56 protein-coding genes, 1 pseudogene and 1 riboswitch (2 of these 58 cut by a window edge) are annotated in these 55,617 nt (G+C 66.5%); of the genes and pseudogenes, 19 read left to right on the forward strand and 38 right to left on the reverse strand.

The window, feature by feature from the left end; genetic code table 11:
* Together fabA and GST15_RS07450 are read right to left on the reverse strand one after the other, a co-directional pair.
* Positions 1-96 carry the 5' end (the start) of a 3-hydroxyacyl-[acyl-carrier-protein] dehydratase FabA gene (fabA, locus tag GST15_RS07445; RefSeq protein ID WP_159016633.1) on the reverse strand. It extends 396 nt beyond the left edge of the window, so the window shows 96 of its 492 coding nt (coding positions 1-96); it begins with the start codon at positions 94-96; its stop codon lies off the left edge, out of view.
* A 196-nt stretch (positions 97-292) separates the two neighbouring features.
* Positions 293-1,510, reverse strand: coding sequence for an alginate export family protein (locus GST15_RS07450; protein ID WP_159016634.1), 1,218 nt, complete (start codon positions 1,508-1,510; stop codon positions 293-295).
* Positions 1,511-1,706: 196 nt separating this feature from the next.
* On the opposite strand from GST15_RS07450, the gene GST15_RS07455 reads away from it, so the two are divergent.
* The 6 genes from GST15_RS07455 (at position 1,707) to GST15_RS07480 (ending at position 5,930) form a co-directional block, all read left to right on the forward strand.
* Positions 1,707-1,889, forward strand: coding sequence for a hypothetical protein (locus GST15_RS07455; RefSeq protein WP_159016635.1), 183 nt, complete (start codon positions 1,707-1,709; stop codon positions 1,887-1,889).
* 19 nt (positions 1,890-1,908) lie between these two features.
* Positions 1,909-3,447 carry a copper-containing nitrite reductase gene (nirK, locus tag GST15_RS07460; RefSeq protein WP_159016636.1) on the forward strand — a complete coding sequence of 513 codons (1,539 nt, stop codon included), beginning with the start codon at positions 1,909-1,911 and terminating at the stop codon, positions 3,445-3,447.
* A 5-nt stretch (positions 3,448-3,452) separates the two neighbouring features.
* Positions 3,453-4,259 carry a formylglycine-generating enzyme family protein gene (locus GST15_RS07465; RefSeq protein ID WP_159016637.1) on the forward strand — a complete coding sequence of 269 codons (807 nt, stop codon included), beginning with the start codon at positions 3,453-3,455 and terminating at the stop codon, positions 4,257-4,259.
* On the forward strand, positions 4,256-4,834 hold the full coding sequence (locus GST15_RS07470) for an SCO family protein (RefSeq protein WP_159016638.1): 579 nt from the start codon (positions 4,256-4,258) through the stop codon (positions 4,832-4,834). Before GST15_RS07465 ends, GST15_RS07470 begins: the two co-directional genes overlap by 4 nt.
* A gap of 137 nt (positions 4,835-4,971) precedes the next feature.
* On the forward strand, positions 4,972-5,328 hold the full coding sequence (queD, locus tag GST15_RS07475) for a 6-carboxytetrahydropterin synthase QueD (RefSeq protein WP_159016639.1): 357 nt from the start codon (positions 4,972-4,974) through the stop codon (positions 5,326-5,328).
* Between the two features lie 152 nt (positions 5,329-5,480).
* Positions 5,481-5,930 (forward strand): phasin family protein, encoded by a 450-nt coding sequence (locus tag GST15_RS07480; RefSeq protein ID WP_233263101.1) that lies wholly within the window; start codon positions 5,481-5,483, stop codon positions 5,928-5,930.
* A gap of 84 nt (positions 5,931-6,014) precedes the next feature.
* Here GST15_RS07480 and GST15_RS07485 read toward each other — a convergent pair whose 3' ends face one another.
* From GST15_RS07485 to bioD, 3 genes are read right to left on the reverse strand one after another with little or no spacing between them, the layout of a single operon-like run.
* Positions 6,015-9,074 (reverse strand): efflux RND transporter permease subunit, encoded by a 3,060-nt coding sequence (locus GST15_RS07485; protein ID WP_159016640.1) that lies wholly within the window; start codon positions 9,072-9,074, stop codon positions 6,015-6,017.
* Positions 9,075-9,080: 6 nt separating this feature from the next.
* On the reverse strand, positions 9,081-10,226 hold the full coding sequence (locus GST15_RS07490; RefSeq protein WP_159016641.1) for an efflux RND transporter periplasmic adaptor subunit: 1,146 nt from the start codon (positions 10,224-10,226) through the stop codon (positions 9,081-9,083).
* Between the two features lie 52 nt (positions 10,227-10,278).
* Entirely contained in the window at positions 10,279-10,989 is a 711-nt protein-coding gene (gene bioD, locus GST15_RS07495; protein WP_159016642.1) for a dethiobiotin synthase, read from the reverse strand.
* 76 nt (positions 10,990-11,065) lie between these two features.
* Here bioD and GST15_RS07500 point away from each other — a divergent pair, with 76 nt between their 5' ends.
* The 3 genes from GST15_RS07500 (at position 11,066) to btuB (ending at position 14,195) form a co-directional block, all read left to right on the forward strand.
* Positions 11,066-11,548 carry a GAF domain-containing protein gene (locus GST15_RS07500; protein WP_159016643.1) on the forward strand — a complete coding sequence of 161 codons (483 nt, stop codon included), beginning with the start codon at positions 11,066-11,068 and terminating at the stop codon, positions 11,546-11,548.
* A 10-nt stretch (positions 11,549-11,558) separates the two neighbouring features.
* On the forward strand, positions 11,559-11,939 hold the full coding sequence (locus tag GST15_RS07505) for a TfoX/Sxy family protein (RefSeq protein WP_159016644.1): 381 nt from the start codon (positions 11,559-11,561) through the stop codon (positions 11,937-11,939).
* Between the two features lie 46 nt (positions 11,940-11,985).
* Positions 11,986-12,211: riboswitch (cobalamin riboswitch) on the forward strand.
* 121 nt (positions 12,212-12,332) lie between these two features.
* Complete coding sequence (btuB, locus tag GST15_RS07510) at positions 12,333-14,195, forward strand: TonB-dependent vitamin B12 receptor (RefSeq protein ID WP_159016645.1); 1,863 nt, start codon at positions 12,333-12,335, stop codon at positions 14,193-14,195.
* Between the two features lie 10 nt (positions 14,196-14,205).
* Here the strand turns inward: btuB and GST15_RS07515 are convergent, their stop codons facing one another.
* Both GST15_RS07515 and glmS read right to left on the reverse strand, forming a co-directional pair.
* Positions 14,206-14,682 (reverse strand): hypothetical protein, encoded by a 477-nt coding sequence (locus tag GST15_RS07515; RefSeq protein ID WP_159016646.1) that lies wholly within the window; start codon positions 14,680-14,682, stop codon positions 14,206-14,208.
* Positions 14,683-14,783: 101 nt separating this feature from the next.
* Positions 14,784-16,616: a glutamine--fructose-6-phosphate transaminase (isomerizing) gene (glmS, locus tag GST15_RS07520; RefSeq protein ID WP_159016647.1), complete on the reverse strand. Its 1,833-nt coding sequence runs from the start codon at positions 16,614-16,616 to the stop codon at positions 14,784-14,786.
* Positions 16,617-16,938: 322 nt separating this feature from the next.
* Here glmS and GST15_RS07525 point away from each other — a divergent pair, with 322 nt between their 5' ends.
* The 7 genes from GST15_RS07525 (at position 16,939) to GST15_RS07550 (ending at position 24,387) form a co-directional block, all read left to right on the forward strand.
* Positions 16,939-18,081 (forward strand): efflux RND transporter periplasmic adaptor subunit, encoded by a 1,143-nt coding sequence (locus GST15_RS07525; RefSeq protein WP_425482221.1) that lies wholly within the window; start codon positions 16,939-16,941, stop codon positions 18,079-18,081.
* Positions 18,082-18,083: 2 nt separating this feature from the next.
* On the forward strand, positions 18,084-18,308 hold the full coding sequence (locus tag GST15_RS12795; RefSeq protein WP_199268732.1) for a hypothetical protein: 225 nt from the start codon (positions 18,084-18,086) through the stop codon (positions 18,306-18,308).
* A gap of 44 nt (positions 18,309-18,352) precedes the next feature.
* Positions 18,353-19,075 (forward strand): ABC transporter ATP-binding protein, encoded by a 723-nt coding sequence (locus GST15_RS07530; protein WP_199268733.1) that lies wholly within the window; start codon positions 18,353-18,355, stop codon positions 19,073-19,075.
* Between the two features lie 70 nt (positions 19,076-19,145).
* Positions 19,146-20,453, forward strand: coding sequence for an ABC transporter permease (locus GST15_RS07535; RefSeq protein ID WP_159017101.1), 1,308 nt, complete (start codon positions 19,146-19,148; stop codon positions 20,451-20,453).
* An 8-nt stretch (positions 20,454-20,461) separates the two neighbouring features.
* The gene (locus GST15_RS07540; RefSeq protein WP_159016649.1) at positions 20,462-21,688 is read left to right on the forward strand and encodes an ABC transporter permease; all 1,227 of its coding nucleotides are present in this window, start codon (positions 20,462-20,464) and stop codon (positions 21,686-21,688) included.
* 30 nt (positions 21,689-21,718) lie between these two features.
* A complete protein-coding gene (locus GST15_RS07545; protein ID WP_159016650.1) occupies positions 21,719-23,071 on the forward strand; it encodes a sigma-54-dependent transcriptional regulator in 1,353 nt (450 codons plus the stop codon).
* A gap of 2 nt (positions 23,072-23,073) precedes the next feature.
* The gene (locus GST15_RS07550) at positions 23,074-24,387 is read left to right on the forward strand and encodes a sensor histidine kinase (protein WP_159016651.1); all 1,314 of its coding nucleotides are present in this window, start codon (positions 23,074-23,076) and stop codon (positions 24,385-24,387) included.
* A gap of 100 nt (positions 24,388-24,487) precedes the next feature.
* On the opposite strand, the gene glmU is transcribed toward GST15_RS07550, so the two are convergent.
* A complete protein-coding gene (gene glmU, locus GST15_RS07555; protein WP_159016652.1) occupies positions 24,488-25,852 on the reverse strand; it encodes a bifunctional UDP-N-acetylglucosamine diphosphorylase/glucosamine-1-phosphate N-acetyltransferase GlmU in 1,365 nt (454 codons plus the stop codon).
* Positions 25,853-25,972: 120 nt separating this feature from the next.
* On the opposite strand from glmU, the gene GST15_RS07560 reads away from it, so the two are divergent.
* Positions 25,973-26,356, forward strand: coding sequence for a GtrA family protein (locus tag GST15_RS07560; protein WP_159016653.1), 384 nt, complete (start codon positions 25,973-25,975; stop codon positions 26,354-26,356).
* A 109-nt stretch (positions 26,357-26,465) separates the two neighbouring features.
* Here the strand turns inward: GST15_RS07560 and GST15_RS07565 are convergent, their stop codons facing one another.
* From GST15_RS07565 to GST15_RS07660, 20 genes are all read right to left on the reverse strand, one after another.
* On the reverse strand, positions 26,466-26,891 hold the full coding sequence (locus tag GST15_RS07565) for a F0F1 ATP synthase subunit epsilon (protein WP_159016654.1): 426 nt from the start codon (positions 26,889-26,891) through the stop codon (positions 26,466-26,468).
* 65 nt (positions 26,892-26,956) lie between these two features.
* A complete protein-coding gene (gene atpD, locus GST15_RS07570; protein WP_159016655.1) occupies positions 26,957-28,384 on the reverse strand; it encodes a F0F1 ATP synthase subunit beta in 1,428 nt (475 codons plus the stop codon).
* Between the two features lie 55 nt (positions 28,385-28,439).
* Complete coding sequence (gene atpG / locus GST15_RS07575; RefSeq protein ID WP_159016656.1) at positions 28,440-29,303, reverse strand: F0F1 ATP synthase subunit gamma; 864 nt, start codon at positions 29,301-29,303, stop codon at positions 28,440-28,442.
* A gap of 82 nt (positions 29,304-29,385) precedes the next feature.
* Complete coding sequence (atpA, locus tag GST15_RS07580; protein ID WP_159016657.1) at positions 29,386-30,936, reverse strand: F0F1 ATP synthase subunit alpha; 1,551 nt, start codon at positions 30,934-30,936, stop codon at positions 29,386-29,388.
* Between the two features lie 78 nt (positions 30,937-31,014).
* Complete coding sequence (locus GST15_RS07585; protein WP_159016658.1) at positions 31,015-31,542, reverse strand: F0F1 ATP synthase subunit delta; 528 nt, start codon at positions 31,540-31,542, stop codon at positions 31,015-31,017.
* Positions 31,543-31,573: 31 nt separating this feature from the next.
* Complete coding sequence (locus GST15_RS07590) at positions 31,574-32,044, reverse strand: F0F1 ATP synthase subunit B (RefSeq protein WP_159016659.1); 471 nt, start codon at positions 32,042-32,044, stop codon at positions 31,574-31,576.
* An 89-nt stretch (positions 32,045-32,133) separates the two neighbouring features.
* Positions 32,134-32,400, reverse strand: coding sequence for a F0F1 ATP synthase subunit C (gene atpE / locus GST15_RS07595; RefSeq protein WP_199268752.1), 267 nt, complete (start codon positions 32,398-32,400; stop codon positions 32,134-32,136).
* A gap of 88 nt (positions 32,401-32,488) precedes the next feature.
* Positions 32,489-33,331: a F0F1 ATP synthase subunit A gene (atpB, locus tag GST15_RS07600; RefSeq protein WP_159016661.1), complete on the reverse strand. Its 843-nt coding sequence runs from the start codon at positions 33,329-33,331 to the stop codon at positions 32,489-32,491.
* 9 nt (positions 33,332-33,340) lie between these two features.
* Positions 33,341-33,721 (reverse strand): hypothetical protein, encoded by a 381-nt coding sequence (locus GST15_RS07605; RefSeq protein ID WP_159016662.1) that lies wholly within the window; start codon positions 33,719-33,721, stop codon positions 33,341-33,343.
* Positions 33,722-33,997: 276 nt separating this feature from the next.
* Positions 33,998-34,234: a hypothetical protein gene (locus GST15_RS07610; RefSeq protein ID WP_159016663.1), complete on the reverse strand. Its 237-nt coding sequence runs from the start codon at positions 34,232-34,234 to the stop codon at positions 33,998-34,000.
* A gap of 25 nt (positions 34,235-34,259) precedes the next feature.
* A complete protein-coding gene (gene lpdA, locus GST15_RS07615) occupies positions 34,260-36,101 on the reverse strand; it encodes a dihydrolipoyl dehydrogenase (RefSeq protein ID WP_159016664.1) in 1,842 nt (613 codons plus the stop codon).
* A 77-nt stretch (positions 36,102-36,178) separates the two neighbouring features.
* On the reverse strand, positions 36,179-37,675 hold the full coding sequence (locus GST15_RS07620; RefSeq protein WP_425482222.1) for a dihydrolipoyllysine-residue acetyltransferase: 1,497 nt from the start codon (positions 37,673-37,675) through the stop codon (positions 36,179-36,181).
* Positions 37,672-38,442 (reverse strand): lytic transglycosylase domain-containing protein, encoded by a 771-nt coding sequence (locus GST15_RS07625; protein WP_159016666.1) that lies wholly within the window; start codon positions 38,440-38,442, stop codon positions 37,672-37,674. Before GST15_RS07625 ends, GST15_RS07620 begins: the two co-directional genes overlap by 4 nt.
* Positions 38,443-38,570: 128 nt before the next feature.
* Complete coding sequence (locus GST15_RS07630) at positions 38,571-39,158, reverse strand: RES family NAD+ phosphorylase (RefSeq protein ID WP_159016667.1); 588 nt, start codon at positions 39,156-39,158, stop codon at positions 38,571-38,573.
* A gap of 103 nt (positions 39,159-39,261) precedes the next feature.
* On the reverse strand, positions 39,262-39,771 hold the full coding sequence (locus GST15_RS07635; RefSeq protein ID WP_159016668.1) for a DUF1993 domain-containing protein: 510 nt from the start codon (positions 39,769-39,771) through the stop codon (positions 39,262-39,264).
* Positions 39,772-39,875: 104 nt separating this feature from the next.
* Positions 39,876-40,652, reverse strand: coding sequence for a lytic transglycosylase domain-containing protein (locus tag GST15_RS07640; RefSeq protein WP_159016669.1), 777 nt, complete (start codon positions 40,650-40,652; stop codon positions 39,876-39,878).
* A 69-nt stretch (positions 40,653-40,721) separates the two neighbouring features.
* Positions 40,722-40,994: a DUF2798 domain-containing protein gene (locus GST15_RS07645; RefSeq protein ID WP_159016670.1), complete on the reverse strand. Its 273-nt coding sequence runs from the start codon at positions 40,992-40,994 to the stop codon at positions 40,722-40,724.
* A gap of 28 nt (positions 40,995-41,022) precedes the next feature.
* Positions 41,023-41,502 (reverse strand): hypothetical protein, encoded by a 480-nt coding sequence (locus GST15_RS07650; protein ID WP_159016671.1) that lies wholly within the window; start codon positions 41,500-41,502, stop codon positions 41,023-41,025.
* 83 nt (positions 41,503-41,585) lie between these two features.
* Positions 41,586-42,536: an NmrA/HSCARG family protein gene (locus tag GST15_RS07655; RefSeq protein ID WP_159016672.1), complete on the reverse strand. Its 951-nt coding sequence runs from the start codon at positions 42,534-42,536 to the stop codon at positions 41,586-41,588.
* Positions 42,537-42,634: 98 nt separating this feature from the next.
* Positions 42,635-43,156, reverse strand: coding sequence for a CcdC protein domain-containing protein (locus tag GST15_RS07660; RefSeq protein WP_159016673.1), 522 nt, complete (start codon positions 43,154-43,156; stop codon positions 42,635-42,637).
* A gap of 360 nt (positions 43,157-43,516) precedes the next feature.
* Between GST15_RS07660 and GST15_RS07665 the strand changes: the two genes are divergently transcribed.
* Complete coding sequence (locus GST15_RS07665) at positions 43,517-44,227, forward strand: hypothetical protein (RefSeq protein ID WP_159016674.1); 711 nt, start codon at positions 43,517-43,519, stop codon at positions 44,225-44,227.
* Between the two features lie 157 nt (positions 44,228-44,384).
* Here the strand turns inward: GST15_RS07665 and GST15_RS07670 are convergent, their stop codons facing one another.
* The 10 genes and pseudogenes from GST15_RS07670 to GST15_RS07715 form a co-directional block, all read right to left on the reverse strand.
* Complete coding sequence (locus GST15_RS07670; RefSeq protein WP_159016675.1) at positions 44,385-44,993, reverse strand: hypothetical protein; 609 nt, start codon at positions 44,991-44,993, stop codon at positions 44,385-44,387.
* Positions 44,994-45,685: 692 nt separating this feature from the next.
* Entirely contained in the window at positions 45,686-46,387 is a 702-nt protein-coding gene (locus GST15_RS07680; protein WP_159016677.1) for a hypothetical protein, read from the reverse strand.
* A gap of 490 nt (positions 46,388-46,877) precedes the next feature.
* Positions 46,878-47,822, reverse strand: coding sequence for a hypothetical protein (locus tag GST15_RS07685; RefSeq protein WP_159016678.1), 945 nt, complete (start codon positions 47,820-47,822; stop codon positions 46,878-46,880).
* A gap of 53 nt (positions 47,823-47,875) precedes the next feature.
* The gene (locus tag GST15_RS07690; RefSeq protein ID WP_159016679.1) at positions 47,876-48,424 is read right to left on the reverse strand and encodes a hypothetical protein; all 549 of its coding nucleotides are present in this window, start codon (positions 48,422-48,424) and stop codon (positions 47,876-47,878) included.
* Between the two features lie 185 nt (positions 48,425-48,609).
* Positions 48,610-48,999: a hypothetical protein gene (locus tag GST15_RS07695; RefSeq protein WP_233263102.1), complete on the reverse strand. Its 390-nt coding sequence runs from the start codon at positions 48,997-48,999 to the stop codon at positions 48,610-48,612.
* 45 nt (positions 49,000-49,044) lie between these two features.
* Positions 49,045-49,095: pseudogene (locus GST15_RS12965) on the reverse strand (hypothetical protein); the annotation flags it as partial.
* Positions 49,077-49,964 (reverse strand): UvrD-helicase domain-containing protein, encoded by an 888-nt coding sequence (locus GST15_RS07700; protein ID WP_159016681.1) that lies wholly within the window; start codon positions 49,962-49,964, stop codon positions 49,077-49,079. The pseudogene GST15_RS12965 and the gene GST15_RS07700, both read right to left, overlap by 19 nt.
* Before the next feature lie 251 nt (positions 49,965-50,215).
* Positions 50,216-51,001, reverse strand: coding sequence for a TSCPD domain-containing protein (locus tag GST15_RS07705; protein WP_159016682.1), 786 nt, complete (start codon positions 50,999-51,001; stop codon positions 50,216-50,218).
* A 91-nt stretch (positions 51,002-51,092) separates the two neighbouring features.
* Positions 51,093-51,629 (reverse strand): hypothetical protein, encoded by a 537-nt coding sequence (locus GST15_RS07710; RefSeq protein ID WP_159016683.1) that lies wholly within the window; start codon positions 51,627-51,629, stop codon positions 51,093-51,095.
* A 135-nt stretch (positions 51,630-51,764) separates the two neighbouring features.
* Positions 51,765-53,861 (reverse strand): adenosylcobalamin-dependent ribonucleoside-diphosphate reductase, encoded by a 2,097-nt coding sequence (locus GST15_RS07715; protein ID WP_233263136.1) that lies wholly within the window; start codon positions 53,859-53,861, stop codon positions 51,765-51,767.
* Between the two features lie 696 nt (positions 53,862-54,557).
* Here GST15_RS07715 and GST15_RS07720 point away from each other — a divergent pair.
* Positions 54,558-55,617, forward strand: the 5' portion of a protein-coding gene (locus GST15_RS07720; RefSeq protein ID WP_159016684.1) for a trypsin-like peptidase domain-containing protein. The gene runs 398 nt beyond the window's last position; 1,060 of the gene's 1,458 nt are visible here — the first part of the coding sequence; its start codon is at positions 54,558-54,560; the stop codon falls past the right edge of the window.

Consider the following 55,617-nt stretch of genomic DNA (forward strand, 5'->3'; position numbering starts at 1 on the left):
CGGCGGCAGCGGCAGGCGCGCATTGCCCGGCCCGAAAAGCTCGCCGTGGCCACAAGCGAGCAGCTGTTGGTAATCGAAGGAAGAGGGTCGAGTCATCATGTCCAGGCCCGGAAAAACCGGCAGTCTTGCATGCCGCGCGGCTTTCGGGGCGTCCTGGCCGTTCATTTCGCGGCATTTCCGGCAAATTCAAGCGCACCGCGCGCGTGATTGGCCGTATTCACACCGGGTGATCCGCACCCGCCACTGGCGATTGCACGACCGCCCGGCCATTGTCGACGTCGGCGGTTCAGGCTCAGTGAGCCCACTCCAACTGCAGCCACAGCTTGCGCGTGTCGCGCGCGAATCCGTCGCTGCGGTAATCGGCAAGCTTGACCAGGCCGGTGAGCGACGCGCCGACCGGGAAGGCCAGCGATGCGTTCCATTCGGACCCGTATCGATCGCCATCGGTCGCGGCGCGGAAGTCGTGCCAGCTGGCCAGCCAGCTGCATTTGCTGCCCCGCCCAAACGCGCCGCCGGCGCCGATATAGCGATCGTCCAGCCCGCCAGGCGGCGTCACCAGGAATTTGTCGGCCCAGCCGTTGAACGCGTGCAAGGTCGCAAGCGGTGCCTGCAGCGCATGCGTGCCGTTCCCGCCCAGGTGCTCCCATCCGGCGCGCCAGGTGATGCCATGCGATGCGAATGTCGGCTCGAGCAGCCAGTAGGCGTGCGAAAACGCCAGCGGATTGTCGGCAAAATCGCGCTGGCGTGCCGATTCGAGCGTCCAGCCCCAGCCGCTGCCGTCGTGCAGGCGGGCGCCGGACCAGCGCAGGCCATAGGTGCTCGTGGACGCGGTGGCCAGGTCGCGGTCGTCATGCAGGTAGGCATAGCCGACCCATTGCTGCGCGCCATGTTTCATCGCCAGGTTGAACACCTGCGTGGACAGGTCGCGCTCGCGCGCCAGTGGATCCAGCGCGTGGTCGCCGCTGACCCGATGCACGCGATCGATGAATGCATAGCGCGCGGTGATCGCCGCGGTGGGCTTCCATTGCATCGACAACGCGTCGAAGGTCTGCTCGTTCTGACGCCAGCCGCTGTTGCCGATCCAACGCTGGTTGTCGAACAACAATCGTTGCCGGCCCAGCGTGGCGCCGATGCGGTCGTTCTTCCAGCCGATCCATGCCTGGTTGAGCTCGGCACCCTCTGGATCGGTGATGGCCGGTCGCGTCGTGCGTCCATTGGCGCCGCTGTTGTATTCGTCGCCGGCGCTGGCGACGCCCTCGCCCTCGACCAGCGCTTCGAAGCCGTCGCCCAGGTGCATGCGCAGGCCGGCGCGCAGGCGCAACGTGGTGGCCCGCGCACCGAGGTCGAAGGCATCGTCGTCGACGTCTTCATGGCGCAGGCGCGCGTTCCACTCGAATTGCCAGGGCGCCGCGGCTGGTGCTGGCGTCGCTGCCGCTTCGGTCGCGGCGGCGCTGGCGGGGAGCGCGAACAGCGCGAGGATCGCGGCTGGCAACAGGCGTGGACAGATCATGGGGCCGGCATCCTTTTCAAGGTGGGCACAGGCTCGGGTCCAGCTCCCGCCCGCGCCTTGACCAGGATCAACCGCACCGCTCCCGTCTCCACTGCGTGGACCGCAATTGACCCAGGTCAGGTGGCCGGGCGCGTCCACGGAGCAGACTCCAGTCATCGAAGAGCGCCTTGGTCCATCAAGAAACCTGGAGTCCACAATGAAAGCGGTGACCTGCCATCATGCGTTGATCCTCGCGGCCGCACTCGCAACGGCGGCACTCGCCGGCTGTGCCGACGTCCACCAGAATCCAGCGACCAACACCGTCAACGGGCAGTCCGACGCCGCTGCGTCCCAGGCCGCCAACGTGCAATCGCCATCGCCGGCATCCGTGCCGTTCTGAAGCCCAGGAGTCGTCCGCAATGAATGCATTGAGCTTGAAAGCAGTGACGTGGCGCCCCGCGATTTTCCTCGCCGCCGCGCTGGCCACGGTTGCACTGGGCGGTTGCGGCGGCTCCAGCAAGCCCGCGGCCGCGGACGCCATCGCTGCCGCCGACACCGGTGGTTCGCTGAAGGGCGATTTCGGCCCGCCGCAGGGCCCCGACGTGCAGGCCGTGCTGACCAGCCCGCCGATGGTGCCGCCGCCGACCGGGCGCCACGCACCGGCACATGTGATCGTCGAGCTCGACGTGATCGAGAAGGAAATGCCGATCTCCGAAGGCGTCACCTACACCTTCTGGACGTTCGGCGGCACGGTGCCCGGCAAGTTCATCCGCATCCGCCAGGGCGACACGGTGACCTTCCACCTGCGCAACATGCCGGACAGCAAGATGCCGCACAACATCGACCTGCACGGCGTGACCGGGCCGGGCGGCGGTGCGGCATCGAGCTTCACCGCGCCGGGCCATGTGTCGCGCTTCACCTTCAAGGCGCTCAACGCCGGGCTGTTCGTCTACCACTGCGCCACCGCGCCGGTCGGCATGCACATCGCCAACGGCATGTACGGTCTGATGCTGATCGAACCACCGGAAGGCCTGCCGCCCGTGGACCACGAGTACTACGTGATGCAGGGCGACTTCTACACGACCGGCAAGTATCGCGAGAAGGGACACCAGCCCTTCGACATGGACAAGGCGATCGACGAACGCCCGACCTATGTGCTGTTCAACGGGCGGGAAGGCGCGCTCACCGGTGACAACGCGTTGAAGGCGAAGGTCGGCGACACCGTGCGCCTGTATGTCGGCAACGGCGGCCCGAACCTGGTGTCGAGCTTCCACGTGATCGGTGAGATCTTCGACAAGGTCTGGCTCGAAGGCGGCACGCGCTTCCAGGAAAACGTGCAGACCACGCTGATCCCGTCCGGTGGCGCGGCGATCATGCAGTTCCACATCGAGGTTCCGGGCAGCTACGTGCTCGTCGACCACTCGATCTTCCGCGCGTTCAACAAGGGTGCGCTGGCGATCCTCAAGGCCGAGGGTCCGGAGAACAAGGCGATCTATTCGGGCAAGGAAGTCGATGCGATGTACATCGGCCCACGTGCCCAGCCGAGCCTTGCCGCGGTCACGACTGCCGCGACGGCGGCCACGACGGGTGCGCTCACGCAGGAGGACCAGGTCAAGGCCGGGCAGGCGCTGTTCGCCGGCACCTGCTCCACCTGCCACCAGCCCAATGGCGAAGGCATGGCGGGTGTATTCCCGCCGCTGGCCAAGTCGAGCGTGCTGGCGGCAACGCCCAAGCGCATCATCGACATCATGCTGCACGGCCTGGAAGGCCCGATCACCGTCAACGGCAAGGACTACAACTCGATGATGCCGCCACAGACGCAGCTGACCGATGACGAGGTCGCCAACATCGGTACCTTCGTGCTCAACAGCTGGGGCAATCCAGGCGGACGCCTGACCAAGGAAGAAGTCGCCGAACGTCGCAAGACCGCCGCCGGCGCGACGTCGGAATCGCACTGACCGCCATGCGCCGCCACGCCATCATCGTGTTGTCGATCGCCCTGCCCGTTGCCGCCGCGATGGCCGGTGGCACGGGATCCACCGGCACGGGGGTCGCGAGCACGCAGTTCGCCAGCCTGCCCGGGGGGCATTTCCGCAGCGCGCTGAAGTACGAAGATCGAAAAAAGGGCGTGCGCATCGCGCCGTTCGGGCTGATGCGCAGGCCAGTCACCAATGCCGAATTCCTGGCATTCACGCGCTCCAACCCGCGCTGGCAGCGCGACCAGGTGCCCGCGACGCTCGCAGGATCCGGTTACCTGTCGCAGTGGCGCGGCGCCGGCAGCCTGGGGACGGCGGCGCTGCCGCAACAACCGGTCACGCATGTCAGCTGGTTCGCGGCAAAAGCGTATTGCAGCGCGCAGGGTGCGCGACTGCCGACCTGGAACGAATGGGAATACGCGGCAGCGGCCGATGAGCGCCACCGCGATGCGCGCCAGGACCCGGTGTGGCGCGAACGCATCCTCGACTGGTATTCGCGGCCGTCCACCGGCGCGCTGCCGCGCGTCGGCCTGCAGGCGCCCAACGCCTATGGCGTGCAGGACCTGCACGGACTGGTGTGGGAATGGACAGACGACTTCTCCTCGCTGCTGGTGTCCGACGACAACCGCAGCGCGGGCGATGGCAACAACACCAGGTTCTGCGGCGCCGGTGCGCTGTCGACCAACGATCCGGCGAATTATGCCGTGCTGATGCGGGTCGCGATGTTGTCCGCGCTGCAGGCGCAGGACAGCACCGGCAACCTCGGATTCCGATGCGCCAGGGACCTCCCATGAAGATCGCCAGCCTTGCCTTCTCCTGCCTGCTGCTGCTCGCCAGCGGCGTCAACGCGGCGCCAGCGGCGCGCCCGCTGCCCAGCGACTCGGTGTACCAGCTGCCGCTCGTGCTCACCGACCAGGGCGCCAACCGTTGGGACTGGCGCAGCAAGCGCGGCAAGCCGCAGGTGGTGGCGATGTTCTACACGTCCTGCCAGTTCACCTGCCCGCTGATCGTGGACAGCGGCAAGGCCATCGAACACGCGCTCGGGCCCGCCAGCCGCGGCCAGGTCGGCCTGCTGCTGATCAGCCTGGATCCCAGGCGCGACACGCCGGCGGCCCTGCGGCGGGTGGTGAAGGAACGCGAACTCGACCTTGCGCGCTGGTCGCTGGCCAGTCCCAGGCCGCAGGACGTGCGTGACGTCGCCGGCGTGCTGGGCGTGCGCTACCGGCAGCTGGCCAACGGCGACTTCAACCACACCAGTGGATTGCTGTTGCTGGATCGCGAGGGCCGCATCGTGGCGCGGACCGACAAGGTCGGCACGGTTCCCGACCCGGAATTCGTCAAGGCAGTCAGGCGGTCGCTGGCTCCGTGACGCGCGGCGGCTGGTCGACTGTCCCGCCCCGGCGGGAGTCCGTATCCTAGACAGTACGGCGCAGGACTTCGATCGCCCGCTCCAGAGCGGGAGTCGCCGCACCCCTCGACCAGGAGACCGGCGCGCCAGCGTCCGCCATGGACATCTTCAAGCGCTTTTCCATCGAGGCAGCCCACCGGCTGCCCAATGTCCCGCCCGGGCACAAATGCGCGCGGCTGCACGGGCATTCGTTCCAGGTCGAGCTGCACGTCTCCGGCGAGCCAGGGGCCGACAGCGGCTGGATCATGGACTTCGCCGACATCAAGGCCGCCTTCCGCCCGCTTTACGAGCAGCTCGACCACCATTACCTGAACGAGATCGATGGCCTCGACAACCCCACCAGCGAGCGCCTGGCCAGCTGGATCTGGGAGCGCCTGAAGCCCGCGCTGCCGCTGCTCAGCGAGATCGTGATCCATGAGACCTGCACCTCGGGATGCCGCTACCGCGGTCCCTGAGCAGCCTGCGCCGCCACGCCGTTCCCAGCTCCTTGGACGGCCGCTGAACCGCCCGTCGGCTGGCTTTCGAGCTATGTTGCATTGCAACATAAAACTGGTATGGTGCACTGCACAAACCGGCACTCCCTGCCGGACCACCGCAGGAAACCGCCATGAACAACAACATGAACCAGTTCAACGACCAGTTCACCTCGGCCACGCGCCAGTTCGCCGACACCGCCGCGCAGGTCAACCGCCTGGCGCTGGACAATGCCGGCCAGGTCTTCGGCCTGCAGATGGCCGCGATCGAGAAGAACGTCAATGCCGCGTTCGCCTTCTGGGGCGAGCTGGCTGAAACCCGCGACATGGACGGCCTGAAGGCCCTGTGGCCGCGTGGCGCGCAGATCGCCCGCGAGAACGTCGAGCGCACCATCAGCACCAGCCAGGAAGTCCTCGGCCGCACGATCAAGGCCAACGAGGCGATCGGCCAGGTCGCCAAGGGCCAGTTCGAGCGCTCCAGCGCGCAGGTCAACGAAGCCGCCAACCAGGTCAACGACCAGGTGACCAAGGCGACGAACGACGCCACCCAGCAGTTCAAGGCTGCCGGCAAGGGCAACAAGTAAGCCATCCGGCCGGGGTCGCAGGACCCACGGCCACGCGGTCTCTCTCCGCGCGTTCGACCCGGCAGCGCAAGCTGCCGGGTTTTTTTATGCGCCTTCGGTCCGAGCCAGCGACGCCTGCGCCTTGTGGTGGTCGCGACCGATCAGCAGGTACATCACCGGCACCACGAACAGGGTGAAGAAGGTGCCGATCGCCATGCCGCCGACGACGACCAGCCCGATCTGGTTGCGCGCCTCGGCGCCAGCGCCGGTGGCGATCGCCAGCGGCAGCGAACCAAACACCATCGCGCCGGTGGTCATCAGGATCGGACGCAGGCGCAATGCGGCGGACTCGACCACCGCATCGAATTTCGACCGTCCCTGCTCCTGCAGCTGGTTGGCGAACTCGACGATCAGGATGCCGTGCTTGGCGATGAGTCCGACCAGCGTCACCAGCCCGATCTGCGAATAGATGTTCCAGCTGCCATGGCCACTGAGCTTGAGCGCGAGGAACGCGCCGAACGCCGCCAGCGGCACCGCCAGCAGGATCACGAACGGGTCGACCCAGCTTTCGAATTGCGCCGCCAGCACCAGGAAGATGAAGGCGATCGCAAGCCCCAGGATCAGTGCGAAGTCGCTCGATGATTCGCGGAATTCGCGGCTCTGCCCGCCCAGGTCGTACTGCGCATCCGGCGCGACATCCCTGAGCGCGCCTTCCATCCACGTCAGCGCCTCGCCCATGGAATAACCGGGCGCCAGCCCGGCGCTGATGGTCGCCGCGCGCAGCTTGTTGAAGTGGTTGAGCTCCTTGGCGGCCACTGTCTCCCGCACGTCGACCAGGTTGGACAACTGCACCATCTGGCCTTTGCCGGAACGCACGAAGATGTTGGACAAGTCGCCGGGCGTGCGCCGATCGACATCCTCCACCTGCACCACGACGTCGTACTGCTCGGAGCCGCGCTTGAAGCGGGTGACGTTGCGCCCGCCCAGCAGGGTCTCCAGCGTGTGGCCGACGACGTCGACGTTGCTGCCGACGGCGGCGACCTTGTCGCGGTCGACGTCGATCTTCAGCTGCGGCTTGTCGAGCTTGAGGTCCGAATCCGGGTTGGTCAGCTTCGGATTCTCGGCCATCTTCGCCATCAGCTTGCCGACCGTGGCATCGAGGTCCTCCCAGGTGCCGGTGGACTCCACGACGAAACTCACCGGCTGGCCGAAGCCGCCCTGTCCCAGCGGTGGCGGCAACGTCGGGAAGGCCATGATCCCGGGGATCCCCATGAACTGCGGGAACAGCTGGCCCTGGATCTCGGCGGCGCCGCGCGTGCGCTGGTCCCAGGGCTTGAGGCCGACAAAGCCAATCGTGGATGTCACCGACGGGAAGCCGACGATCTGGAAGTAGCGATCGACCTCGGGGATTTTCGAGAACGTGGATTCCATCATCCGCGCGTAGCGGTCGGTGTAGGCGACGGTCGATCCCTCCGGCGCGACGCCGAAGCCGATCACCAGGCCCTGGTCTTCCTGCGGCGCCAGTTCGCTGGGCAGCATCCTGAACAGGACCAGCGCGCCCATGAACACCACCGCCGCGACACCGACCACGACCCACTTGCCGTGCAACGCGGCGGAAAGACCACGACGGTACGTGCGATCGAGCCAGCCCAGCGCGCGTTCACCGGCGCGATAGAAACGGCCGTGCTGCTTCTCCTGGCGCAACAGCTTGGACGCCATCATCGGCGACAGCGTCAGCGCGGTGAAACCGGAGACGACGACCGCGCCTGCCAGCGTGAGCGCGAACTCGACGAACAACTTGCCGGTACGCCCGGTCGAGAATGCGAGGGGCACGTAGACCGCCGCGAGCGTCAGCGTCATCGCCACGATCGCGAAGCCGATCTCCTTGCTGCCCTTGAGCGCCGCCTCGAATGGCGGCATGCCTTCCTCGACGTGCCGGAAGATGTTTTCCAGCATCACGATCGCGTCGTCGACCACCAGGCCGATCGCCAGCACCATCGCCAGCAAGGTGAGCGTGTTGATGGTGAAGCCGAAGGCGTACATGAGACCGAAGGCGCCAACCAGCGCGAGCGGGATCGTCACCAGCGGGATGATCGTCGCGCGCCAGCTGCGCAGGAACAGGAAGATCACCAGCACCACCAGCAGCACCGCTTCGGCGACGGTCTTGTAGACCTCCTGGATCGATTTCTCGATGAAGATCGTCGAGTCGTAGGCGATCTCGACCTTCATGCCCTGCGGCAGCGTGCGCTGGATCTCCGGCAGCATCTTCTTCAGTGCCTTGGAGATGTCCAGCGGATTGGCGACGGCCTGCTTGACGATGGCCAGCGGCACCGCGTTGCGGCCATTGAAGCGGGCCGCGAAGCGCGTTTCCTGCGCGCCGAGCTCGACCTTGGCGACGTCCTTCAGCCGCACCAGGTAGCCGCCGACATCGCCCAGGATGATGTTGCCGAATTGCTCCGGCGTCTTCAGGTCGGTCTCCGACAGCACGGTGAATTCGCGATTGCTGCCTTCCACGCGGCCCGCGGGGATCTCGACGTTCTGCGCGCGCAGCGCGTTCTCGACATCGGCCGGCGTCAGCTTGAAGCCGGCCAGGCGCTGCGGCTGCAGCCAGATCCGCATCGCGTACGTGCTGGCGAACACCTGCGCCTGGGCGACGCCGGGAATCGTCTGCACGCGATCCTTGACCAGGCGTTCGGCGGCGTCGGCAATTTCCACCGTCGAATGCCGGTCGGATGAGAACGCCAGGTAGATGATCGGCTGCGCGTCGGCCTCCTGCTTCTGGATCACCGGCTCGCGCGCTTCCTGGGGCAGGAAATCCCGCGCCTGCCCGACGCGGTCGCGCACGTCGGACGCGGCCGCATCGGCGTCGCGGTCGATGCGGAAGCGGATCGTCACCTGGCTGGATTGTTCGCGGCTCACCGACTGCATGAAGTCGATGCCCTCCACGCCCGACAACGCATCCTCGATCGGCTGGGTGATCTGCGACTCGATCACCTGCGCGCTGGCGCCGGGGTAGCTGGTGTTGACCGTCACCACCGGCACGTCGACGTTGGGAATCAGCCGCACGGCCAGTCGCTGGTAGCTGATGATGCCGACCAGCAGGATGATCAGGTTGATGACCGTCGCGAAGACCGGCCGGCGGATCGAGAGATCGGACAGGAGCATGCGCGCTCAGTCCTTGCGCGCCGGGGCCGCTTGCGGGGTCCGCGCGGGCTGTGCCGCGGCTCCCGGCGGCGTTGCTGGCGCTGCCGCATCCGATGGCGGCAACACCATCACGGCCGCACCCTCATGCATCATCGGCTTGGCCTGGCCAGCGGTGATGACCACATCACCCGCCTTGAGCCCTTCGGTCACCTGCAGCTTTCCGGGGATGCGCGCGCCGGTCTTGATCACCACCTTCTTCGCCTTGCCGTCGACCACGGTGTAGACGAAACGCGTCTCGCCCTCCTGCATCAAGGCCTGCTCGGGAACCAGCAATGCATCGGCGCTGCCGGTGCCGGTATCGAGCTGCAGCTTGGCGAACTGGCCCGGATGCAGGCGGAAATCGGGATTGGGGATCTGCGCGCGCAACTTGGCGCTGCGGCTGTCCGGATCGATCACCGGATCGATCGCGACGACCCTGCCGTCGTAGGTTTCGCCGGGGAACGCATCGACGGTGACGCTGATCTGCTGGCCGTCATGCAGTTGCGGCAACGCACCCTCGGGGACGCTGAAGTCGACTTCGATCGGATCCAGGCGCACCAGCGTCACCAGGTCCTGGCCGACCGTGACGAATTCACCGACGCTGACGTCGCGCAGGCCGATCTGTCCGGAGAACGGCGCGCGCAGGCTCATCTTCGACAACGTGGTGCGCGCCGACGCGACGCGGGCCTGGTCGACGCCGAGCGAGGCGCGCGCCTTGTCGTAGTCGGACTGCGCGATCAGCTTGTCCTTGGACAGTTCGCCGGCGCGGATCGCGGCGCGACGGCTGTTCTCGAGGTTCGCCGCGGCTTCGTTGAGGCTGGCCTGGGCGAGGCTGCCATCCAGCGTGAACAACACCTGCCCGGCCGAGACGCGGCCACCCTCGGCGAAATGGATGCGGCTGATGCGGCCGGCGATCTCCGGCCGGACCACGACGGACTCATCGGCGCGCAGGCTGCCCACCGTCTGCAGGCCCTGGGCGAGCGGCTGCGGCTTGAGCGTGATGGCTTCCACCGGCATCGGGGGCATCTCGCCGCCCGGAGGCCCGCCCGCCGCCGCGCTTCCGGCGCCGTCCTTCTTGCCACAGGCGGACAGCAGTGCGACAGACAGCATCAGCGCGACCAGGACACGGCGCATTCGGAACCTCGGGGGCGGGGGTTTCTATACTGGCGAGTCTACCATTGCGTCCTCAGCGTTCATCCGTGCCGGAAGTCGTGCCAGGCACCTGGAACGGGAGCAGCAGCCGTCGGGATAACGCCGGGACGTCGGGCGGCCGGACATGCGGCAGCCAGCCCCAGCAGGGAGCGGCAATGCGTGCCCGCAGCAGTTCCAGTATCTCGTCACGGCATGCCGCGTCCGGATCGATCTCGTTGCCGATCCACCCCGCCAGCCGGCAACCGTCGCCCGCGATGGCCCGGGCGGTGAGGTAGGCGTGGTTGAGGCAGCCCAGGCGCAGCCCGACCACGAGCACGACCGGCAGGTCGAGCGCACGCACCACGTCCACCTGGTCGAGCGCGCCCGACAGCGGCGCCGCCCAGCCCCCGACTCCCTCGACGACAACGTACTGCGCCTGCGCCCGCAGCCGGGCGTAGGCCGCCTGGATGGGTGCCAGTTCGACGATGACGCCGGCTGCGCGCGCGGCGAGCTCCGGGGCCAGCGGCAACGGCAGCGCATAGGGATTGAGGTCGGCATAGGCCGGTTGCGGGTCGCTGGCGGCGAGCAGCGCCAGCGCATCGTCATTGCGCCATCCCTGCGCCGTGGCGACACAGCCGCTGGCAACCGGCTTCATGCCGACAGCGCTGGCACCGCCGTGACGCAGCGCGTGCAGCAAGGCCGTGCTGGCGACGGTCTTGCCGATGCCGGTGTCGGTGCCGGTGACGTAGAAGCCGTGCTCGAGCATGCGCACATGCTAGCAAGCAGCCTTGCCCGGGCTGCGCCCTGCGCGCGCATCGTCGTGCGCGCGGTAGACTCGGCGGATGTTCGCGACCAACGAGCTGGCGGGGTCCACGCAGGAGCAGTATGCGCAGCTGCTGGCACAGGCGCGTGCGCTGGTCGCCGGCGAGCCGGATCGGATCGCCAACGCAGCCAACCTCTCGGCGCTGGTCTACCACGCCCTGCCGCGGCTGAACTGGGTGGGTTTCTATTTCTTCGATGGCACCGAGCTGGTGGTGGGCCCGTTCCAGGGACTGCCGGCATGCGTGCGCATCCCGCTCGACAAGGGCGTGTGCGGCGCCGCTGCGACGACGCGGACAACGCAGCGCATTGCCGACGTCGATGCGTTCCCCGGCCACATCGCCTGCGATTCCGCATCGCGCTCCGAACTGGTGGTGCCGCTGTACAAGGCAGGCCAGCTGATCGGCGTCTTCGACATCGACAGCCCGGAGCGCGATCGCTTCGACGCCGACGACCAGGCGGGGATGGAAGCGATCGCGCAATGCTTCCTGGCCACGCTTGCATGAGCACGCCTGCATGAGCACGCCGGAGAAGCTGCGCAACATCGGCCCCAAGTCTTCCGCCTGGCTGCGCCAGGTCGGGCTGCGCACGCGCGAGGAGATTGCCGGCGTCGGCGCGGTCGGTGCGTACATGCGTGTGCGGCGCGCGGGTTTCAAACCCAGCCTCAACCTGCTGTACGCCCTGGAAGGTGCGTTGCAGGATTGCCACTGGCAGGAAGTGCCCGAAGCGCGCCGCGCTGAACTGGTCACCGCGGCCGAGTCGGCGATTGCCCTGCTGCCGCTGCCGCGCGGACGCCAGGCGGCGGGCCCGGTCACGACGACCATGGCCGATGATCATGGCGACGGCGACACCGTCGCATTCGGCGTGGATCCGGCCGCGGACGACACGCGCCTGTAAGCCGCGGCTTTGCGCATTGGCAGGCGCTGCCATAGACTGCCCGCGCTTCGAGGTGACCTGCGGGGGCAATGTTTTAGTCGCGCCCAAGGGTTGAAACGGGAAGCCGGTGACGCACGCACGCGAACAGCGCGCGGCCATTCCGGCACTGCCCCCGCAACGGTAAGCGAGTCAAGCCGCGGCATCCGCCACTGTGCATTGCATGGGAAGGCGCCGCGGCAGGAACGACAGTTCCGCTCGTCAGTCCGGAGACCGGCCACGGAGTCACTGGTTGCGATGCGGCGGGCATTGCGGCGGCGGCGCCGCCTGCTGTCCGCGGCACCTTCGCATGCAACGTCCTCCTCCCTGCGACTTCCTTCCGTCGATGCGCGCGGGCGTGCGCGCAGGAGAACTTCCATGCGATTCCCACTGCTTTCCACGGCGCTCGCGCTGTGCCTGCCGGCCAGCGCGCTGGCGCAATCCACCGATGCGACCGACCTGGACCAGCTGCTCGTGACGGCCACCCGCACGGCGGTGACCGTCGATGCGTCGCTCGCCGCGGTCGAGGTCATCGATCGCGACGAGATCGATCGCAGCCAGGCGCATTCGCTGCCGCAACTGCTGCGCGGGCGCGCCGGCATCAACCTCGTCAACCAGGGCGGCCTGGGCAAGGTGACGACGCTGTTCCTGCGTGGCACGGAGTCCGACCACACGCTGTTCCTGGTCGACGGCGTGCGCATCGGCTCCTCGACGTCGGGCCTGGCCTCGCTGCAGGACATCCCGATCGAGATGATCGACCGCATCGAGATCGTGCGTGGCCCACGCTCGAGCCTGTATGGCTCGGAGGCAATCGGCGGCGTGATCCAGATCTTCACCCGGCGCAGTGGCTCCGGCGTGCATCCGCGACTGCGTGTCGGCACCGGCAGCCACGGCCTGCGCGAAGCCAGTGCCGGTGTCGATGGGCGATCGGCGCGCGGATGGTTCGGCATCGATGCCGGCTGGCAGCAAAGCGACGGCATCAATGCCTGTCGCGGCATCGGATATCCGTTTTACGCCGGTTGCGGCATGGACAGCCCGGATCCGGATCGTGATGGCTATCGCAGGCATTCGCTGTCGCTGCGCGGCGGCGTCAACGCCGGCGACACACTCACGCTGGAGGCCAACGCGCTGCGCAACGAAGGCCACAACGCCTACGACTCCGATCCTGCATGGGGACTGCCGGACAATTCGGACACCGTGCAGCAGGTCGTCGGCGGCAAGCTGCGCTATGTGCCAAGCGAGCGCGTCACCGTGCAGCTGGTGGCCGGCCGCAACATCGATGCCTCCGACAACTTCCTGCAGGACACCTGGACCGATCGGTTCGACAGCCGGCGCGATAGCGCGACGCTGCAGGCGGACGTCGACCTGCGCCACGGCCAGCTGCTGACACTGGGCATCGATTGGCTGCGCGACCATGGATCGGTCACCGGTCCTTTCGCGAGTTTCGGCGCCGCGCGCGGCAATCGCGCCGGCTTCGTCCAGTACCAGGGCCGCTTCGGACGCCACAACCTGGAAGCATCGCTGCGCCAGGACGACAACGACCAGTTCGGCCGCCACGCAACCGGCGGCGTCGCCTGGGGCATCGACATCGCGCGCGGTCTGCGCGTCACCGCCAATGCCGGCACCGCGTTCAAGGCGCCGACGTTCAACGAGCTCTATTACCCCTACTACGGCAACCCCGACCTGCGCCCGGAAACATCGCGCAGCGTCGAACTGGGCGTGGGCCGCCGCCTGGGCAGCAGCCACTGGCAGCTCAACGCCTACCAGACCACGATCAACGACCTGATCACCTACGACATCGCCATCCATGCCGCCAACAACCTCGACAGCGCACGCATCCGCGGCGCCGAACTGACTGCGGGCACGACACTGGCAGGCTGGGACTTGTCCGGCCAGGCGACGGTATCGGATCCGCGCAACCTCAGCGCTGCAAATGCAGGCAAGCTGCTGCCGCGACGTGCGCGTCGCAGCGCGCGCGTCGACGCCGATCGGGGCCTCGGCCGCTGGCGCATCGGCATGAGCTGGATCGCCGAAGGCGGGCGCTTCGACGACGTCGCCAACCAACTGCCTGTCGGTGGTTACGCAACGCTGGACCTGCGCGCCGAACATGCCTTGCGCCCGGCCTGGACGCTGCTGGCGGAACTGCGCAATGCCTTCGACCGCCGCTACGAGACCGCCGCGTACTACAACCAGCCGGGGCGCGAGTTCGCACTCAGCCTGCGCTGGCGTCCTGCCGACTGAGCGTCGAGCGTCAGTGCACGGGCGCCGGCCATGCCGGCAGCGTCAACTCGGGCGCCCTGCGCAAGGCGCGCAACGTCCGCACCAGGTCCTGGTAGCTGTAGGCCAGTTGTTCGAACAACGTCGCGTAGGCATTGCGGCTGGCCTGCGCGACCTCGAAATACGCACCGCGCCCGAGGTTGATGAAGTAATCGCCCTGTACGTGGCGGCGCACGGCGAGCTGCGGAAACAAACCGGCGATCAGCAGGCAGCGATCGCCGACGTCTCGCAGCGCATCGGTGCGGATGCTGCCGACGCGCGCCTGCGCCTCGAGCCATTCGAGCGCCTGCGTTCGCGCCAGCAGCGTGTCGTCGCGCTGGTAGCGCAGCAACACGAAGACCAGGTAGCTCTCGCGGGTGTCATCGAGCGGCGTTCGCGCGCGCGCGCCTGCCTCATGGACCAGCGCCTGCCACAGTTCGGCTTGCGCACCGTGCGTGATCGCGTGGCTCATCGTCGCATCCGTCGTAGGAGGATGCGTCCGAGCCTAGTCCAGTCTTTCCGGGCCGTGTTGGCAGCGCCGTCCGGCGACTGCCAACACCCGTTGCGATCGCGCTATTCGACCGTGACCGACTTCGCAAGATTGCGCGGCTTGTCGACATCGGTGCCGCGGGCCAATGCCGTGTGGTAGGCGAGCAGCTGCACCGGGATGGTGTGCAGGATCGGCGACAGCATGCCGACGTGCCGCGGCGTGCGGATCACGTGCACGCCTTCGGACTCGCCGAATTGGCTGTCGGCGTCGGTGAACACGAACAGTTCGCCGCCGCGCGCGCGGACTTCCTGCATGTTGGATTTCACCTTCTCGAGCAGGCGGTCGTTCGGCGCGATGACGACCACCGGCATGTCCTTGTCGACCAGCGCCAGCGGGCCGTGCTTGAGCTCACCGGCCGGATACGCCTCGGCGTGGATGTAGGTGATTTCCTTGAGCTTGAGCGCGCCTTCGAGCGCGATCGGGTAATGCACTCCGCGGCCGAGGAACAGCGCATGCTGCCTGGGCGCGAAGCGCTCGGCCCACAACGCGATCTGCGGCTCGAGGTTGAGCGCGTGCTGCACGCTGCCGGGAAGATGGCGCAGGCTATCGAGCAGTTCCTCTTCCTGCCCGTCCGACAACTTGCCGCGCAACTTGGCCAGGGTGACAGCCAGCGTGAACAACGCGACCAGCTGCGTGGTGAATGCCTTGGTGGAAGCAACGCCGATCTCGGCGCCGGCGCGCGTGTAATAGACCAGCCGGCTGGCGCGCGGGATCGCGCTTTCCGGCACGTTGCAGATCGACAGCGTGCGCTCGTGCCCGAGCGACTTGGCGTACTTGAGCGCCTCCATCGTGTCGAGCGTCTCGCCCGATTGCGACAGGGTGACCACGAGTTGCCGGGGATTGGCCACGACGGTGCGGTAGCGGTATTCGCTGGCGACTTCCACCGCGCAGGGGATGCCGACCATCGCCTCGATCCAATAGCGCGCGGTCAGTCCGGCGTAATAGCTGGTGCCGCAGGCGAGGATCTGCACGCAGTCGATGTCGCGCAGCACGTCCTCGGCCTGGCTGCCGAACAGCTCGGGCGTGAAGGCATTGCTGCCGATCAGCGCCTCGATGGTGTCGGCGATCGCGCGCGGCTGCTCGTGGATCTCCTTCTGCATGAAGTGCCGGTAGGGGCCGAGCTCCATCGAGGCCAGCGACACGTCCGACAGGTGTTCATCGCGCTGCACGGGCTCACCGTCGGCGCCGAACACATGCACCGCTTCGCGGGTGAGTTCGGCGGTGTCGCCTTCTTCCAGGAAGATCACCCGCCGCGTGGAGGTGATGATCGCCGACACGTCGGAGGCGACGAAGTTCTCGCCGTCGCCCAGGCCGATCAGCAGCGGGCAGCCCATCCGCGCCGCGACCATGCGTTCCGGGTCGCGCTTGTCGATCACCGCGAGCGCGTAGGCGCCGTCGAGTTCGCGCACCGCGGTCTGCAACGCACCGAGCAGCGTCGCGCCCTGCGCGCGGTAATGGTGGATCAGGTGCGCGATGACCTCGGTGTCGGTCTGCGACTCGAACGTGTAGCCGAGCCCGCGCAGGCGTTCGCGCTGCTGCTCGTGGTTCTCGATGATGCCGTTGTGCACCAGCGCCAGCTCGCCATGGCTGATGTGCGGATGCGCGTTGTCCTCGGTGACACCGCCATGGGTGGCCCAGCGCGTGTGGCCGATGCCCAGCGACGAGGTGAAGTGCTCGGCCTTGGCGGCCGATTCCATTTCCGACACGCGACCGGTGCGGCGCACCCGGCGCACGCGATCCTCGGTGACGACCGCGATGCCCGCCGAGTCGTAGCCGCGGTATTCCAGCCGCTTCAGGCCCTCGATGAGGACGGGTACAACGTCACGATCCGCAATTGCGCCGACGATGCCGCACATGGATTGGGGTCTCCCTGGAAGGTCGTCAGTGTAGCGGCAGCCCGTGAATGGTCGATGTGTCCGGCGGACGGTGTCCGCTGTCCGGCGGACGCTGGCCGCGTCGGCGGCGGCCTTGCGGATCAATGGCTTGCGCTTGGCACGAAGCGTGCGTGGTGTATCGCCGACACCGCACGCACCCGACTCCATGAGCATCCGCGACACCTCCGCACAAGACATCCCGGTCGGCCAGGCCTCACCCATGCGCCAGCGACGGCCCTTGCTGGTCGCCATCGGCACCGGGGCCGTCGTCCTGTTGCTGGGCGCCTGGCTGCTGTCCGGCTGGATGGGCGGCAGCCATTCGTACGACGCCAGCCGCGTGCGCATCGCCGAGGTCAAGCGCGGCGACCTGGTCCGCGATATCAGCGCCGAGGGCCGCGTGATCGCCGCCAACAGCCCGACCCTGTATGCGATCGCCGGCGGCACGGTGACGCTGCATGTCGTCGCCGGCGACGTCGTCAAGCAGGGCCAGGCGCTGGCCGAGATCGACAGTCCGGAACTGCGCAGCCAGCTCGCGCAGGAAGAAGCCACGCTCGCCAGCCTGGAGGCCGAGGCCAGCCGCGCCGCGCTGGACGCGCAGCTCGCGCGCTCGACCGCACGCAAGCTGCTCGACCAGGCCGAGATCGATCGCGTCGCCGCACAGCGCGACCTGGAGCGCAACGAGCGCGGATTCGCCGGCGGTGCCGTGCCCCAGATCGAAGTCGCCCGCGCCCAGGACAACCTGAAGAAATCGGACATCGGCGTCGAGCACGCGCGCGAGGACCTCGGCCTGCAGGGGCGTGGCGCCAGCCTGGATACGCGCAACAAGCACCTGCTCGCCGATCGCCAGCGCGCGATCGTCGACGAGCTCAAGCGCCAGGTCGACGCGCTGACGCTGCGTGCGCCATTCGACGGCCAGGTCGGCCAGGTGCAGGTCGCGCAGCGCGCGAACGTGGCGGTCAACGCGCCGGTGCTGAGCGTCGTCGACCTCTCCAGGTTCGAGGTCGAGATCAAGGTGCCGGAAAGCTTCGCGCGCGACCTCGGCATCGGCATGCCGGCGCAGCTGACCAGCGGCAGCGGCCAGCCCTACCCGGGCGCGGTCTCGGCGGTGTCGCCCGAAGTCGTCAATGGCGAAGTCACCGCCCGCCTGCGCTTCGCCGACAAGCAGCCGCCCGGCCTGCGCCAGAACCAAAGGCTGTCGGCGCGCATCGTATTGGGTACGCGTCGCAACGTGCTCATGGTCGAGCGCGGGCCGTTCGTGGACCAGGACGGCGGCCGCTTCGCCTACGTCATGGATGGTGATCTCGCGGTGCGCCGCGCGATCCGGACCGGAGTCAGCAGCCTCAACGCCGTGGAGATCCTCGACGGCCTGCGGCCTGGCGACCGCGTGGTGGTTTCAGGCAGCGACCTGTTCGCCGATGCGAAGCAGGTCAGGATTTCAGGAGAGTGAACATGAACGCATTTCTATCCTTCGCCGCGCAGCCGCACTGGGATGCGCAGGCATTGGCCGGGGCGGTGCCGGCTCGCCTGCGGCTGCACCAGCTGTTCGCCTACGACGCCCGTCGCGACGGCGCTCCGCGCACCAGCGCGAACGGCGAACACACGCCTCGGACCCCGTGGCGCCAGCACGATTACGTGCGCATCGCCGAGCTGCCACTGCTCTTCACCATCCACTGATCGCAGCTCGCGCTGCCGTCGATACAACACACAGGACGATCAACATGCTGGACATGCGCGGAGTCACCAAGGTCTACCGTACCGAGCTGGTCGAAACCCACGCCCTGCGCGCGCTCGACCTGCACGTGCGCGAAGGGGAATTCGTCGCCGTCACCGGGCCGTCGGGCTCGGGCAAGACGACCTTCCTCAACATCGCCGGGCTGCTGGAGTCCTTCACCGGCGGCGAATACCGGCTCGACGGCGAAGACGTCAGCGGCCTGTCCGACGACGCACGCAGCAAGCTGCGCAACCGCAAGATCGGCTTCATCTTCCAGAGCTTCAACCTGATCCCCGACCTGAACCTGTTCGACAACGTCGACGTGCCGCTGCGTTATCGCGGCATGTCGGCCGCCGAGCGCAGGCAGCGGATCGAGGAATCGCTGGGACGCGTCGGCCTGGCCTCGCGGATGAAGCATTTCCCCGCCGAGCTGTCCGGCGGCCAGCAACAACGCGCCGCGATCGCGCGCGCGCTCGCCGGCAGTCCACGCCTGCTGCTGGCCGATGAACCGACCGGCAACCTCGACTCGCAGATGGCGCGCGGCGTGCTGGAACTGCTCGAGGAGATCAACGGCCAGGGCACCACGATCGTGATGGTGACCCACGACCCGGAACTCGCCGCGCGCGCGCAACGCAACGTGCACATCGTCGATGGCATGGCGACCGACCTGTCGGTCGAACCCAGCCTGTTGCGCGCCGCACACGCGTCGCTCGCCGAAGCCCAGTCCTGAGGACACCGCCATGGCCCGCAACGCCAACATCGGCAGCAGCATGTTCGGGAACAACATGCTCGGAAGCAGCATGTTCGCCTACTACTTCGACCTCGCGCTGCGCAGCTTCCGCCGCAACAAGGCGCTGACCGCCCTGATGGTGCTCGCCATCGCGCTCGGCATCGGCGCGAGCATGACGACACTGACGGTCTTCCACGTGTTGTCCGGCGATCCGTTGCCGGCCAGGAGCAGTGTGCTGTTCACCCCGCAGCTCGATCCGCAGCCGATCGACGGCTACCACGCCGGCGAGGAGCCGCCCGACCAGCTGACCCGCATGGATGCGGAAGCGTTGCTGCACGCGCGGCGCGGAGACCGCCAGGCATTGATGACCGGCGGCAACGTCGCCGTGCTGCCGCAGCGCCAGGGCATGACCCCGTTCAACTCCGACGCGCGGTACACGTCGGCGGATTTCTTCCCCATGTTCGCCACGCCATTCCTGTTCGGCAACGGCTGGGATGCGGCCGCCGACGACGGCCGCGCGCGTGTCGCGGTGATCACGACGGAGCTCAACGACAAGCTGTTCGGCGGCGGCAACAGCGTCGGCAAGACGCTGCGCCTGGGCGACAACGACTTCCGCATCGTGGGCGTGCTCGCCAAGTGGCGGCCGACTCCGCACTTCTACGACTTGAACACCAGCCAGTTCGGGGCGCTCGAGCAGGTCTTCCTGCCGTTCTCCACCGCCATGGACCTGAACCTGGATCGCAGCGGCAGCATGAACTGCTACGACCAGCGCCCGGATGGCGTGCACGATACGGACGTGGCGGCACCCTGCGAATGGATGCAGTTCTGGGTGGAGCTGGACAGCGCGAAGAAGGTCGGCGACTACAAGGCTTTCCTCGACAACTATGCCGACCAGCAGCGCGCGGCCGGCCGCTTCCACCGTCCCGACGGCGTGCGCCTGCGCGGGCTGATGGAATGGCTGGACTTCAAGGAGGTCGTCCCCGGCGACGTGCACCTGCAGACCTGGCTTGCGTTCGCGTTCCTGCTGGTGTGCCTGGTCAACACCGTCGGGCTGCTGCTGGCGAAGTTCCTGCGCCGCTCGACCGAGATCGGCGTGCGCCGCGCGCTCGGCGCATCGCGTCGGCAGATCTTCGCGCAATGCCTCGTGGAGGCCGGCACGGTCGGCCTGGCCGGCGCGGTGCTCGGGCTCGGCCTGGCCATGCTCGGGCTGTGGGCCGTGCGCCAGCAACCGGTGGAATACGCGGACCTCGCGCATCTGGATCCGCTGATGCTGCTGGCCACCTTCGCCCTTGCGATCGCCGCCAGCGTGCTGGCTGGCCTGCTTCCGGCCTGGCGCGCCTGCCAGGTGTCCCCCGCCATCCAGCTCAAGAGCCAGTGAGGCCCGCCATGGACATCCGCCCGATTCTTTCCACCCTGCGCCGGCACAAGACCGCGGCCGCGCTGATCGTGATCGAGATTGCACTGAGCTGCGCCATCATCTGCAACGCGGTGTTCCTGATCAGCGAGCGCGTGCAGCGCATCGACATGCCCAGCGGCGTGGCCGACAACGCGATCGTCGACATCCACATCGCCGGCATCGGCGAGGACCAGAACGCCAATGCGCTGACCAGGGAAGACCTCGCCGCGCTGCGCGGCATCCCGGGCGTGGTGTCGGCCAGCGTGGCCAACCAGGTGCCCTTCAACAACTCGTCGTGGAACAGTTCGCTCGGCACCAAGCCGGACGACCGTGGCGTCGATGGCCCGAATGCCACCATGTACATGGGCAGCGAAACCCTGCGCGACACCCTGGGCGTCCGCCTCATCGCGGGGCGCGACCTGGATCCGGGCGAATACGTCGACTTCGATCCGGGCGTTGGCTTTGGCAACCTGAGCCTGCACTCGATCGTGATCACGCAGTCGCTGGCGAAGAAGCTGTTCCCGGATGGCGACGCGCTCGGGAAGAACATCTATTTCGGCGACAACAAGCCGATCACCATCGTCGGCATCGTCGATACGCTGGTGCGGCCGGCGTTCTTCGGCGAGAGCGCCGGATACGGCTACTCGATGATCCTGCCGATCCGCGTGCCCTACACCGCCGGCGGCCACTACCTGCTGCGCACCACGCCCGGGCAGCGCGACCGCGTCATCGCCGACGCGGTCAAGGCGCTGGAACGCAACAACCCCAACCGCATCATCCTGGACAAGAAGACCCTGCAGTCGATGCGCGACGAGTTCTTCCGCCAGGATCAATCGATGGTGTGCCTGCTGGCGGCGGTGTGCATCGCGCTGCTGGTGGTGACGGCGCTGGGCATCGTCGGCCTGGCCAGCTTCTGGGTGCAGCAGCGCACGCGCCAGATCGGCGTGCGGCGTGCGCTGGGGGCGACGCGCGGACAGATCCTGCGCTACTTCCAGACCGAGAACTTCCTGCTGGCGACGCTTGGCATCGTGATCGGCATGCTGATGGCCTACGGCATCAACCAGCTGCTGATGGGCAAGTACGAGTTGCCGCGGTTGCCGGCGATCTACCTGCCGGTCGGCGCGGTCACGCTGTGGCTGCTGGGACAGATCGCGGTGTTCGGCCCGGCCCGGCGCGCCGCGGCGGTGCCGCCCGCGGTGGCGACGCGGACGGTGTGACCCGCGCGCGTGTCCAGTAGGCTAGGCAGCATGGCGACGATCCTGGTCATCGACGACAACCCCGCGGTCGCGACCGCACTGGAGACGCTGTTCTCCCTGCATGACATCGATACGCGTGCGGTGACGTCGCCGGAAGACGGCCTGGCATTGCTGTCGCGCGAACCGGTGGACCTGGTCGTCCAGGACATGAACTTCCACGCCGACACCACGTCGGGCGAGGAAGGGGTGGCGTTGTTCGGCCAGATCCGGGCGCGCCATCCGGACCTGCCGGTGATCCTGCTCACCGCGTGGACCTCGCTGGAGTCGGCGGTGGACCTGGTCAAGGCCGGCGCCGCCGATTACCTGGCCAAGCCGTGGGACGACCGCAAGCTGCTGGCGACGGTCAACAACCTGCTGGAACTGTCCGAGGCGCGGCGCGAACTCGCGCGCCATCGCGACAGCCAGCAGCGCCGGCGGCAGAGCCTGGAACGCAACAACGACCTGTGCGGGTTCGTCTTCGCCGACGCCGCCACCGAGCGCGTGCTGTCGCTGGCATGCCAGGTGGCGCGGTCGGAGTTGCCGGTGCTGGTGACCGGTCCCAATGGCGCGGGCAAGGAAAAGATCGCGGAGATCCTGCACGCCAACTCCAACGCGAAATCCGGACCGTTCGTCGCGCTCAATTGCGGCGCACTGCCGGGCGAGCTGATCGAGGCTGAGTTGTTCGGCAGCGAGGCCGGTGCCTACACCGGCGCCCAGCGTGCGCGCGAAGGCAAGTTCGAGGCCGCCGACGGCGGCACGCTGTTCCTCGACGAGATCGGGACCTTGCCGCCAGCCGGCCAGGTCAAGCTGTTGCGCGTGCTGGAAACCGGGTGTTTCCAGCGGCTGGGCGGCAACAGGGAACGACACGTCAAGGTCCGCATCGTCAGCGCGACCAATGCCGACCTGCGTGCATTGATCCGCAACGGCCAGTTCCGCGAGGACCTGTTCTACCGCCTCAACGCGATCGAGCTGGCGCTGCCGCCACTGGCGGATCGGCCCGACGACATCCTGCCGCTGGCGCGGCATTTCCTGCCCGCCGGAAAGCAACTTGCCGATGATGCGGCGCGCGCGCTGCTCGCGTATCGCTGGCCGGGCAACGTGCGCGAATTGCGCAACACGATGCAGCGTGCGGCATTGCTGGCGCCGACAGCAACGCTGGGTGCGGCGGACCTCGGGTTGCCGGCCATGCCCACGATGGCACCGACGAGCGCGGACGAGCCCGATCGCGCCACCATCGAGGACGCGCTCAAACGCAACGGCGGGGTGCTGGCGCAGGCAGCCGCCGAACTGGGCCTGTCGCGGCAGGCGCTGTATCGGCGCCTGGACCGGCTCGGCCTGGATCGCACCGGCACGAGCCGCGACTGAACATGCGCGGCCGCAAGCGACTGCCATTGCGGTTGGTGTTCGCCGCCTTGGCACTGGCCTACATGCTGGCGACCGCGGCACTGTCCGTGCTGCTGGCGAACTGGATCCCAAGCCCCTGGCTGGCCGCCGCGGCGGCCGTGGGAATCCTCGCGCCGCTGATGTGGTACCACGTCCACCGCGCATTCGGACCGATGCTGGCGCTGTTCCGCGCGCTCGCGGGGACGGTCGCCGGTTATCGCGATGGCGACTTCGCCTTCGGCGTGGCCTGGGATTCGAACGACGAACTCGGCGCGCTGGTTGCCAGCCACAACGCGTTGGGCGATGCCCTGCGCGACCAGCGACTGGGATTGGTGCAGCGCGAATTGCTGCTCGACACGATGGTCCAGAACACCCCCGTGGCGATGGTGCTGGTGGATCCATCGCGGCGCGTCGTGCATGCCAACCTCGCGGCGCGCAAGCTGCTCGGCGAGGGACGCAAGCTCGAAGGCCAGGACTTCGACGCCTTGCTCGCGCAGACGCCCGACGCGGTCCGCGAGGCGTTCGAGCGTGGTGGCGACGGACTGTTTTCGCTGGGCGATGCCGACAACGAGGACATCTACCACCTGGCGCGCCGGCATTTCCGCCTCAACGGCCGCCGGCACGAACTGGTGCTGCTGCGCCAGCTCACGGCGGAACTGCGCCGGCAGGAAGTGCAGACCTGGAAGAAGGTCATCCGCGTCATCAGCCACGAGCTCAACAACTCGCTGGCGCCGATCGCGTCCCTGGCCCATTCCGGCGCCGAGTTGCTGCGCCGTGGCCAACTCGAACGCCTGCCCATCGCGCTGGCGACGATCGAGGAGCGCGCGCGGCACCTGGAAGGTTTCATCCGCGATTACGCCCGCTTCGCCAAGCTCCCGGCGCCGCGCGTCGACGCCGTGCCGTGGTCGCGCTTCATCGCCCAGCTCCGCTCGCAGGTGCAGTTCGTCGCTGAAGGTGCGATCGAGGACAACGTCGCGCGCTTCGACAGCGCGCAGATGGAGCAGGCGCTGCTCAACCTGCTCAAGAACGCGCACGAATCCGGATCCCCGGCCGACAGCGTGCACCTGCTGCTGCGGCGCATCGTCGATGGCTGGCGCATCGACGTGCTCGACCGCGGCCAGGGCATGAACGAAGCGGTGCTCGCCAACGCGCTGCTGCCGTTCTACTCGACCAAGCGCGGCGGCACCGGCCTGGGACTGGCGCTCGCGCGTGAAATCGCCGAAGCCCACGGCGGACGCATCGCGCTGATGAATCGCGACGGCGGTGGCCTGTGCGTGAGTCTGGTGCTGCCGGACTAGCCGCGATCTCGACATCAACTGTGGGAGCGACGTCAGTCGCGATGGGAACATCAATCGCGACTGACGTCGCTCCCACAAAAGGGCAAACAGCCCGCTACCGCTACTTCTTCTTCGGCCGCTGCCAGCCGTGCAGGGTTTCCTGCCGCCCGCGGCCGATCGTCAATTCGCCGTCCGGCGCATCCTTCGTGATCACCGAGCCCGCGCCGATCGTGGCCTCGCGGCCCACGCTCACCGGCGCGACCAGCGCCGTGTTCGAGCCGATGAAGGCGCCATCGCCGATCACCGTCGTCGACTTGTTCACGCCGTCGTAGTTGCAGGTGATCGTGCCCGCGCCGATGTTGACCTTGCTGCCGATGCGCGCGTCGCCGAGGTAGCTCAGGTGGTTGGCCTTGCTGCCGGCGCCGAGCTGCGCGTTCTTGGTTTCGACGAAATTGCCGATGTGCACGCCGTCGGCCAGCACCGTGCCCGGCCGCAAGCGCGCGAAGGGACCGATCTGCACCGCGCCTTCGGTGCGCGCGCCTTCGATGTCGCAATGCGCGCGCACCTGCGTACCGGCCGCGAGCGAGACGTTCTTCAGCCGGCAGAACGGTCCGATGCTGACGTTGTCGCCCAGCACGACGTCGCCCTCGAGGACGACGTCGACATCGATCTGCACGTCGCGCCCGACGCTGACATGGCCACGGATATCCACGCGTGCGGGATCGGCGCAGCGCGCGCCGGCCAGGCACAGCGTGCGCACGGCGCGCCGCTGGAACGCGCGTTCGAGCTGGGCCAGCTGCCAGGCATCGTTGGCGCCCTCGGCTTCGATCGGGTCGTCGACGATGACGATCTCGGCCGGCGCGAATTCCGCCGCGGCCAGCGCGAATATGTCGGTCAGGTAGTACTCGCCCTGCGCGTTGTCGTTGCGCAGTGCGGCCAGCCATCGGGTCAGCGCGTTGGCGTCGGCGGCGATGACGCCGGTGTTCACCAGGCCGATGCGGCGCTGCTCCTCGCTGGCATCCTTCTGCTCGACGATCGCGGCGACGCGGCCTTCGGGGTCGCGGACGATGCGGCCGTAACCGTCAGGGCGTTCCGGTTCCGCGGCGAGGACCGCCAGCCGCCCCGGCGCGTCGAGCAGGCGTCGCAGGGTCCCTGGCCGCATCAACGGCACGTCGCCATACAGCACCAGCACCTGCACGCCGTCGGGCACGTCCGGCATGGCCTGCTGCAGTGCGTGCCCCGTGCCCAGTTGCCGCGCCTGCTCGGCCCATCGCAGGTCCGGCTCGCCGGCGAATGCGGCCTGCACCGCGTCACCGCCATGGCCGTGCACCACGTGGATTCCCGCCGGGTGCAGCGCGCGCGCCGCCCCGATGACATGCGCGAGCATCGGCTGGCCCGCGATCGGCTGCAGGACCTTGGGCAGCGCGGACTTCATGCGCTTGCCTTCGCCAGCGGCAAGGATCACGACATGCAGTGGTGCTGACATGGATTGTTCCAGCGGGGGATCTAGCGATTCTAACGGTGGCCACTGCTACGATGCGCAGCCGCACGCTCACCAGACCCCGATGAACCGCGCCCGCCGGATGCCTCTCGAGTCGCCATCCCAATGACCCTGACCCGCCATGCCAAGCATTACACGCTCATTGGCGGCGTGCAGTGGATCGTCGACTGGGGCGTGCTGGTCGGCCTGACCCACCTGGGGATGGGGGTGGTGCCCGGCAACGTCGCCGGGCGCATCGCTGGTGCGCTGCTGGGCTATTGGCTCAATGGCAAGGTGACGTTCGCCGGCGACGAGCACGAGATCGGCCCGAACCAGCTGCGGCGCTACATCACCATGTGGCTGGCGACCACCGTGATCAGCACATGGTCGCTGGGCGCGATCGACCATTGGGCCGGCCTGAAGTGGGCATGGCTGGCGAAACCGGCCGTGGAGGCGGTCCTCGGCGTGGTCGGATTCGTGCTCTCGCGGCACTGGGTCTACCGGAAGTAGCACCGCGCGCGATCCGGACATGAAAACGCCGGCGCGTGGCCGGCGTTCCGTCGTCGACCCGGAGCGGGTCGATCAGTGCAGCGCGCCGGGAAAACCGGCAATCAGCGGTTCAATGCTTCAGGTTCTTCCGGAGGCGTTCCAGCGCTTGCAGCTGCGCGTTGACTTCGGCCATGCGCTGTTGCGCCTGCTCGATGTCCATCGCTTCGCCGCGGTTGGCCAGCACGCGCTCGGCTTCGGCCTTGGCCGCAAGCACCGAGGCTTCATCGATGTCCTGGGCGCGGATCGCGGTATCGGCCAGCACGGTCACCACCTGCGGCTGCACCTCGAGGATGCCGCCGGAAATGGCGAAGTCGAGCTTTTCCCCGCCAGGCAGCGTGACCACGACCTTGCCCGGCTTGAGGCGGGTGATCAGCGGCGCGTGCCGGGGGGCGATGCCGAGCTCGCCCATCTCGCCGGTGGCGACGATCATCTCGGCTTCGCCATGGAAGATTTCGGCTTCGGCACTGACGATGTCGCAGCGGATGGTGGTTGCCATGGAGCGTTTTCCTGTTGTCGATCGCACGGGCGGGTCGAGACCCGCCCTACATCACGCGGCTGGGATCAGCCGGTGATCTTCTTGGCCTTCTCGATGGCTTCGTCGATGCCGCCGACCATGTAGAACGCCTGTTCCGGCATGTGATCGCACTCGCCCTCGACGATCATCTTGAAGCCGCGGATCGTCTCCTTCAGCGTGACGTACTTGCCCGGCGAACCAGTGAAGACTTCGGCCACGTGGAAGGGCTGCGAGAAGAAACGTTCGCACTTGCGCGCGCGATACACGGCCTGCTTGTCCTCTTCGGACAACTCGTCCATGCCCAGGATCGCGATGATGTCCTTGAGCTCCTTGTACTTCTGCAGCGTCGACTGCACCTTGCGCGCGGTGTCGTAGTGCTCGTTGCCGATCACGTTGGGGTCGAGCTGGCGCGAGGTGGAATCCAGCGGATCGACGGCCGGATAGATGCCGAGCGAAGCGATGTTTCGCGACAGCACGACGGTGGCGTCGAGATGGGCGAAGGTCGTCGCCGGCGACGGATCGGTCAGGTCGTCGGCAGGCACGTACACGGCCTGGATCGAGGTGATCGAGCCGGTCTTGGTCGAGGTGATGCGCTCCTGCAGCACGCCCATTTCCTCGGCGAGCGTGGGCTGGTAACCCACGGCCGACGGCATGCGGCCGAGCAGCGCCGAGACCTCGGTGCCGGCCAGCGTGTAGCGGTAGATGTTGTCGACGAAGAACAGCACGTCGCGGCCCTTGCCCTCGGCGTCCTTCTCGTCGCGGAAGTACTCGGCCATCGTCAGCCCCGTCAGCGCGACGCGCAGGCGGTTGCCCGGCGGCTCGTTCATCTGGCCGTAGACCATGGCGACCTTCGACTCTTTCAGGTTCTCCAGCTTGATGACGCCAGCCTCGGCCATCTCGTGGTAGAAATCGTTGCCTTCGCGGGTGCGCTCACCGACGCCCGCGAACACCGACAGGCCAGCGTGCTCGGTGGCGATGTTGTTGATCAGCTCGAGCATGTTGACGGTCTTGCCGACGCCGGCGCCGCCGAACAGGCCGACCTTGCCGCCCTTGGCGAAGGGGCACATCAGGTCGATGACCTTGATGCCGGTTTCCAGCAGTTCATTGCCCGACGACTGCTCGGCATACGCCGGCGCCGCGCGGTGGATTTCCCAATGCTCCGTCGCCTCGACCGGACCGGCCTCGTCGATCGGCTCGCCGAGCACGTTCATGATGCGGCCCAGCGTGCCCACGCCGACCGGGACCGACACGGCCTTGCCGGTGTTGACCGCGACCAGGTTGCGCTTGAGGCCGTCGGTGGAACCCAGCGCGATCGTGCGGACGACGCCGTCGCCGAGCTGCTGCTGCACTTCCAGCGTGATCGCGGTGCCCTGCACCTTCAGCGCGTCGTACACGCGCGGCACGCTCTCGCGCGGGAATTCGACGTCGACGACCGCGCCGATGATCTGGACGATCTTGCCCTGGTTGGTGCTCATGACGGTACTCATTGCTGTGTCCTCTGAATCTCGAATGCTGCTTCTGGAATGGGGCTCAAACCGCCGCGGCGCCGCCGACGATCTCGGAGATTTCCTGGGTGATCGCCGCCTGCCGGGCCTTGTTGTAGACCAGGTTGAGCGTGTCGATCAGCTTGTTCGCGTTGTCGCTGGCGGCCTTCATCGCCACCATGCGCGCGGCATGTTCGGACGCGACGTTCTCCATCACGGCCTGGTAGACCAGCGACTCGACGTAGCGGGTCAGCACGTGGTCCAGGACCGTTTCGGCGTCGGGCTCGTAGAGGTAATCCCAGTCGTGGTGCGCGATCGCCTCGCCCGTTGCCGCCAGCGGCAGCAGCTGGTCGAACGCCGCGCGCTGGGTCATGGTGTTGACGAAGTCGTTGTAGCTCAGGAAGACCTTGTCGATGCTGCCGGCGTTATAGGCATCGAGCATCACCTTGACGACGCCGACGAGCTGGTCGACGCGCGGCTGGTCGCCCAGGTGCGTGACCGACGCGAGCATCCCGACCTTGATCCGCCGGAAGAACACGCTGGCCTTCTGGCCGATGGTGACGACGTCGACCTCGACGCCCTGCTCCTGCCACTTGCGCATCTCGACCAGCAGCTTGCGGAACAGGTTGTTGTTGAGCCCGCCGGCCAGGCCGCGGTCCGAGGACACGACGATGTAGCCGACGCGCTTGATCTGCTCGCGCTGGATCAGGTACGGATGCTTGTATTCGGAGTTGGCCTGGGCCAGGTGGCCGATGACCTGCTTCATCGCGCGCGCATACGGGCGCGACGCCTTCATCCGCTCCTGCGCCTTGCGGATCTTGGAAGCCGAGACCATTTCGAGCGCGCGCGTCACCTTGCGGGTGTTCTGCACGCTCTTGATCTTGGTTTTGATTTCTCTGCCGCCGGCCATCTTCTCTTCCCGTAGGGCGGGTTTTAACCCGCCGTCGAACGTTCGCTTGCCGCAATTGGCGGGTTGAAACCCGCCCTGCAAATCACCAGGAACCCGTCGCCTTGAACTCTTCGATGCCCTTCTTGAACGCGGCCTCGATGTCGTCGTTCCAGTCGCCGCTGGCGTTGATCCTGTCCATCAGCTCGCCCGCGGTGTTGGCGAAGTGCGCATGCAGCGCCTCCTCGAACGCACCGATCTTGTTGATCGCCACGTCGTCCATGTAGCCCTTGTCGATGGCGTAGATCGACAGCGACTGCATCGCCACGGACATCGGCGCGTACTGCTTCTGCTTCATCAGTTCGGTGACGCGCTGGCCGCGCTCGAGCTGCTTGCGCGTCGCCTCGTCGAGGTCCGATGCGAACTGCGCGAACGCCGCCAGCTCGCGGTACTGGGCGAGCGCGATGCGGATGCCGCCCGACAGCTTCTTCATGATCTTGGTCTGCGCCGCGCCACCGACGCGCGAGACCGAGATGCCGGCGTTCACGGCCGGGCGGATGCCGGCGTTGAACAGGTCGGTTTCCAGGAAGATCTGGCCGTCGGTGATCGAGATCACGTTGGTCGGGACGAACGCGGAAACGTCGCCGGCCTGGGTCTCGATGATCGGCAACGCCGTCAGCGAACCGGTCTTGCCCTTGATCGCGCCGTTGGTGAACTTCTCGACATAGGCTTCGTTGACGCGCGCGGCGCGCTCGAGCAGGCGGCTGTGCAGGTAGAACACGTCGCCCGGGTAGGCTTCGCGGCCCGGCGGGCGGCGCAGCAGCAGCGAGATCTGGCGATACGCGACGGCCTGCTTGGACAGATCGTCGTAGATGATCAGCGCGTCTTCGCCACGGTCGCGGAAGTACTCGCCCATGGTGCAGCCCGAGTACGGCGCGATGTACTGCATGGCGGCCGATTCGGACGCGGTCGCGGCGACCACGATCGTGTGCGCCATGGCACCGTTCTCTTCGAGCTTGCGCACGACGTTGGCGATCGACGAGGCCTTCTGCCCGATCGCGACGTAGATGCACTTCACGCCGGTGTGCTTCTGGTTGATGATCGCGTCGATCGCCACCGCGGTCTTGCCGGTCTGGCGGTCGCCGATGATCAGCTCGCGCTGGCCGCGGCCGATCGGGATCATGGCGTCGATGGTCTTGTAGCCGGTCTGCACCGGCTGCGACACCGACTTGCGCCAGATGACGCCGGGCGCGATCGTTTCCACCGGCGACGTCTGCGCGGTGTTGATCGGGCCCTTGCCGTCGATCGGCTCGCCCAGCGCGTTGACCACGCGTCCGCACAGTTCCGGCCCGGTCGGCACTTCGAGGATGCGGCCGGTGGTCTTGGCGACGTCGCCTTCGCGCAGGTTCTCGTAGTCGCCCAGCACCACGGCGCCGACCGAGTCGCGCTCCAGGTTCAAGGCCAGGGCGAAGGTTTCGTTCGGCAGTTCGATCATTTCGCCCTGCATCACGTCGGCCAGGCCGTAGATGCGCACGATGCCGTCGGAGACCGACGTCACCGTGCCTTCGTTGCGGGCCTCGGCAGCGAGCCCGACCTTGGCGATGCGGTTGCGGATCAGTTCGCTGATTTCGGAGGGGTTGAGCTGGGTGGTCGCCATGTTCGTTTCCTTGTCGTGCGTCGCAAGCGGCGACGCGCGGGGGTGTGCAGTGTCTGTGTCAGGTATTCGGCGAGGGCGTCAGGCGGCCAGGGCCGATTGCAGCCGGTCGAGCTTTCCGCGCAGCGATCCATCGATGACGATGTCGCCGGCGGTGATCACCGCGCCACCGATCAGCGCTGGATCCACGGCGGTGGAGACGTCGACATCGCGGCCAAAGCGTTTGCGCAGCGCCGCCTTGATCGCGTCGAGTTCGGCATCCGGCAGCAACGTGGCCGAGGTCACCGTGGCCTTGACCACGCGCTCGGCTTCGTCGCGCAGTTCCGCGTACAGCGCCGCGATCTCCGGCAGCAGCTGTTGGCGGTGGTTGTCCGCCAGCAGCGCCAGGAACCGGGCGAAATCCTCGTGCGCGCCTTCGGGCGACAGCAGTGCGACGGCGTCCGTGGCGGCAAGCCGCGGATTGCCGAGCAGCGATGCCACCTGCGGATCGGCCGCAACGCGCGCCGCGAAGGCGAGCGATTCCGACCAGGCCGCCAGCGTGCCGGTTTCCTGCGCGCTGGCGAATGCCGCACGGGCGTAGGGACGGGCGAGGGTCAGCGCCTGGCTCATTGCGCGGTCATCCGGTTCATGGCCGACGCCTTCACAGCTGTGCGGCCAGTTCGTCGAGCAACGCCTTGTGCGTGCCGGCGTCGATTTCGCGGCGCAGCAGCTTTTCGGCACCGCTGACAGCGAGCGCGGACACCTGCGTGCGCAGGCCTTCGCGTGCACGGTTGGTGGCGGCCTCGATGTCGGCCACGGCGAGCGCTTTCTGCCGGTCGGCCTCGGCGATCGCGTCGAGCTTGGCCTGGTCGATCATCTGCACCGCACGCTGGTGCGCCTGCTCGATGATCTCGTTGGCCTTGACCCGTGCTTCCTTCAGCGCCTCGTTGACCTTGTCCTGCGCCTGCGCAAGGTCCTTCTGGCTGCGATCGGCCGCCGCGAGGCCCTCAGCGATCCGCTGCTGACGCTCCTCGATGGCCGCCATCAGCGGCGGCCAGATGAACTTGACCGTGAACCAGATCAGGAGCGCGAACGACAGCGCCTGGCCCAGCAGAGTCATGCCAATTTCCATGACGACCTTTCCTCAATGCGGCGATGCGGTGCGCCACATGCGCACCGCGGTGACGATGCCCGCAGCGCGGGCATCCGGGATTGCGACGATCAGCCGAACTGCGCGAGCAGCGGGTTGGCGAACGCGAAGAACAGCGCCATGGCCAGGCCGATGATGAACGACGCATCGATCAGGCCGACCAGCAGGAACATGCGGCTCTGCAGCATCGGCATCAGCTCAGGCTGGCGTGCGGCGGCCTCGAGGAACTTCGAGCCCATGATGCCGATGCCGATACACGCGCCGAGCGCGCCGAGGCCGATCATCAGGCCGATGCCGACGGCGGTGTTGGCCTGGATGAGGGCGATGAACTGATGCATGTCCATGAATTTTTCCTTCAAGCGATGGTAAGAAACGGGTGGATGAACGGGATGGTTTGGAACCGGTGACGCTGGAGCGGCGCGATGCTCAGTGGTGTTCCTGTGCCATCGCGATGTAGACGACCGACAGCACCATGAAGATGAACGCCTGCAGCAGGATGATCAGGATGTGGAACACGCCCCACAGGAAGCCGAAGAGGACGCCGAAGGGAAAGGTGATCCACGACGCCAGCAGGCCGGCGATGAGCATGAACACGAGCTCGCCGGCGTACATGTTGCCGAACAGTCGCATCGACAGCGACACCGGCTTGGACAGGTATTCGACGAGGTTGAGGATGACGTTGGGGATCACCATCGCGACCTTGCCCGCGGCGCCGTCGCTGTGGAACGGCGAGGTCAGCAGTTCCTTGCCGAAGCCGCCGAAGCCCTTGGCCTTGACCGAATAGAACAGGGTCAGCACGAAGATCGTCAGCGACATCGCGACCGTCGTGTTGAGGTCGGCGGTGGGCACCATGCGGAAGAAGGTGTGGTGGGCGGCTTCCTGTCCACCGAACAGCGTGACCAGGCCGCTGCCGATATCCAGCGGCAGCAGGTCCATGGTGTTCATGAAGAGCACCCACATGAAGATCGTCAGCGCCAGCGGAGCCAGGAAGCGACGGTCGCCGTGGAAGGCGTCCTTGACCTGGTTGTCGACGAACTCGACGACCATTTCGATCGCGGCCTGGCCCTTGCCGGGCACGCCCGAGGTGGCGCGGCGCGCGGCGCGCAGGAACCAGAGGCAGAACAGTGCGCCCAGTCCGAGCGATACCAGCCACGAATCCCAATGGAAGCTGCCGCCCAGCACGGTGCTGGAGTTGTGCGTCAGGTGGTGCTCGATGTATCCGGACAGGCCTTCGGAGGCGGCGGTCGGTGTCGTGGTTTCAGCGCTCACACCAGGCCCTCAACGTCTACGGTTCATTTGGATGATCATTGCAACGGAATGCGCCACCAGGCCCATCCCGACTCCCACCAGCGCGGGGATGGCCGGCAATCGCCACCCGCCCAGCACCAGCGCCAATCCGGCCAGCACCACCAACCACTTCACCATCGCACCAGCCAGCGTGCGCGCCATCGCGATACCCGCCGGCTGGATGCCGCCACCGAACGCCAGCAGCGTCGACAGCGCATTCCCGACCAGCAGTGCCGCGCCACCACCCGCGGCCGCCAGGGCGTGCCGCTGACCTTGCAACAGGAAGGCCGCAGCGACCAGCGCGACCACGATGGCCTGCATGGCCACCGCGCGCAGCGCGGAGCGGCGGCCCGCGGCGATCGGATCGTGCACGGGCTGCACTCGTTCAGCTGCGGGGGTGGGCCAATCGGCCCTGCGAAGCCGCAAAAGTATAGCGGCGCGGCATTTCTGCGGCAACCGCAAAGGCCGGTGAATGCGCATCGGCCAGGCTCGAGGCAGGGGGAAGGCGATTTCGTGACCGCCGGACGGAACCTTCGCGCGGCCCGGACGGTCGACTTCCCTGCGGCCTGCCCTCCACTTCCTCGTCGACGCGCGACAGGCCCGCCGAAGCCCCGGCCGCAAGGTCGGGGCTTCTTTCTTGTCGGCGAGTCAGTCGGCTTCCCAGCGGATGGCGGCCTCGCCGCTGAGGTCCAGCGCCATCTTGATGGCATCGAGCAGCGTCGATGACGCGCCGGCATCGGTCAGCCGCAGGAAGGCGTCGTTGTCCACGTAGCAGTCGTGGTCCTTGCTGGATTCCGCTCCCATCTGCGCAACCAGCAGGTCGATGTCGGCCTGGCTGACGTGGCCCAGCAGGCGGTGGTTGGTGGCGTCGTAGAGCCTGGGCATGCGTGTTCCTCTCGCCGGGTTGCCCTTACTTGCGCTTGGGCAGGTACAGGTCGGTGATCGTGCCTTCGAACACTTCGGCCGCCATGCCCACCGATTCACTCAGCGTGGGATGCGGATGGATCGTGTGACCGATGTCGGCCGCCTCGGCGCCCATCTCGATCGCCAGCGCCACCTCGGCGATCAGGTCGCCGGCGTGCACGCCGACGATGCCGCCACCGACCACGCGATGTGTTGCATTGTCGAACAGCAGCTTGGTGAAGCCCTCGGTACGGCCGATGCCGATCGCACGGCCGCTGGCCGCCCACGGGAACTTGCCGACGCCGATGTCGAGGCCTTTCGCCTTCGCTTCGGCTTCGGTGACGCCGACCCAGGCGATTTCCGGATCGGTGTAGGCGACCGACGGGATGACCCGCGCGACCCACTCGCGCCGGCTCTTGCCAGACGCGTCGCCCGCGGCGACTTCCGCTGCCAGGCGGCCTTCGTGCGTCGCCTTGTGCGCCAGCATCGGCTGGCCGACGAGGTCACCGATGGCGAAGATATGCGGCACGTTGGTGCGCATCTGGCGGTCGACGGCGATGAAGCCGCGCTCTCCGACCTGCACGCCGGCCTTGTCCGCATCGAGCTTGCCGCCATTGGGCGTGCGCCCCACCGCGACCAGCACGCGGTCGAAGACGCTCACCGGCGGGATGCTCGCGCCTTCGAAACTGCAGGCGATCCCGTCTTCCTGCGCCTTGGCCGCGACGACCTTGGTCTTCAGGTGCACGCCGACGCCCTGCTTCTTCAGATGCTGGGCCAGCGGCTTGACCAGGTCGATGTCGGCGCCGGGCATGAGCTGGTCGGCCAGCTCGACGACCGTGACCTGCGATCCGAGCGCGCGGAACACCGTCGCCATTTCCAGTCCGATGATGCCGCCGCCAACGACCAGCAGCCGTCCGGGAATTTCGGCCAGTTCCAGCGCGTCGGTCGAGTCCATCACGCGCGGGTCGTCCCACGGAAAGCCCGGCAGCTTCAACGCCTGCGAACCGGCGGCGATGATGCATTGCCCGAAGCGCAGCAGCTGCGTGCCGCCTTCGCCGCTGATTTCGATCTCGTTGGCCGAGACGAAGCGGCCGGTGCCGGTGACCACGCGCACCTTGCGTTGCTTGGCCATCGTCGCCAGGCCCTTGGTCAGCTGGCCGACGACCTTGTCCTTGTTGTCGCGCAATTTGTCGAGCGCGATCGTCGGCTTGCCGAACGTCACGCCGTAGTCCGCGGCATGCGCGGCCTCGTCGATCACCGCCGCGGCATGCAGCAAGGCCTTCGACGGGATGCAGCCGACGTTGAGGCAGACGCCGCCGAGCTGCGCAAATCGCTCGATGAGCACCGTATCCAGGCCCAGGTCGGCCGCGCGGAATGCCGCGGTGTAACCACCGGGTCCAGCGCCGAGCACGACCAGCGCGCATTCGATATCGGCCTTGCGGCCAGTTGCTGCACTCGCCTGGGTGATGGCGCCCCCTCTCCCGCTCGCGGGAGAGGGCTGGGGTGAGGGCGCGCCTGGCGTGACAGTCGGCGGTGGCGCAGCCGTTTTGCCCTCACCCGACACGCTGCGCACGTCGACCTCTCCCGCACGCGGGAGAGGTGAAGCCTTCGCATCGCTCGATTCGAGCACGGCAACCACCGTCCCTTCGGACACCTTGTCGCCGACCTTGACCTTCAGCTCGCGCACGATGCCAGCCCTGCTGGACGGCACTTCCATCGTCGCCTTGTCCGACTCGAGCGTCAGCAGTCCCTGGTCGACCGTCACGGTGTCGCCAACCGCGACCAGCACTTCGATGACGGGCACGTCGTCGTAACCGCCGATATCGGGGACCTTGATTTCAATCGTCATTCGAATTTCCCGTAGGGCGGGTCTTGACCCGCCATTTCCATCATTCGATTGCTGCCAATGGCGGGTTGAAACCCGCCCTACAGCAGCACGCGGCGCATGTCGCCCAGCAGCTGGGCGAGGTATGCGGTGAAGCGCGCGGCGGCGGCGCCATCGATCACGCGATGGTCGTAGGACAGCGACAGCGGCAGCAGCAGGCGCGGCTTGAATTCCGCGCCGTCCCAGACCGGTTGCATCGCTGCCTTCGACACGCCGAGGATCGCGACTTCCGGTGCGTTGACGATCGGGGTGAACGAGGTGCCGCCGATACCGCCCAGCGAGCTGAGCGAAAAACAGCCGCCCTGCATGTCCGCGGGACCGAGCTTGCCCTCGCGCGCCTTCGCCGCGAGCTCGCCGGTTTCGCGCGCGATCTGCAGCACGCCCTTGCGGTCGCAATCGCGCACCACCGGAACCACCAGCCCGTTCGGCGTGTCGGCGGCAAACCCGATGTGGAAATATTTCTTCAGCGTGAGCAGTTCGCCGCTGGCATCGAGCGAGGCGTTGAAGTTGGGGTACTTCTGCAGGGCGGCGACGGACGCCTTCATCAGGAAGGCGAGCATGGTCAGCTTGATGCCGTCCTTCGCCTTCTCGCTTTCCTTGTTGAGGGTGATGCGCAGCGCTTCGAGCTCGGTGATGTCGGCATCGTCGTGCTGGGTGACGTGCGGGATCATCGCCCAGTTGCGCGCGAGGTTGGCGCCGGACAATTTCTGGATGCGCGACAGTTCGCGCGTTTCGATTTCGCCGAACTTGCTGAAGTCGACCTTCGGCCACGCCAGCAACTGCAGCCCGCCACCAGTGGCCGCAGCCGGCTTGCCACCGCCAGCGAGCGCGTGCTTGACGAATGCCTGCACGTCTTCCCTGCCGATGCGGCCACCGCGCTGCGAACCGCTGACCTGCGCCAGGTCCACGCCCAGTTCGCGCGCCAGCAGGCGCACGGCCGGGCTCGCGTAGGGAATGCGGTCGGGCATCACCGCCTCGGCATCGAAGCGCACCGGCGCCTGCGGCGCAGATGCCGTGCCCTGCGATGCCGCTTCCTTGTCGATGGAGGCCTGCGCGATGTTGTCGGGGCGGCGCGCGACGACCACCGGCTCGACCGTCGTGCCGGTTTCCGCGGCCTGGACCCGCTTGGCGGGGGCGGCGGGCTCGGCGCGCGCCGGGGCTGCGGGTGTCGCGGCGGTGGTGGGCACGGCCTCGGCCGACGGTTCGATCAGGGCGACCACGCCGCCCTCGGAGACCTTGTCGCCCAGCTTCACCTTCAATTCGCGGATGACGCCGGCAAACGGCGCCGGCACTTCCATCGTCGCCTTGTCCGACTCCAGCGTGACCAGGCCCTGGTCGACCTGGACCGTGTCGCCGACGCCAACCAGCACTTCGATCACCGGTACGTCGTCGTAGCCACCGATATCCGGGACGCGTGCTTCCTTCAGGTCGGGCATTCGGCTCTCCGCCGTGTCGGGGATCGCTATTGTCGCCGCGCGGGGGTGAAGCGCCAACCGCCATGGATCGATCGCGTCGACGCAGGGTCGACAGCCGCTCAGCGCGCGGACTTGTCGCCCTCGAGCGCCACCTGGTAACGCGCGTACAGCGCCTGCACCTTGGCCACGTAGGCCTGGGTTTCCGCGTAGGGCGGGATGCCGCCAAAGCGCGCGACCGCGCCGGTGCCGGCGTTGTACGCGGCCGCCACCAGCGCCAGGTCGTTGCGATAGCGCCGCTTGAGCGCCTGCAGGCGCCGGGCGCCGGCACGAATCGATTCGCCGGAGGCGAACGGATCGCGCACCCCGTATTCGCGCGACACATCCGGCATCAGCTGCATCACGCCCTGCGCGCCCTTGGGCGACAGCGCATGCGCATCGAATCCGCTTTCGGCATGCGCGATCGCGCGCAGCCACGCATCGGCCACGCCGGTCGCCCTGGCCGCGTCACGGAACTGCGATGCATAACGATCCAGCTGCGGCTTGCCAACTGCGCCGAGTCCGACGTGCGCCGGGGAGCCGGGCGGCGTGCGCACGGTGAATCCGAGCACGCGCGTGGACCCGGGCAGCTTGCGCGTGCTGTACACCGTGCGGCCGTCCTGCTGGCGCTCGTAGAGGCTGCCCTGCACCACGCCGAGGTTGCCCCACAGGTTGGGCACGGCCGCGGCGTTGTCGTCGACCTGGCGGGCCACGCAATGCGATCCGGGCTCCGGCGCCGTGGCCAGGCTGACGCTGTCGCCGCGGACGCATCGATACACGGTCCGCGCGCCCGCCGGGGCGGCTGCGAGCAGTGCAGCGATCAGCAGCGACGACAGACCCCAGGCCCGGCTCATTCGATTGCTCCGACGACACACGACAGTGAATGGAAAGGCTGGTGGCCTCGGCGTATTGGTGAATGGGGACGCGCGCGCAGGGTAGCAAGCGCCGGGAGCGCCGCCCGTGGCCATGCAAGCGCTGCGATTCAGCTGCGGATGCGCTCGTCGATCCGCAGCGGACGCAAGGCGACCAGCTGCAGGATCGAGAAATCAGGATGCTGCGGATTGAGCAGGATGTTGCATTCGTCGCGGCACAGCGCGCTGGGCACGCGCATGGCCAGCGACGCGCGCGACCGCAGCCAGGACGCGCCGACCTGCTGCACTTCCGGCCGGTAGGGCAATTCGCACCACGTCGAGGGCTCGTTGATTTCCGAGATCACCGAGGCCGAGGGGATCATGCCGACCGCAAGCAGCAGTTCCGGCGGCGTGCGGCCTTCCAGGTGCGCCAGGTATTCCAGCAATGCCGTCGCCGGCGACAGCGACGCGTACACACAGGGAACGCCCGCAGGCGTCCATCGGCCACCGTCGTCGTCCGGCTCGAAAGGCTGGTAAGCCTGGCTCGGCTCGATCACCCGGTAGATGCGCAGCTCGCCGGTCTCATTGGAGCGGATCCAGGCCGCCGATGGCGTTGCCGCGGTCGGGGATGTCTGCGACGGCGGATCGCTGGCGGGAAACGTGTCCGCGAGCGCGTCGTCGAGGGACCGGGTGGATTCGCTGTTTGCCTGGGCAGTCATATCGATCTTCCAGGGAAGATCGGCCGAGTCTGCGACAACCGCCGTCGCGCGATCGTGAGCGGCCGCCATGACGGCCCGGCCGCTCACCGCCAGTGCGGGAAGCTCAGCGCTGGGCACCCATGAAGTCCATCTTGCCGATCGGCACGCCGGCCTCGCGCAGGATGGCGTAGGTGGTCGTGCAGTGGAAATACAGGTTGGGCAGGACGAAATCGAGCAGGTAGTACAGGCCTTCGAAGTCGAGTGCGCCGCTGCGCATCTGCAGGTGGATGGGGCGCGCCTCGCTGCCGTCGATCTGGTCCGCCGGCAGGTCGCGGATCACCGCGATGGTGCGGTCGATGCGCGAATACAGCTGCGCGAAGTCCGTCTCGTCATCCTCGAACTTGGGCGGCTCCTGCCCGGCCAGGCGGAAGCTGCCGTTCTTGGCCATGTCGCAGGCGATCTGCACCTGCCGCGACAGCGGCAACATGTCGGCGATCAGCCGGGTCTGCACCAGCACCTCGGGCGCAAAGCCTTTTTCCACGGCGAAGGCCTCGCCCTTCTGCAACACCCCGCGCAGGCTCGACAGCGCACGGAGGAAGACGGGGACCGAAGCCTGGTACATCGTGATGCTCATGCGGGGACGCCTTGCGGAAACCTGGCCGGCGAGATTAACCCGTCGCGCGCCGCCGCTGAATACGGGAGTCGCGATTCGCCTGGCCTGCCCGCGCGGGCGAACGCTCAGGAACCGGCGCGCGGCGACCGGCCCAATGCGGCGCGATAGCGCGCGTACAGCGCCTGCACCTTCTCCACGTAGGCCTGCGTCTCGGAGTACGGAGGCACGCCGCCAAAGCGCTGCACCGAGCCGGCGCCGGCGTTGTACGCCGCGGCGACGAGGGTCAGGTCGCCCTTGTAGAGCCGCATCAGCGACTTGATGTGGCGGGCGCCGCCATCGATGGATTGCGCCGAGGAAAACGGATCCATGACGCCGTAGGCACGCGCCACCGCCGGCATCAGCTGCATCACGCCCTGCGCGCCCTTGGGCGAGCGCGCGAAGGGATCGAAGCCGCTTTCGGCGTGGGCGATCGCGCGCAGCCAGGCATCCTCGACGCCGGTCCGGCGCGCGGCCGCGCGGAACTGCGCGGCGAATGCATCCAGGCGCGGAGCGCCGATCCGGCCCAGGCCCAGGTGGACGCTCGAGTCGGGCGGCGGTTTCAGCGCGACCACCGACTGCACCTCGGTCCAGCCGGGAATCGCGCGCGTGCTGTAGACCATCCTGCCGCCGACGCGGTGCTGGTAGACGTTGCCGCGCACCGGGCCGAGGCTGCCCCAGAAATTCGGGTGCTTCGAGCGGCCGGCGCTGACCTGCTTCGCCTTGCAGCGCGAGCCCGGCTCCGGCGCGGTGGCGAAGCTCAGGCGGTCATCGCGCAGGCAGGTGTAGAGCGTGCGGGCGCTGGCCGCCGCCGGCAGCGTCGCGGCCAGCACGGTCATCAGGGCGAGGGCGGAATAACGTGACATCGGTCACGCAGTTAAGCCAGTCCAGCCGAGGCAGGACGTGAAGACGCCCCGCCCGGCCGCCGCCCCGGATCAGGGCGGGTCGGGGGCCCGGCGACGCCGGGCGACCAGGACCGCGGCGCGCCAGGCCAGCGGGCGGAATCCGTAGGCCGCGACGACGGCCGCCGGCCACGCCAGCAACCAGGCCAGCAGCCAGCGCCACGGCAAGCCGCCATCGATGCCGGTGTTGACCACCGTGACCACCAGCGCCACGAACGCCGACATGCCGGTGGCCAGGAAGCCCGGCAGCAGGCGCTGCGCGCGACGCTCGACGCCGTCGCCTGGCGGGGTCGAGGGAGACGGCATGCGGGATCCGGAACTCAACAACGCAGCGTCATTTCGCCGACGTGCGCGGCAAGGGCACATCCGGCGCGACGTCCAGCGGGATCAGCACGCTGCCGCCGGGGTTGTGGCTGCGCAGGACCAGATGGCTGGCGTCGATGGCGACGATGTCGGTGGGATAGGCGATGCCGTCCTCGACCATCGTCAGCCGGCCATCAACCTGGCGCCAGCTGCCCGTCATCGGCGTGCCACCCGGCGCATCGATGACCAGCGTGCCGTCGCCGAGGAACGCGTAGGTGGTCCCCGGCTGCAGCGTGGACGACGCCCCGACACGCCAGACCTTGTCGACGAATGCAGGCGCCGCCGTGGGCGCATCGGCCGCGCGCGGCGTGGACGCAGTCGTTGCCTGCGAGGTCGTCGTCGGCAACGCGGTCGTTGACGGCGCAGCCGGATGTTCGACCGGGGCTGCAGGCGGCGGGCTTGCACTGCACGCCGCCAACAGCGCGAAGGCGGGAAGGATCCAGTTGCGCATGGGCGTCGCTCCGATCGGGCGACGCACTATAAACGGCCCGCCTGCGACGACCGCGCACGATCCGCGGTGCGACGAGGCGTCGCTCAGGCGTCCAGCGGAATGTCCGCGGCGTGCGCCTGCAGCCATTGCGCGAACGTCTGCAGTCGCGGATTGAGCCTGCGTGTCTGCGCAGCATCGCGCGCCGCGCCGAACTCGCGCGCGAAATCATGGTTGTACTGGAACATGTTGCCCAGGTCATCCGCGCCGGGGAAACCAAACCCGCGATACTGCGCCGGCGTCACCGCCTTGTAGCGCACCTCGCGGCCCAGCGCGCGCTGCAGCCCGGCCGCCATCTGCGCGCCGGTGAGGCTTTCGCCGACGATGCCGACGGTCTTGCCGATGAGCGTCGGGCCCTCCCGGAATATCCCATGCGCGCTGCGGCCGATGTCTTCCACGGCAATGCCGGGCAAGGGCGCGTCGCCCATCGGCAGGGTGAACACCAGCGCGCCATCGGGACCGGGCTTGGGACCCATGCCGAAATGGATCAGGTTGTCCCAGTAGAACGATGTCAGCAGGAAGGTCGTCGGCACGCCGGCGTCGGTGAAGAACGCATCGGCTTCACCCTTGGCATCGAAGTGCGGGACCTTGTAGTGGCCCATCAATGTCGGCATGCGGTCGTCGGCCAATGGAACAAGGCGCCGCGTGTCCTCCAGCGTCGACCAGATGACATGGCTGACGCCGGCCGCCTTCGTCGCCTGCGCCAGGTTGCGTGCCTGGGTGCTCTCCTTCTCCGGCGAAAAGTGCTCCCAGAAATTGGTGACGCAATACGCGCCATGCGCGCCCTTGAACGCTCGCTCCAGGCTGGGTTCGTCGTCGAGGTTGGCGGCCACCACCTCGGCGCCGCGCGCGGCGAGCGCTTTGGCCTTGGGCGAGTTGACGTCACGGGTGATCGCACGCACGGCGAAGCCGCCGTCCGGATCATCCAGGATGGAGCGAGCCAGTCCGCCGCCCTGCGCACCGGTCGCACCGACGACCGCAATCAGCTTCCTGTCCATGCCCGTCGACTCCCTATCGTTCCGCGATGCATGCAGCAAACGCGGAAGGGGCAGTCACGCGGTCAGGTGCAGCGGCACGGCTCTGCACTGCCGCGCGATCAGGCGACGGTTTGCTCCACGCCCGGTGCGAGTTCGCGCATGCGCCATGCAAGGCCAGCGCCATTGACGACGTAGTACGCGACCAGCGCAGCCAGGATCCCGAGTGTCAGCGGACTCATGTTCTGCGCGACCTGCGCGCCGCCCTGCGAGAATGCGCCGCCGCCCCAGCGCCACGCCAGCCGCCCGACCAGCAGCAGGGACAGCGCGCCGCCGATCCATGGATTGGGTGTGTACCAGCGCGCGCCATCGACCGCCTCGATGCTGGTGAAGCGCAACGCGGCCGCGCCCAGCACCCCGCCGAGCAGGAGCCCGACCACGATCGCCAGGCCGACCTTCGGCAGGGCGACGGCCGACACGAGCAGCCCGCACAGGACCAGGGCCAGCAGGCCGGTGCGCAACAGTGCGCGCTTGTGCTGGTAGGGCTGGCGACCGAACTGGCGCCGGATCCGGCGGTAATAGATCCAGCCGATGCCGGCAGCGAACAACAACGGCGTCAGGCTCGGCGGGTGCGCAACGGTCATTCGCATGGCCACGGTGGTGGAGCGGGCATTGTGGGCCGGAAGCGGCCGGGTTGTGCGCCGGCCTGCAGCGACGTCCACGGTCGACTTCGATGGCAAACGTCGGGGGCCGCCTGCCGGCCCACCGAGCCATCGAGCGGCCGTCCTGTCAGCACGGGGCCCCGCCTGCCCGCGATCATTGCCGCTTTCACCCCGGCTCACGGCTGTACCGGGTATTCCTGTGCGCCCTCGCGCTCAAGCCATGCCCAATGGATGAGGTTGGCCGCGAGCATCGGCCCTGGCGACAGCAATCGGCTGACTTCAGGCGACACTGGTCAGCGAGTGCATCCGCGCTCACGAACGGCTCAACCCACAGGGGCGTACATGGATCCGCACGAACAACGGACGTTGGCCAAGGCTGCACTGGTCGCACTGGCCCCATTGCTGCTGGCATTGCTGGAACTCTTCCACCCGCATCCGCACGCGGATGACCTGCTGGCCGTACAGGTCAACACCTGGCTGTTCGTGCATTACGCACAGATCGTGCTGTTCCCACTGGCGGCGCTGGCGGTGGTGTCGCTCCTGCGCGGCATGACGGGGCTGACCGCGATGGCCAGCCGCGCCGCGCTGTTCGTCTTCGCCATCTGCTTCGTCGCATTCGACACGGCGGCCGGCGTGGCGACCGGCATCCTGGTGCAGGCGGCGCATGCATCGGGACACCCCGAAACATGGCGCGCGGCCATCGATGCGATCTGGCTGCATCCCATCGTCGGCGGCGTGCGCCAGGACCACATCCCGTCACTGTCCATGATCGGCGCCGCGACGCTGAGCATCGGCACCGTGGCCGCCGCCGTCACGCTCAAGCACGCCGGCCGCAGCTGGCCACCGGTGCTGCTGCTCGGCGTCTCGGGATTCGGGCTGGAAGTCTTCAACACCCACTCCTGGCCCGGCGGTCCGCTGACCTTCGGCGGCATCGCCGTGGCCGCAGCCTGGCTCGAGTGGCAGGCGGGACGCGCGACGGCGGCAAATACCGTCGCCATCACCCGCAACGCGACGGTGATCCCGCGCCCCGTGGTGGAGCGGCGACGCGGGTGATCCGCGGATCGCGCAGGTCGCCACTCCCGCGCCGAAGCCTGCTACGCGGTCCCCAGCCGCAGCCCGCTCGGCACGACGCCCGCTTGCGCGGGCGTCGTGCGTATGGCGCCACGCGATCGGAATCGCGTGGGCCCAGGGTGGAGCGTCGTAGCGGACCTCAGGTCCCGTCGCCCGGGAGCAACGTCAACTCGGCCTGCTGCTCGGCCGATGCCGTATTCCACCGCTGCATGTAGTCGGCCCGCTTTGACGTGACGTTGGCCGCATTGTCGAGATACCAGGCGTCGGCCGCCGGCGTCTTCTGGACCCAACGCGTGCCCGCCTGCCACTTGGCGAAATCGGCGGATCGCGTGCTGTACTTGGCCGCGGGATCGTTGTGGATCGGCAGTAGCGAGAAGCGTGCCTTCCACATCCCCATGCGCGGGCTCACCAGGACGTAATACGTCTTGCCGGCGTCGAGCGTGGCGTTGAGGAAATCGGCGTTCTCACCCACCACCATGAACAGATGTTTCCCCGGATCCGCCTGGTAGGCGATCTTGGTGTTGCCGGACACGATGCCGATGAACTCCTGCGCCGGCCGCGTGGCGTCATACACCGATGCCTGGATCGCCCCGCCGTAATTCGACGGCCGCATGAACACCACCATCGCCTTCCCGGCCTGCGGCATCGCCGCGGTGGCCACGCTGGGCGCCATGTAACCCGATGTCGTCACGCAACCTGCCAGCGGCAGCATGAGCAAAAGTGCAATCCCCATCAGCAATCGCTTCATCGTCCCTCCAAGGACTGTTTCGGAATGCCGGCCACCGACCGGCGATGCAGCGTAGGGCCATGCGCGCGGGTTGCCAACCGAGCCCCCGGGTGCGCTTCGCTTACCCGGGCTACGTCATTGCCACGTCATGTCACGTCGTTGCCCTGGCCGTTGACGTGCTGCGCCATAAAGCGCGCCGAGCACCGGAGGGCGAAGCGGCCGAAGAGGCGCCCATGTCTGAGCGAAGCGAGTTTGGGCGCCGTGCCGCTTCGGCCGACAAATCGTCTGGAACGATTTGGACCGCCGAATGGCGCCCGCGCGAAGCGTGGGTGGGGCACATGGATGTGCCCCAGTCCGGAGCGCAGGGCACCGATGCAGCTTCATCGCATCGGCGCGCGTCCTGGCGCAAGTGGTTTTGGTTACTTTTGCCGTAACAAAAGTGACCCGCCGAGGCGGAAGCTTTTGATGGTTTCCCCGACACCGACCATCCCGAGATGGCGGGTTGAAACCCGCCCTACGACACTTCTGTAGGGCGGGTTTCAACCCGCCTTACGCGCGTTACGTGGCAACGTCAATGTGACGCACCATGCGATCCACCGTAGCCCGGGTAAGGCCAAAGGCCGCACCCGGGTTCTCGCCGATCGAAGAGCCCCGGGCGCGCTTCGCTTACCCGGGCTGCGTGGCAACGTTAGCGGGTTTTACCCACCCGATTGCTAGCTCGTCGCCTGACCGATCAGCGCCATAACCTGATGTCCAAATTCTTTGAAACGCCCGCCAGCTGTCAGTAAATTATCGGCGAAAATCAGCGGCTGACACACGTCAACAAATCGCGCCCAGACGCGGCCAAATGCCCCAACGGCGTCCGAATTTTGGTTTGCCTTCAACACTGATTCGCTGGAATAAACCTCCGCCAATGCCTCTCTAAAAGCGGCCTGAAATGCCTTCAACCCACCAACCTGATAGTCAGCTAGCGCGTTCAACAGCTGATTTAGAATTGATGTAATTGCCGATCGCAAATCAGTATTTTCAATTGATTGCGCAGCTGCAAGGGCTTCCCTGATTTGCTGCGAAAGTGAATCTAGTTCTGCACTAGCAATTACTACTTCATCAGGTTCAATCAACTCATCCCAGAACTCCAAGCATTTCACTAAATCTGGCGTAAGTTGTGGCTCTACATTCCCCCACGGCGCGCCGAGATGTTGCAGTGTGTTGGCCAAGATGAGTCTGTATCTATGAATCTGATTGGTTGTCGTGTTGACCGACAACTTAGGATTGGATTTCCGTAATCTTTGATCGAGCTCGATAAGCTGACTGTCTAGGAGGGATAGTCTCCTAGCAACTTCTGCAGCAACCGTTTGCGGCTGATGGGGATCCAGCGGTTCAACCCCCCAAGCATTAGCCCATGCCTGGTGCATAGCTTGGTTCTTGGGAAAGCTCAGTTGCCGCTCCAACTGGGCACGCACTCGCCTCGCGATACTCGTTCGTTGTATTGCAGTATCGCCAGAGTTGTGGGTTCTTAGAGAACCCCCTAGCGGGTCGTGAGTGAATCCGCCGGTGCCAGTAGCAGGAGCGCGTCCTCTCGCTAGTTAATGGTACGCAGAAGGCGCTAGTTTCCTTCATGCTGATACGCATAAAGAGCTAGTTTCGCAGCACTGCCGTTTCATCTATTGAAATCAGCTAGTTACACGATGCCACCCATGGCTAGCGAGAGAACCATTGCCAACAGCTGCATGTAGGCTGGCCCCACAAAAAGGCCCCAGCAAACCGGGGCATTCTTGTTCCATCGTTCCGGACAAGATCAGGTCGGTCTGCAGGGCCCGGTCGTAAGCCGGCAGGAGCGACTGGAAGAACTCCGAGTCAGCCGTTAGCCGTCCTTTGGCAATCAAGGATGACCATCAGGCGGTTTCACTTTGTGTTAGCAGATCTTTGGAGCAAGCCACCTTCGGTAAGGAGCTCGACGAGCTTTTCGCGATTGCCGCGATTACCTTCAAGGGGCCAGCCCGCGAAATCGCCGATCATCCTTCCATCGCGAAAAAGATAGAAGTGAGGCGTACCCCATTCATCGAACATGGGCCAGTCCGATCGACGACGCGCGATGACTACCGGTGTGTCTGAGTGCTGCGCATTCCACGCGCTTACCACGTCAAGATTAAGGCGTTGATCGACTGGGGCAAGCCAAGTTGTGTACTGCAGAACCGGTCGGAGCTCCGCATCGCTCGCCATAACGCTCATTGCACGACGCGAAAATGCACACAAGGGATGTGAGACGACAATGAGATGGATACCTCGCGCGACATCGACGTACTCAGGGCGCAACGAGTGCGCGTCTTTCGTTACGGCGTAGACGATGGGCTGCTTCAAATCCTTTTCGAGCGGTGCGACCTTTGGGACAGCTTCGACCCGTATTGAGGGATGCGCCCCGAAATATTCAGCTGCCGTCTGGAATCGCCGAAGACCAATCAGCGCCCGAAAAAAGGCGGCGCGTTGGTCTTCGGTGGCTGCCTTGCGACTCTCCAATTCCTGCAGCGTATCTTCCATGTCATTCAAGTACGCCGGTTCCTCGAGGTAGAACTCGGCGACCTCGGCGGCTCTGTAAAGCAGAGCCACATCGTCATCGTTCAAATGGGCAAGTTTGGATGGTGTTGCCGCCTGGTCAAAATTCGAATAGTACGAAGCTTTGATTTTTGCCAGCCTCTGCGGTTGCGGCATTTCTATACTCTGTTCCGTCAAGGCGAAGAAATGGTTGAACTTAGATTCGACGCTGGAGATTCCCTGCGTCGATCCATAGGCATTTGCAAAACTCAGCATTAGACCAACGACTAACGCCGTCCGTGTCGAACACAGGTTCATTTCTCGTCCATTCGGTTAACCACGAATTCCTCGGCCATCCAAGCACGTCTCGATCATCTGACTAAGCAATTGCTGCCGATGCAAATTGTCGAGAAGCTCGGCTCGCACGTCGCGGGCGGCGAGCATTTGTATCCCGGATAGTCGGTAAGGGGACCAATCTTTGCATTGCGCTTGTCGACAATGGCCGCGTCTGTGGAATCAACGACGCGAAGATTCGGAATAAAATGCGTTGAGTCTTGGGCCCCAAACAACGCAAGTAGCTTATAAACTTGCGTTGCGGTCAACTCTGCAGAGAGATCGGCGTATTCGAAGCTCGCAAGTCCCTTGGTGGTAAATACCAGGCTCTGCAAAAATCGCTCTTGTGCGCCTCGCGACAGTGCGGTAAATGGCGTTTTCCTCCCTGCATTGCTCGCGATATAACGACGCGCGTCAGCTTGAGAGTGGATAGGAGCTGTGCGACTGGCCAAGTCGCGATCAATCAACTGACGTTCAAGCAGAGCATCATTGTTGGATCCGGCTGGCTGCGTGAGCTTCGACGCCATTGTCGGAGCAGAGATAATCCCCAAGAGCGCGGCGGATAACACGAATGACTTGATCGACATCGTAGTCTCCTAATAGAGGGAATGACGCGCTGTTCAGGCTAAATATGGATTTGTTAAGGCGCTGTGATTCCCCGTCGCTAGGCATTTAGACGCAGATTTTCATCGACTGATTGGGTCACCGAGATTTTGTCGGTCTCCAGGAAACCATGCGCCTAGCGCGTCCCTAGGGTTCGTGGTCTCAAGTTTCACCTGAGACTACCTTCGACCTGATCGATGAACCAGCCATTGCTACATCGTAGAACGCCAAGGTCTTGGGATTGCTTATATTTCGCCTTGTCCAAGTGAATTTGCTTACCGTCGATCTCAATCTCGACGACGACATCCCCGGCGGCGGGATGAGCAGTCTCGTGAAACAGGACGCGCTCGCCTAATCTCACTGTTCCATTCGGAAGCGTCTTCGCTTCAGGGGTATGCACCACGAAGGGTTCAGTGGATTCATTCCATTTCCTATTTTCCGGATAGAAACGGACTACGACTTCCGTGAGTGTTCCGTCATCCGGCAGGGGAAACTGCTTAGGCAGGATCCGGAACGCATTATTCCGGCCCATGCCGTCCCTAACAATCTCGAATCCCATTCGTTGCCAGAAGGGGATTGAGCTGGACGGCTTGCACTGAATATGTAGGAGACACTCCTCATCCCGCAACGCGAGTTTTACGCAATGTTCGACCATCCTTCGGCCAATGCCGCGACCTCGGTGGTCATACTTAACTTGCAATATCCCCGAATGGCGCAGGCGCCCGAGTTGAAAAGCACTGCGGGGTCGAGGCGACCTTGGACGATCCATTCGAGGAAGGTCTGCTCCAGCAGGGCAAAGTCCAGCTGCGAGCGTTTCCCTAGATCAGCACAGTACGCATCGAAGGATGCGGCAAGGGTCTCCTTGGCTACCTCATGCTCCGCCGATTGGCGATACCCCGCCAAGTCGATTCGGTCGTGGACGAACCGGTCCAGGATGGGCCGAGCCGTTTTGACCATGTCCGCCAGCGTCCGCGGCGCGTCACCTTCGAACGTATAACCGGCAAGGTACCGATCTAACGGGTCCTTCTGAGCATAGTAATTGGCTGAAAGGCCAGCTCGAAGCAGCATCTGGTTGGCGGGAAAGCCCTCCACCAGGATTGGCGTCACAGTCCCTGCCGGCCTGTATTCCCCCAGCATTTCCTCGCAAATCGAATCCAAGGTACCGGTAAGGCAGTGGTTGAGGTCAATGGTCGACAACCATCTCTGGTCAGCAAGACTTTGCATGCTCGGATGCTGCCGAGCGGCTTCGATGAGGGGCAAACCCCAGTCTAGCCAGCGCGTACGAACTTCCTGCGCGGCCTTTTTAGTGAAGGTCGTAATAAGGATGCGCTCGGGAGGGATGGCGTCCACCAAAAGGTGGCGGAGCGCCCGGAGCACCATGACGGTCGTCTTCCCCGTCCCTGGGCCGGCGATGATTAGTACGGGCGCATCGGCTGGCCCGCCCACGCAGGCCGCCTGCTCTTCATTCAGCGGTCGCCCCAGTACAGCCGTCACGAACTCCACAAACGCCTGCGCCGACAACATTCAGTGCATCCCCCTGCTACCGCGCTTTCTACGCTGACGCATGCTTGATGCAGCCACGCTAATCAGCCAGCTAGATCAAGGCAAATTCCGGGCCAAAAAGAGATCAGACCCCACTCAATTAAGGAAACTAGCGTCTTTTGCCTACCAACTAGCATCTTTTGCGAGCCGCACTAGCCTCTTATGGGTACTCAACTAGAGCCTTTTGGGGGTCCGCACAAGAGTCCATTACGCCATGCTCCCAAGCGAGTTGATCACCCGCACTTCGAATACCCACAGTTCAAACAAGTCGCACACCCATCCATGATCACCACGGCCTTGGTGCTGCACTTGTGGCACATCGCAGCCGACGGCGGGAACGACGCACCGTCGCCGGTGACCTCGATGGTTTCCTCGTGCGACTCGTTCTCGGTGGTGCGGCGCGCGACTGTCGCGCTTACGTCAGGGTTTTTTTTTGAGCCGAGCTTGTTGAAGGCGGCGCGCTTTTCCGCGATGAGGGCGCGGGTGGCGTCGCTCATGTCGGGGTCGTGCATCATCCCGATCGACTTGAGGTGGTCCTCGACGATGCTGCCGAGCTCGGCGACCAGCGACGGCATGTAGACGCCACCAGCCTTGAAGTAGCCGCCCTTGGGATCGAACACCGCTTTCATTTCCTCGACGAGGAAGGTGACGTCGCCGCCCTTGCGGAACACGGCGGACATGATGCGGGTCAGCGCGACGATCCACTGGAAGTGGTCCATCGACTTGGAATTGATGAAGATCTCGAACGGGCGGCGCTGCTCGTGCTCGCTGCCGGCATTCAGGACGATGTCGTTGATGGTCACGTACATGGCGTGTTCCACCAGCGGCGACTTGATCTTGTAGGTGGAGCCGATCAGCACCTCGGGGCGCTCGATCTTCTCGTGCATCTGGATGACGTCGGCCATCGGCAGCTGCGCCTCGAGCGCGGCGCGCTGCACGGATTCGACGCGCGCGGCTTCCTTCGCCTCGGGGGTGACGACGGCGTAGCCCTTGATTTTCTTGTCGATCTTGACGGCCATGGGGATCCTGGAGCGGGGGTTGTGGTGCGTGGTGGCGTGCGTGTCCGCAAAAACCACCGTCGCGCCAGCAATCCGGCGCGACGGTGTCGGGCTAGCGGCGCGCGGTCTTCCTGGCGGCCTTCTTTGCGGTCTTGCGGGCCGCCGGGCGCTTGGCGGCTTTCTTTGCTGCCGTCTTGCGCGCCGGTGCCTTCTTCGCGGCGGCCTTCTTGGCCGGACGCTTGGCGGTTGCCTTCTTGACTGCCTTCTTGACGGCGCGCTTGGCGGACGTCTTCTTGGCAGCGACCTTCTTGGCGACCTTGCGCACGGCCTTCTTGACCGACGCCTTCTTGGCGGTGGCCTTCTTGCCGGCCTTCTTCACTGCCTTCTTGACCGCTGCCTTCTTGCCGGCGCCCTTGCGCTTGAGCGTCGCCGCCTCGGCCTTGGCACTGGCGCTGGCGGAAGCGAGCTTCTTCTTGGCCTTGGTCACCGACTTGGTCACGGCCTTGCGCGCCTTCTTGGCGGTCTTCTTGACTGCCTTCACCGCGTCTTCGGCGGTGGAAGCAATCGCGCTGCCCATGCTGCTGGCAGTGTCCTTGACGCTTTCAGCGGCCTTCGACAGCGTCGCCGTCACTCCGTTTCCGTTGCTCATTTGCCCTCCTCGTCTGGTACCTGCTGATGATCCACGCAGTGTGGAACAGCGCGATGCTATACCCGGAATGCGCGTGAGTGCAGCGTGCGCGACGCACCGGGGAGCGTCGCGCATCACATCCGGACCGGGCGGTCCTCAGAACTTGCCGTAGTACCCCTCTTTCAACGCGTCGAAGAGATTGGCGGCGGTGTGCATCTCGCCGTCGTACTCGATCTGCTCGTTGCCCTTGACCTCGATCACGCTGCCGTCTTCCAGCTCGAACCGGTACAGGGTGTTCTCCAGGTCCGCCTCCTTGACCAGCACGCCCTGGAAGGCGGCCGGGTTGAAGCGGAACGTGGTGCAACCCTTCAGGCCCTGCTGGTGGGCGTAGCGGTAGATGTCCTTGAAGTCCTCGTAGGGGTAGTCGGTGGGGACGTTCGCGGTCTTGGAGATGGAGGAATCCACCCACTTCTGCGCGGCGGCCTGGACGTCGACGTGTTCCTTGGGGCTGATGTCGTCGGCCGAGATGAAGTAGTCCGGCAGGCGCCCGGCGTCGGTCTCGGCGAAGGGCACCGCGGCCGGGTTGACCAGCTCGCGGTAGGCCAGCAGCTCGTAGGACCAGACGTCGACCTTTTCCTTGGACTTCTTGCCCTCGCGGATGACGTTGCGGCTGTAGTGGTGGGCGAAGGACGGCTCGATGCCGTTGCTGGCGTTGTTGGCCAGCGAGAGCGAGATGGTGCCGGTGGGCGCGATCGAGCTGTGGTGGGTGAAGCGCGAGCCGACCTCGGCCAGTTCGTCGACCAGGTCCGGGGCGACCTCGGCCACGCGCTGCATGTAGCGCGAGTAGCGCGCGTGCAGCAGCTTGCCTTCGATCTCCTGGCCGATCAGCCAGCCATCGGCGGCCATCTCCGGACGCTTGCGCAGCATCTCGGCGGTGACCGTGAAGCGCTCCTCCATGATCGGGGCGGCGCCTTTTTCCTTCGCCAGCGCCAGGCCGGTTTCCCAGCCGGCGACGGCCATCTCGCGGGCGACGCGCTCGGTGAACTCGCAGGACTCCGCCGAGCCATAACGCATCTTCAGCATGGTCACGGTGCTGCCCAGGCCGAGGAAGCCCATGCCGTGGCGGCGCTTGCGCAGGATCTCGTCGCGCTGCTTCTGCAACGGCAGGCCGTTGACCTCGACCACGTTGTCGAGCATGCGGGTGAACACGCGCACGACTTCCTTGTATTCCTCCCAGTCGAAATAGGCCTGGTCGGTGAAGGGGTCATGCACGAAGTTGGTCAGGTTGACCGAGCCCAGCAGGCAGGCGCCGTAGGGCGGCAGCGGCTGCTCGCCGCAGGGGTTGGTCGCGCGGATGTTCTCGCACCACCAGTTGTTGTTCATCTCGTTGACGCGGTCGATCAGGATGAAACCCGGCTCGGCGTAGTCGTACGTCGAGACCATGATCATGTCCCACAGGTGCCGGGCGCGGATGTGGCCGTAGATGCGGCAGGCGACCAGGCCGTCGTCGCGGGTCACGTAGTTCTTGTGCGTCGGCCAGTCGCGCCAGACCACCTGGCTGTCGTCGCTGACATCGAAGTCGCCCTGCTCCTTGGCGTTGATCGGGAACACCATCGGCCAGTCGCCATCCTGCGCCACCGCCTCCATGAAGCCGTCGGTGATCAGCAGCGACAGGTTGAACTGGCGCAGGCGCCCGTCCTCGCGCTTGGCGCGGATGAAGTCCTTCACGTCGGGATGGGAGACGTCGAACGTGCCCATCTGCGCGCCACGGCGGCCGCCGGCGGAGGACACGGTGAAACACATCTTGTCGTAGATATCCATGAAGGACATCGGGCCCGACGTGTAGGCGCCAGCGCCGGCGACGAACGCGCCGCGCGGACGCAGCGTCGAGAACTCGTAGCCGATACCGCAGCCGGCCTTGAGCGTCAGCCCGGCCTCGTGGACCTTCTCCAGGATGCCGTCCATCGAATCCTCGATGGTGCCCGAGACGGTGCAGTTGATGGTGCTGGTCGCGGGCTTGTGCTCCAGCGCGCCGGCATTGGAGGTGATGCGGCCGGCGGGGATCGCGCCGCGGCGCAGCGCCCACAGGAAGCGTTCGTTCCAGTAGCGCTGCAGGTCGGGCGTGGGCTCGGCTTCGGACAGCGCCTTCGCCACGCGCTGGTAGGTGCCGTCGATGTCGGCATCGATCGGCTCACCGGCCTTGGTCTTGAGCCGGTACTTCTTGTCCCAGATGTCGGTCGATGCCGGCTGCATCGGGATCTCCGGACCCGAGCGCGGGCGTCCGGGCACGCGTTCCGCGCCACCCGCCTTGCCGCCCTGCTCCGTCGCGTTGTCCATGCCGGCCTTGACTGCCTCCAGGCGCACTGTGCTCATCCTGTCCTTCTCCTCGTCCCTGCGCGGCTGCTGCCGCGTCGCTGTGTGGTATCGCCGGCACCGCGACACGATCGGGTCGGGATCGTGGAAGGCGGCGTCGCTGTCGCCGCGGCGCCAAGCTTGCGCGCCACGACGTTGCCTCGTTGTGTGGTGGTCAGACCCCGTGGGTTCTGGTTCCGCGCATCCGTCCGCTCCCCAACGGCGTGACCAAGTGGCCGGTTTCACCGGCGGAATACGTCCTGCGATACCCCATTACTTGGGCTTCCGTTGCCCTATTCACCACAACATGTTGTGGCGACGCAGGGGACCCACGCTACCGCCGGGCCGGGATGAAGTCAACGGCGAATGGCGCGACCATCGCAGTCGCGGCGGGCAGCGGGATGCGTCGAAACACGCCGCTGGACTCGCTGGCCGCCGTGCCTGCGTGGCAGACGCGCTGCGACCGGGCAACGCCCGGTTCATCGCCAACATCGGACACTGGCGACGAAGGCGTCGGCTGCGATGTGGGCAGGCGCTGGTATTCCGCGGCCATGCCCTCACATCGCTGCCACCATCAACCACCGATAAAGACGACACATGCGTCCGATGACATCGCCCGGTAAAACCCTGCTTGCCCTGACCATCGCCGCTGCTTTCGGCGGCTTTGCCGCGACCGCGATCCACGACTCGCTGGAGACGCCCGCACAGGCCGCGCCGGCGACCAGCATCACCGTGCCCGCGATCGCCGCGCTGCCCACCGCCGTCGAGGGCCAGGAACTGCCGTCGCTGGCACCGATGCTGCAGCGCGTGCTGCCGGCGGTGGTGAGCGTGCACAGCGAGCAACGGGTGCGGATCAACAATCCCTTCGCCAACGATCCGCTGTTCCGCCGGATGTTCCCCAACATCCCGCAGGAGCAGATCAACCAGTCGCTGGGCTCCGGGGTGATCGTCGATGCCGCACGCGGACTGGTGCTCACCAACCACCATGTCATCGAAGGCGCCGACGCGGTGTCGGTCACCCTGTCCGACGGGCGCACGATGAAGGCGCAGTTCGTCGGCTCGGATCCCGATACCGACGTCGCGCTGATGCGCATCAAGGCGACCGGGCTGACCGCGATCCCGCTGGCGGACAGCAGCCGGTTGCGCGTGGGCGACTTCGTCGTGGCGGTCGGCAATCCGTTCGGGATCGGGCAGACGGTGACGTCGGGGATTGTGTCCGCCGTCGGCCGCACCGGGCTGCAGGGCCTGGGCTTCCAGAACTTCATCCAGACCGACGCGTCGATCAATCCCGGCAATTCCGGCGGCGCGCTGGTCAACCTGCGCGGCGAACTGGTCGGCATCAACACCGCCAGCTTCAACCCGCAGGGCAGCATGGCCGGCAACATCGGCCTGGGCTTCGCCATCCCGTCGAACCTGGCCGGCGATGTCATGCGCCAGCTCGCCAGCACCGGCGAGGTGCACCGCGGCAGCCTGGGCATCGATACGCAGGACGTCGACGCGCGGATCGCATCGTCGCTGCACCTGGAGCAGCCGAGCGGCGCGGTGGTGACCCGGGTCTATCCGGGATCGGCCGGAGCGGCCGCCGGATTGCAGCCGGGCGATGTCATCGTCGGCGCCAATGGCCAGGCGATCGGCAACCGCGAGGCGCTGCACAACT

Origin of the sequence: Cognatiluteimonas profundi (assembly GCF_009792795.1) — a bacterium.
In the GTDB taxonomy this organism is placed as follows: domain Bacteria; phylum Pseudomonadota; class Gammaproteobacteria; order Xanthomonadales; family Xanthomonadaceae; genus Cognatiluteimonas; species Cognatiluteimonas profundi.

Coding starts and splice junctions, on each gene's coding strand:
- GST15_RS07450 (WP_159016634.1), bottom strand. CDS start 1,510: ATGATCTGTCCACGCCTGTTGCCAGCCGCGATCCTCGCGCTGTTCGCG.
- GST15_RS07455 (WP_159016635.1), top strand. CDS start 1,707: ATGAAAGCGGTGACCTGCCATCATGCGTTGATCCTCGCGGCCGCACTC.
- nirK (WP_159016636.1), top strand. CDS start 1,909: ATGAATGCATTGAGCTTGAAAGCAGTGACGTGGCGCCCCGCGATTTTC.
- GST15_RS07465 (WP_159016637.1), top strand. CDS start 3,453: ATGCGCCGCCACGCCATCATCGTGTTGTCGATCGCCCTGCCCGTTGCC.
- GST15_RS07470 (WP_159016638.1), top strand. CDS start 4,256: ATGAAGATCGCCAGCCTTGCCTTCTCCTGCCTGCTGCTGCTCGCCAGC.
- queD (WP_159016639.1), top strand. CDS start 4,972: ATGGACATCTTCAAGCGCTTTTCCATCGAGGCAGCCCACCGGCTGCCC.
- GST15_RS07480 (WP_233263101.1), top strand. CDS start 5,481: ATGAACAACAACATGAACCAGTTCAACGACCAGTTCACCTCGGCCACG.
- GST15_RS07485 (WP_159016640.1), bottom strand. CDS start 9,074: ATGCTCCTGTCCGATCTCTCGATCCGCCGGCCGGTCTTCGCGACGGTC.
- GST15_RS07490 (WP_159016641.1), bottom strand. CDS start 10,226: ATGCGCCGTGTCCTGGTCGCGCTGATGCTGTCTGTCGCACTGCTGTCC.
- bioD (WP_159016642.1), bottom strand. CDS start 10,989: ATGCTCGAGCACGGCTTCTACGTCACCGGCACCGACACCGGCATCGGC.
- GST15_RS07500 (WP_159016643.1), top strand. CDS start 11,066: ATGTTCGCGACCAACGAGCTGGCGGGGTCCACGCAGGAGCAGTATGCG.
- GST15_RS07505 (WP_159016644.1), top strand. CDS start 11,559: ATGAGCACGCCGGAGAAGCTGCGCAACATCGGCCCCAAGTCTTCCGCC.
- btuB (WP_159016645.1), top strand. CDS start 12,333: ATGCGATTCCCACTGCTTTCCACGGCGCTCGCGCTGTGCCTGCCGGCC.
- GST15_RS07515 (WP_159016646.1), bottom strand. CDS start 14,682: ATGAGCCACGCGATCACGCACGGTGCGCAAGCCGAACTGTGGCAGGCG.
- glmS (WP_159016647.1), bottom strand. CDS start 16,616: ATGTGCGGCATCGTCGGCGCAATTGCGGATCGTGACGTTGTACCCGTC.
- GST15_RS07525 (WP_425482221.1), top strand. CDS start 16,939: ATGGGCGGCAGCCATTCGTACGACGCCAGCCGCGTGCGCATCGCCGAG.
- GST15_RS12795 (WP_199268732.1), top strand. CDS start 18,084: ATGAACGCATTTCTATCCTTCGCCGCGCAGCCGCACTGGGATGCGCAG.
- GST15_RS07530 (WP_199268733.1), top strand. CDS start 18,353: ATGCTGGACATGCGCGGAGTCACCAAGGTCTACCGTACCGAGCTGGTC.
- GST15_RS07535 (WP_159017101.1), top strand. CDS start 19,146: ATGTTCGCCTACTACTTCGACCTCGCGCTGCGCAGCTTCCGCCGCAAC.
- GST15_RS07540 (WP_159016649.1), top strand. CDS start 20,462: ATGGACATCCGCCCGATTCTTTCCACCCTGCGCCGGCACAAGACCGCG.
- GST15_RS07545 (WP_159016650.1), top strand. CDS start 21,719: ATGGCGACGATCCTGGTCATCGACGACAACCCCGCGGTCGCGACCGCA.
- GST15_RS07550 (WP_159016651.1), top strand. CDS start 23,074: ATGCGCGGCCGCAAGCGACTGCCATTGCGGTTGGTGTTCGCCGCCTTG.
- glmU (WP_159016652.1), bottom strand. CDS start 25,852: ATGTCAGCACCACTGCATGTCGTGATCCTTGCCGCTGGCGAAGGCAAG.
- GST15_RS07560 (WP_159016653.1), top strand. CDS start 25,973: ATGACCCTGACCCGCCATGCCAAGCATTACACGCTCATTGGCGGCGTG.
- GST15_RS07565 (WP_159016654.1), bottom strand. CDS start 26,891: ATGGCAACCACCATCCGCTGCGACATCGTCAGTGCCGAAGCCGAAATC.
- atpD (WP_159016655.1), bottom strand. CDS start 28,384: ATGAGCACCAACCAGGGCAAGATCGTCCAGATCATCGGCGCGGTCGTC.
- atpG (WP_159016656.1), bottom strand. CDS start 29,303: ATGGCCGGCGGCAGAGAAATCAAAACCAAGATCAAGAGCGTGCAGAAC.
- atpA (WP_159016657.1), bottom strand. CDS start 30,936: ATGGCGACCACCCAGCTCAACCCCTCCGAAATCAGCGAACTGATCCGC.
- GST15_RS07585 (WP_159016658.1), bottom strand. CDS start 31,542: ATGAGCCAGGCGCTGACCCTCGCCCGTCCCTACGCCCGTGCGGCATTC.
- GST15_RS07590 (WP_159016659.1), bottom strand. CDS start 32,044: ATGGAAATTGGCATGACTCTGCTGGGCCAGGCGCTGTCGTTCGCGCTC.
- atpE (WP_199268752.1), bottom strand. CDS start 32,400: ATGCATCAGTTCATCGCCCTCATCCAGGCCAACACCGCCGTCGGCATC.
- GST15_RS07610 (WP_159016663.1), bottom strand. CDS start 34,234: ATGCCCAGGCTCTACGACGCCACCAACCACCGCCTGCTGGGCCACGTC.
- lpdA (WP_159016664.1), bottom strand. CDS start 36,101: ATGACGATTGAAATCAAGGTCCCCGATATCGGCGGTTACGACGACGTG.
- GST15_RS07625 (WP_159016666.1), bottom strand. CDS start 38,442: ATGAGCCGGGCCTGGGGTCTGTCGTCGCTGCTGATCGCTGCACTGCTC.
- GST15_RS07630 (WP_159016667.1), bottom strand. CDS start 39,158: ATGACTGCCCAGGCAAACAGCGAATCCACCCGGTCCCTCGACGACGCG.
- GST15_RS07635 (WP_159016668.1), bottom strand. CDS start 39,771: ATGAGCATCACGATGTACCAGGCTTCGGTCCCCGTCTTCCTCCGTGCG.
- GST15_RS07640 (WP_159016669.1), bottom strand. CDS start 40,652: ATGTCACGTTATTCCGCCCTCGCCCTGATGACCGTGCTGGCCGCGACG.
- GST15_RS07645 (WP_159016670.1), bottom strand. CDS start 40,994: ATGCCGTCTCCCTCGACCCCGCCAGGCGACGGCGTCGAGCGTCGCGCG.
- GST15_RS07650 (WP_159016671.1), bottom strand. CDS start 41,502: ATGCGCAACTGGATCCTTCCCGCCTTCGCGCTGTTGGCGGCGTGCAGT.
- GST15_RS07655 (WP_159016672.1), bottom strand. CDS start 42,536: ATGGACAGGAAGCTGATTGCGGTCGTCGGTGCGACCGGTGCGCAGGGC.
- GST15_RS07660 (WP_159016673.1), bottom strand. CDS start 43,156: ATGACCGTTGCGCACCCGCCGAGCCTGACGCCGTTGTTGTTCGCTGCC.
- GST15_RS07665 (WP_159016674.1), top strand. CDS start 43,517: ATGGATCCGCACGAACAACGGACGTTGGCCAAGGCTGCACTGGTCGCA.
- GST15_RS07670 (WP_159016675.1), bottom strand. CDS start 44,993: ATGAAGCGATTGCTGATGGGGATTGCACTTTTGCTCATGCTGCCGCTG.
- GST15_RS07680 (WP_159016677.1), bottom strand. CDS start 46,387: ATGCACCAGGCATGGGCTAATGCTTGGGGGGTTGAACCGCTGGATCCC.
- GST15_RS07685 (WP_159016678.1), bottom strand. CDS start 47,822: ATGAACCTGTGTTCGACACGGACGGCGTTAGTCGTTGGTCTAATGCTG.
- GST15_RS07690 (WP_159016679.1), bottom strand. CDS start 48,424: ATGTCGATCAAGTCATTCGTGTTATCCGCCGCGCTCTTGGGGATTATC.
- GST15_RS07695 (WP_233263102.1), bottom strand. CDS start 48,999: ATGGGATTCGAGATTGTTAGGGACGGCATGGGCCGGAATAATGCGTTC.
- GST15_RS07700 (WP_159016681.1), bottom strand. CDS start 49,964: ATGTTGTCGGCGCAGGCGTTTGTGGAGTTCGTGACGGCTGTACTGGGG.
- GST15_RS07705 (WP_159016682.1), bottom strand. CDS start 51,001: ATGGCCGTCAAGATCGACAAGAAAATCAAGGGCTACGCCGTCGTCACC.
- GST15_RS07710 (WP_159016683.1), bottom strand. CDS start 51,629: ATGAGCAACGGAAACGGAGTGACGGCGACGCTGTCGAAGGCCGCTGAA.
- GST15_RS07715 (WP_233263136.1), bottom strand. CDS start 53,861: ATGCAGCCGGCATCGACCGACATCTGGGACAAGAAGTACCGGCTCAAG.